This window comes from Paraburkholderia sp. J69-1 (genome assembly GCF_905220255.1).
Taxonomy (GTDB): Bacteria; Pseudomonadota; Gammaproteobacteria; order Burkholderiales; family Burkholderiaceae; genus Paraburkholderia.
This window is the reverse complement of the sequence record NZ_CAJMZG010000025.1, coordinates 1-57671: the sequence shown is the minus strand read 5'-3', so window position 1 is coordinate 57671 and position 57671 is coordinate 1. Positions and strand designations below refer to the sequence as shown.

At 63.0% G+C, this 57671-nt stretch carries 48 protein-coding genes and 4 tRNA genes (1 of these 52 running past the window's edge); 39 read left to right on the top strand and 13 right to left on the bottom strand.

Features of this window, described 5'->3' with window-relative positions; translation table 11 throughout:
- From fabF to nagZ, 16 genes are all read left to right on the top strand, one after another.
- On the top strand, window positions 1-491 hold the 3' end of the coding sequence (gene fabF / locus U5A67_RS33835; protein ID WP_205984195.1) for a beta-ketoacyl-ACP synthase II. 751 nt of this gene lie to the left of the window's left edge; 491 of the gene's 1242 nt are visible here — the last part of the coding sequence; its start codon lies off the left edge, out of view; the stop codon is at window positions 489-491.
- A 134-nt stretch (window positions 492-625) separates the two neighbouring features.
- A complete protein-coding gene (locus tag U5A67_RS33830) occupies window positions 626-1024 on the top strand; it encodes a protein YgfX (RefSeq protein WP_321817750.1) in 399 nt (132 codons plus the stop codon).
- Between the two features lie 191 nt (window positions 1025-1215).
- A complete protein-coding gene (rpoE, locus tag U5A67_RS33825) occupies window positions 1216-1815 on the top strand; it encodes an RNA polymerase sigma factor RpoE (protein ID WP_205984193.1) in 600 nt (199 codons plus the stop codon).
- Between the two features lie 84 nt (window positions 1816-1899).
- Window positions 1900-2562 (top strand): sigma-E factor negative regulatory protein, encoded by a 663-nt coding sequence (locus tag U5A67_RS33820; RefSeq protein WP_321817749.1) that lies wholly within the window; start codon window positions 1900-1902, stop codon window positions 2560-2562.
- A gap of 5 nt (window positions 2563-2567) precedes the next feature.
- The gene (locus U5A67_RS33815; RefSeq protein ID WP_205984191.1) at window positions 2568-3647 is read left to right on the top strand and encodes a MucB/RseB C-terminal domain-containing protein; all 1080 of its coding nucleotides are present in this window, start codon (window positions 2568-2570) and stop codon (window positions 3645-3647) included.
- Between the two features lie 20 nt (window positions 3648-3667).
- A complete protein-coding gene (locus U5A67_RS33810; protein WP_205984190.1) occupies window positions 3668-5203 on the top strand; it encodes a DegQ family serine endoprotease in 1536 nt (511 codons plus the stop codon).
- Window positions 5204-5264: 61 nt separating this feature from the next.
- The gene (locus U5A67_RS33805; protein WP_205984307.1) at window positions 5265-5591 is read left to right on the top strand and encodes a glutaredoxin family protein; all 327 of its coding nucleotides are present in this window, start codon (window positions 5265-5267) and stop codon (window positions 5589-5591) included.
- Between the two features lie 1145 nt (window positions 5592-6736).
- Window positions 6737-8443 carry a group II intron reverse transcriptase/maturase gene (gene ltrA / locus U5A67_RS33800; RefSeq protein ID WP_321817748.1) on the top strand — a complete coding sequence of 569 codons (1707 nt, stop codon included), beginning with the start codon at window positions 6737-6739 and terminating at the stop codon, window positions 8441-8443.
- Window positions 8444-8619: 176 nt separating this feature from the next.
- Entirely contained in the window at window positions 8620-10413 is a 1794-nt protein-coding gene (gene lepA, locus U5A67_RS33795; RefSeq protein WP_205984189.1) for a translation elongation factor 4, read from the top strand.
- Between the two features lie 21 nt (window positions 10414-10434).
- A complete protein-coding gene (gene lepB / locus U5A67_RS33790; RefSeq protein ID WP_321817747.1) occupies window positions 10435-11331 on the top strand; it encodes a signal peptidase I in 897 nt (298 codons plus the stop codon).
- A gap of 153 nt (window positions 11332-11484) precedes the next feature.
- Window positions 11485-12651 (top strand): ribonuclease III, encoded by a 1167-nt coding sequence (rnc, locus tag U5A67_RS33785; RefSeq protein ID WP_241023594.1) that lies wholly within the window; start codon window positions 11485-11487, stop codon window positions 12649-12651.
- Between the two features lie 54 nt (window positions 12652-12705).
- Complete coding sequence (gene era, locus U5A67_RS33780) at window positions 12706-13611, top strand: GTPase Era (protein ID WP_241023592.1); 906 nt, start codon at window positions 12706-12708, stop codon at window positions 13609-13611.
- Window positions 13612-13676: 65 nt separating this feature from the next.
- Complete coding sequence (recO, locus tag U5A67_RS33775) at window positions 13677-14708, top strand: DNA repair protein RecO (RefSeq protein WP_321817746.1); 1032 nt, start codon at window positions 13677-13679, stop codon at window positions 14706-14708.
- A complete protein-coding gene (gene pdxJ, locus U5A67_RS33770; RefSeq protein WP_205984187.1) occupies window positions 14705-15472 on the top strand; it encodes a pyridoxine 5'-phosphate synthase in 768 nt (255 codons plus the stop codon). Before recO ends, pdxJ begins: the two co-directional genes overlap by 4 nt.
- 80 nt (window positions 15473-15552) lie before the next feature.
- Entirely contained in the window at window positions 15553-15960 is a 408-nt protein-coding gene (acpS, locus tag U5A67_RS33765) for a holo-ACP synthase (RefSeq protein WP_321817745.1), read from the top strand.
- Window positions 15961-16057: 97 nt separating this feature from the next.
- Window positions 16058-17098, top strand: a complete 1041-nt coding sequence (gene nagZ, locus U5A67_RS33760) for a beta-N-acetylhexosaminidase (protein ID WP_205984185.1) — start codon at window positions 16058-16060, stop codon at window positions 17096-17098.
- A gap of 89 nt (window positions 17099-17187) precedes the next feature.
- Here the strand turns inward: nagZ and U5A67_RS33755 are convergent, their stop codons facing one another.
- The 4 genes from U5A67_RS33755 to earP all read right to left on the bottom strand — a co-directional run bounded on the left by U5A67_RS33755 (window position 17188) and on the right by earP (window position 21509).
- Window positions 17188-18573, bottom strand: coding sequence for a sigma-54 dependent transcriptional regulator (locus U5A67_RS33755; protein ID WP_321817744.1), 1386 nt, complete (start codon window positions 18571-18573; stop codon window positions 17188-17190).
- 445 nt (window positions 18574-19018) lie between these two features.
- Window positions 19019-19231: a CsbD family protein gene (locus U5A67_RS33750; protein ID WP_205984183.1), complete on the bottom strand. Its 213-nt coding sequence runs from the start codon at window positions 19229-19231 to the stop codon at window positions 19019-19021.
- Window positions 19232-19514: 283 nt separating this feature from the next.
- Window positions 19515-20072: an elongation factor P gene (efp, locus tag U5A67_RS33745; protein ID WP_205984182.1), complete on the bottom strand. Its 558-nt coding sequence runs from the start codon at window positions 20070-20072 to the stop codon at window positions 19515-19517.
- Between the two features lie 183 nt (window positions 20073-20255).
- Entirely contained in the window at window positions 20256-21509 is a 1254-nt protein-coding gene (gene earP / locus U5A67_RS33740) for an elongation factor P maturation arginine rhamnosyltransferase EarP (RefSeq protein WP_321817743.1), read from the bottom strand.
- A gap of 1220 nt (window positions 21510-22729) precedes the next feature.
- Between earP and ltrA (U5A67_RS33735) the strand changes: the two genes are divergently transcribed.
- From ltrA (U5A67_RS33735) to U5A67_RS33700, 8 genes are all read left to right on the top strand, one after another.
- A complete protein-coding gene (gene ltrA, locus U5A67_RS33735; protein WP_321817742.1) occupies window positions 22730-24433 on the top strand; it encodes a group II intron reverse transcriptase/maturase in 1704 nt (567 codons plus the stop codon).
- A 249-nt stretch (window positions 24434-24682) separates the two neighbouring features.
- Window positions 24683-26941 carry an excinuclease ABC subunit UvrC gene (uvrC, locus tag U5A67_RS33730; RefSeq protein WP_321817741.1) on the top strand — a complete coding sequence of 753 codons (2259 nt, stop codon included), beginning with the start codon at window positions 24683-24685 and terminating at the stop codon, window positions 26939-26941.
- A gap of 136 nt (window positions 26942-27077) precedes the next feature.
- Complete coding sequence (gene pgsA, locus U5A67_RS33725) at window positions 27078-27668, top strand: CDP-diacylglycerol--glycerol-3-phosphate 3-phosphatidyltransferase (RefSeq protein ID WP_205984179.1); 591 nt, start codon at window positions 27078-27080, stop codon at window positions 27666-27668.
- 259 nt (window positions 27669-27927) lie between these two features.
- A tRNA-Gly gene (locus U5A67_RS33720) sits at window positions 27928-28003 on the top strand.
- A 70-nt stretch (window positions 28004-28073) separates the two neighbouring features.
- Window positions 28074-28149, top strand: a tRNA-Gly gene (locus tag U5A67_RS33715).
- A gap of 74 nt (window positions 28150-28223) precedes the next feature.
- A tRNA-Cys gene (locus tag U5A67_RS33710) sits at window positions 28224-28297 on the top strand.
- Window positions 28298-28439: 142 nt separating this feature from the next.
- Entirely contained in the window at window positions 28440-28712 is a 273-nt protein-coding gene (locus U5A67_RS33705) for a DUF2164 domain-containing protein (protein WP_321817740.1), read from the top strand.
- 78 nt (window positions 28713-28790) lie between these two features.
- Window positions 28791-29303, top strand: a complete 513-nt coding sequence (locus U5A67_RS33700) for a GNAT family N-acetyltransferase (RefSeq protein ID WP_321817739.1) — start codon at window positions 28791-28793, stop codon at window positions 29301-29303.
- Between the two features lies 1 nt (window position 29304).
- Here U5A67_RS33700 and U5A67_RS33695 read toward each other — a convergent pair whose 3' ends face one another.
- The 3 genes from U5A67_RS33695 to U5A67_RS33685 are packed head-to-tail and all read right to left on the bottom strand — an operon-like array spanning window position 29305 to window position 31343.
- A complete protein-coding gene (locus tag U5A67_RS33695) occupies window positions 29305-30204 on the bottom strand; it encodes a cytochrome c oxidase assembly protein (RefSeq protein ID WP_321817738.1) in 900 nt (299 codons plus the stop codon).
- Between the two features lie 44 nt (window positions 30205-30248).
- Window positions 30249-30710: a copper chaperone PCu(A)C gene (locus tag U5A67_RS33690; RefSeq protein ID WP_205984175.1), complete on the bottom strand. Its 462-nt coding sequence runs from the start codon at window positions 30708-30710 to the stop codon at window positions 30249-30251.
- 60 nt (window positions 30711-30770) lie between these two features.
- Complete coding sequence (locus U5A67_RS33685) at window positions 30771-31343, bottom strand: SCO family protein (RefSeq protein WP_321817785.1); 573 nt, start codon at window positions 31341-31343, stop codon at window positions 30771-30773.
- A gap of 478 nt (window positions 31344-31821) precedes the next feature.
- On the opposite strand from U5A67_RS33685, the gene otsB reads away from it, so the two are divergent.
- Together otsB and otsA are read left to right on the top strand one after the other, a co-directional pair.
- On the top strand, window positions 31822-32568 hold the full coding sequence (gene otsB / locus U5A67_RS33680; RefSeq protein WP_321817737.1) for a trehalose-phosphatase: 747 nt from the start codon (window positions 31822-31824) through the stop codon (window positions 32566-32568).
- A gap of 140 nt (window positions 32569-32708) precedes the next feature.
- Window positions 32709-34097, top strand: coding sequence for an alpha,alpha-trehalose-phosphate synthase (UDP-forming) (gene otsA / locus U5A67_RS33675; protein WP_205984173.1), 1389 nt, complete (start codon window positions 32709-32711; stop codon window positions 34095-34097).
- An 87-nt stretch (window positions 34098-34184) separates the two neighbouring features.
- Here the strand turns inward: otsA and U5A67_RS33670 are convergent, their stop codons facing one another.
- Window positions 34185-36020: an ABC transporter ATP-binding protein gene (locus U5A67_RS33670; protein WP_205984172.1), complete on the bottom strand. Its 1836-nt coding sequence runs from the start codon at window positions 36018-36020 to the stop codon at window positions 34185-34187.
- 726 nt (window positions 36021-36746) lie between these two features.
- Here U5A67_RS33670 and U5A67_RS33665 point away from each other — a divergent pair.
- The 3 genes from U5A67_RS33665 to U5A67_RS33655 all read left to right on the top strand — a co-directional run bounded on the left by U5A67_RS33665 (window position 36747) and on the right by U5A67_RS33655 (window position 39599).
- Complete coding sequence (locus U5A67_RS33665; protein ID WP_205984171.1) at window positions 36747-37811, top strand: glycosyltransferase family 4 protein; 1065 nt, start codon at window positions 36747-36749, stop codon at window positions 37809-37811.
- Window positions 37812-38047: 236 nt separating this feature from the next.
- Complete coding sequence (locus U5A67_RS33660) at window positions 38048-39007, top strand: hypothetical protein (protein WP_321817736.1); 960 nt, start codon at window positions 38048-38050, stop codon at window positions 39005-39007.
- A gap of 127 nt (window positions 39008-39134) precedes the next feature.
- A complete protein-coding gene (locus U5A67_RS33655; protein WP_321817735.1) occupies window positions 39135-39599 on the top strand; it encodes a DUF2214 family protein in 465 nt (154 codons plus the stop codon).
- Between the two features lie 102 nt (window positions 39600-39701).
- On the opposite strand, the gene U5A67_RS33650 is transcribed toward U5A67_RS33655, so the two are convergent.
- The 4 genes from U5A67_RS33650 to U5A67_RS33635 all read right to left on the bottom strand — a co-directional run bounded on the left by U5A67_RS33650 (window position 39702) and on the right by U5A67_RS33635 (window position 41907).
- Window positions 39702-39776, bottom strand: a tRNA-Val gene (locus tag U5A67_RS33650).
- Window positions 39777-39825: 49 nt separating this feature from the next.
- Window positions 39826-40572 carry a DNA polymerase III subunit epsilon gene (gene dnaQ, locus U5A67_RS33645; RefSeq protein ID WP_205984168.1) on the bottom strand — a complete coding sequence of 249 codons (747 nt, stop codon included), beginning with the start codon at window positions 40570-40572 and terminating at the stop codon, window positions 39826-39828.
- A gap of 61 nt (window positions 40573-40633) precedes the next feature.
- Complete coding sequence (rnhA, locus tag U5A67_RS33640; RefSeq protein ID WP_205984167.1) at window positions 40634-41083, bottom strand: ribonuclease HI; 450 nt, start codon at window positions 41081-41083, stop codon at window positions 40634-40636.
- Window positions 41080-41907 carry a class I SAM-dependent methyltransferase gene (locus U5A67_RS33635; RefSeq protein ID WP_205984166.1) on the bottom strand — a complete coding sequence of 276 codons (828 nt, stop codon included), beginning with the start codon at window positions 41905-41907 and terminating at the stop codon, window positions 41080-41082. The genes rnhA and U5A67_RS33635 overlap by 4 nt, the downstream gene beginning before the upstream one ends.
- Before the next feature lie 14 nt (window positions 41908-41921).
- On the opposite strand from U5A67_RS33635, the gene gloB reads away from it, so the two are divergent.
- The 6 genes from gloB to U5A67_RS33605 all read left to right on the top strand — a co-directional run bounded on the left by gloB (window position 41922) and on the right by U5A67_RS33605 (window position 51045).
- On the top strand, window positions 41922-42785 hold the full coding sequence (gene gloB / locus U5A67_RS33630; RefSeq protein WP_321817734.1) for a hydroxyacylglutathione hydrolase: 864 nt from the start codon (window positions 41922-41924) through the stop codon (window positions 42783-42785).
- 153 nt (window positions 42786-42938) lie between these two features.
- Window positions 42939-44594 (top strand): transglycosylase SLT domain-containing protein, encoded by a 1656-nt coding sequence (locus tag U5A67_RS33625; protein WP_205984164.1) that lies wholly within the window; start codon window positions 42939-42941, stop codon window positions 44592-44594.
- Window positions 44595-45287: 693 nt separating this feature from the next.
- Window positions 45288-46424 (top strand): glutamine-hydrolyzing carbamoyl-phosphate synthase small subunit, encoded by a 1137-nt coding sequence (gene carA / locus U5A67_RS33620; protein WP_321817733.1) that lies wholly within the window; start codon window positions 45288-45290, stop codon window positions 46422-46424.
- A 140-nt stretch (window positions 46425-46564) separates the two neighbouring features.
- Complete coding sequence (carB, locus tag U5A67_RS33615; RefSeq protein WP_321817732.1) at window positions 46565-49819, top strand: carbamoyl-phosphate synthase large subunit; 3255 nt, start codon at window positions 46565-46567, stop codon at window positions 49817-49819.
- A gap of 208 nt (window positions 49820-50027) precedes the next feature.
- Complete coding sequence (gene greA, locus U5A67_RS33610; RefSeq protein ID WP_205984161.1) at window positions 50028-50504, top strand: transcription elongation factor GreA; 477 nt, start codon at window positions 50028-50030, stop codon at window positions 50502-50504.
- A gap of 79 nt (window positions 50505-50583) precedes the next feature.
- The gene (locus U5A67_RS33605; protein ID WP_321817784.1) at window positions 50584-51045 is read left to right on the top strand and encodes a DUF4149 domain-containing protein; all 462 of its coding nucleotides are present in this window, start codon (window positions 50584-50586) and stop codon (window positions 51043-51045) included.
- Window positions 51046-51145: 100 nt separating this feature from the next.
- On the opposite strand, the gene yhbY is transcribed toward U5A67_RS33605, so the two are convergent.
- Window positions 51146-51685, bottom strand: coding sequence for a ribosome assembly RNA-binding protein YhbY (gene yhbY, locus U5A67_RS33600; RefSeq protein ID WP_321817731.1), 540 nt, complete (start codon window positions 51683-51685; stop codon window positions 51146-51148).
- Window positions 51686-51946: 261 nt separating this feature from the next.
- Between yhbY and U5A67_RS33595 the strand changes: the two genes are divergently transcribed.
- The 4 genes from U5A67_RS33595 to glmM all read left to right on the top strand — a co-directional run bounded on the left by U5A67_RS33595 (window position 51947) and on the right by glmM (window position 57198).
- The gene (locus tag U5A67_RS33595) at window positions 51947-52609 is read left to right on the top strand and encodes an RlmE family RNA methyltransferase (RefSeq protein ID WP_321817730.1); all 663 of its coding nucleotides are present in this window, start codon (window positions 51947-51949) and stop codon (window positions 52607-52609) included.
- A 219-nt stretch (window positions 52610-52828) separates the two neighbouring features.
- On the top strand, window positions 52829-54721 hold the full coding sequence (gene ftsH / locus U5A67_RS33590) for an ATP-dependent zinc metalloprotease FtsH (protein ID WP_205984158.1): 1893 nt from the start codon (window positions 52829-52831) through the stop codon (window positions 54719-54721).
- 216 nt (window positions 54722-54937) lie between these two features.
- Window positions 54938-55753, top strand: a complete 816-nt coding sequence (folP, locus tag U5A67_RS33585; protein WP_321817783.1) for a dihydropteroate synthase — start codon at window positions 54938-54940, stop codon at window positions 55751-55753.
- Between the two features lie 92 nt (window positions 55754-55845).
- On the top strand, window positions 55846-57198 hold the full coding sequence (gene glmM / locus U5A67_RS33580) for a phosphoglucosamine mutase (RefSeq protein WP_321817729.1): 1353 nt from the start codon (window positions 55846-55848) through the stop codon (window positions 57196-57198).
- Window positions 57199-57671 lie beyond the last annotated feature (473 nt).

Here is a 57671-nt window from a genome sequence, read left to right as displayed (position 1 = left end):
GCGCGAAGATCTACGCGGAAATCGGCGGCTACGGCATGAGCGGTGATGCTTATCACATGACCGCTCCGCTGGAAGACGGCGACGGCGCACGCCGCTGCATGCTGGCGGCGATGAAGAACGCCGGCGTGAACGCCAACGAAGTGAACTGGCTGAGCGCCCACGGCACCTCGACGCCGCTCGGCGACCTGGCGGAAACCACCGCAATCAAGCGCGCTTTCGGCGACCACGCGAAGGACATCGTCGTGAACTCGACGAAGTCGATGACGGGTCACTTGCTGGGCGGCGCGGGCGGTCTGGAATCGGTGTTCACGGTGCTCGCCGTGCACAACCAGATCTCGCCGCCGACGATCAATATCTTCAACCAGGACCCGGCTTGCGACCTGGACTACTGCGCGAACACAGCGCGGGACATGAAGATCGACGTCGCGCTGAAGAACTCGTTCGGCTTCGGTGGCACGAACGGCACGCTGGTGTTCAAGCGTCACGCTTAAGACGCTAGCGAGTTGATGTGATCGCCTCGAGCGACACCGCGGCCGCTCCGGCCCAGTTATCTGGGTCGGGCGGCCGCGTTTCTATTTCTGGCTCCGATTCTGCTGATCGGCGCGGGCCTGCGCTGCGTATCGACATGCGTCCGTCGTGGACGCTTCAGGCTGTGCTGCTTGTGGGTGTTTTAATCGCTGCACTGGCGTTGTATTCGACGCTGGCGCCGTGGCTGGGCGCCTGGCGGGCGTTGCCGCCTGCGCTCGCGCTGGCGGCCATCGGTGGACTGGCGTTTTCCGCTTGGCGCCGCGCACAACCGGCTTTCATCGAAATCGGGACCGATCGCTTTGCGGCGTTTTCCCGTTCGCAAGCCTGTTTTCTGGAAGGCCGCCTGCTGGGCGCCGCGCAGTGGGGCGGGGCCTTGCTCTCGCTGAGCGTGGCAGCCGGCGCGCGCCGCCGCAGTGTTCTGATTGCTGCCGATTCGCTCGACGCCGAATCTTTCCGCGTGCTCGCCGTGGCCGCCCGCAGCGCGTCAGGGCGCTGATTTTCTCCGCTTTTTCCGTTCATCTGCCGCTGCGCTCTTGCGCTTCGTCACGGCGTCCCCAATTAGTCCGGTTCCACCTCCAGCGGTCTGCTGTAAAGACTGTAACCGCTGTAACGCGCGTAACGTGGGGCCGTGGCGGTGACGCTACAATGAGGCCCCGCGTCCACTTCATGAGCTAACGGACTTTTCAGGTGAGCGAAAAAGAAATTGACCAGGTGCTGGTCGAGCGCGTGCAAAAAGGTGACAAGGCCGCGTTCGAACTGCTGGTCTCCAAGTACCACCGCAAGATCATCCGCTTGATCTCGCGCCTCGTGCGGGACCCCGCGGAGGTCGAGGACGTGGCGCAGGACGCCTTTATCAAGGCGTACCGGGCGCTGCCGCAATTCCGTGGCGAGTCCGCTTTCTATACCTGGCTTTACCGGATCGCTGTCAATACGGCGAAGAACTACCTTGCAACCCAGGGCAGACGCGCTCCTACTTCGACCGAAGCAGATGCAGAAGAAGCTGAAACTTTCTCGGATGCCGATCAACTAAGGGATATCAACACGCCCGAGTCGATGTTGATGAGCAAGCAGATCGCCCAGACGGTCAATGCTGCAATGGCGGTTTTACCGGAAGAGCTGCGTACCGCCATTACTCTTCGGGAAATTGAAGGTTTGAGCTACGAGGAAATTGCCGACATGATGGGCTGCCCGATCGGCACCGTCAGATCGAGAATTTTCCGCGCTCGCGAAGCCATTGCGGCAAAATTGCGTCCGCTGCTGGACACACCGGAAGGCAAGCGCTGGTAAAAAGCCACGCTCGCGCCGGGTACGGACGCAAGTCACTAAAGTGAGTGTGTCACTACGGGGCTCTGTAAGGATATGGGGAGCATCATGGGGTCGGTTTCGATGCAATCGGTGTCAAGCTCGCATGGCGAGCGTCTGTCCGCGTTTGTCGACGGCGAATTCGCCGCTGAAGTGGACACGCAGGCGCATCTGAATGCCATTTTTTCTGGATTCGTCGAAGAGGACCGCAAGGCCTGGTCGGCGTATCACCTGATCGGCGACGTGCTGCGCTCGGACGACCTGGCGATGAGCCCGGCCGCGAGCCAGTCGTTCATGGCGAATTTCGCCGCGCGCTTCGAGTCGGAGCCGCACGTGCTGGCGCCTGCCGCCGTCGCGGCGGACGCTCCGGCGGCCACGCATAACGGCCGCGTCGCGCGTATTCTGTCGCTGCGCCGCCGTGTGGTGCCGTCGCTGGCTGTCGCGGCTGCGGCTGCCACGCTCACCTGGGTGGTCGTGCCGCAGATGCGTGGCGTCGGCATGGCCGGCGGCTCGCAGATCGCTGCGATGCAACCGGCGGGCGACAACGTCCAGCGCGTGGCGATGAATGCCGTGCCCGTGCAGACGGCGGCGGTTCAGGATGGCGGCAACATCATCCGCGACGCGCGTCTGGACGCTTATCTCGAAGCACATCAGCAGTTCGCGCAGCAGCCGGTCATGTCGGATTCGATGCCGCTGATCCGCTCTGCTGCTCTTACCACGCAAGGCCAGTGAGTCTGATGCAGACATTGCGGTTGAATAAAAACACTTTCTGGGGGCGGTTGCCGGCAATTCTGTGCTGTGCAGCCGTAATGTTCACCGCTCTGTCTGCCTCTACGCGTGCACACGCGCAAGGCGCGTCGGCTGGATCGGCCACCCGTGCTGCGGACCCGGCCACGCGCCAGAGCGCTGCGCAGTGGCTCGACCGCATCCAGCAGGCCGCCCAGCAGCAGAATTACACCGGCACTTTCGTCTACCAGCGCGGCAACTTCGTGCAGTCGACGCGCATCACGCATTACGCGACGAAGAGCGAAGGCGAGTTCGAGCAGCTCGAAAGCCTCGACGGCAAGCCGCGCAAGATGTTGCGCCATAACGACGACCTCTACACGTTCGTGCCGGAGCGCAAGCTCTGCGTCGTCGAAAAACGCCAGAACAAGGACGCCTTCCCGGCGCTGCTCGCCACGAGCGGCGATCAGGTGCTGTCCGTCTACGATCCGAAGATGCTCGGCTCCGACCGCGTGGCGGGCGTCGACAGTCAGGTCATCGAACTCGATCCCAAGGACGCTTACCGTTTCGCCTACAAGCTGTGGGCCGACGCAAAGACGGGCCTGTTGCTGCGTTCGCAGACGCTCGATCCGTCGAACGGCCAGGTGCTGCAGCAACTGTCGTTTACGCAGGTGAGCATCGGCGTGCCGGTCGACAAGGCGCCGATCGTGGCCGGCATGCGCAACACGGCGGGCTGGACGGTGGTGCGTCCGCCGCTGCAAAGCGTCGATATGGAAGCGCAGGGCTGGACGTTCGCCCAGACGGTGCCGGGTTTTGCGAAGATTCGCGAATTGCGCCGCCCGATGGCCGCGCGTGATGCGAGCGAGCCGCCCATTCCGGTTGACCAGGCGGTGTTCTCGGATGGCCTTTCGGCCGTGTCCGTGTTCGTCGAACCGGTCGAGCACAACAGCCGCAAGGAAGGCGCGGGAAGTAATGGCGCAACCCACGTGCTGGTCAAGCGCAACGGGGATTACTGGATCACGCTGCTCGGCGAAGTGCCCCAGGCCACGTTGCAGCAATTCGCGTCTGCCATAGAATACAAGGCTCCCAAGTAACTCCTACGGCCGATTACGATATGACGATCCTCCCGCTGCGCAAATTCTTCGCGGCCGCGGTGGTGGCGGTGTGCCTGCCGTTCGCCCCGCACGTGGCAACGGCGGCGCCCGCCGCCAATCTGCCTGACTTCACCGATCTCGTGGACAAGGTGGGACCCTCGGTGGTCAACATCCGCACCACGACACGCGTGACGCTCTCGCAGGGCGGGAATCTGCCGCCGGGCATGGATAACGGCGACATGTCGGAATTTTTCCGCCGCTTCTTCGGCATTCCCTTGCCGCAAGGTCCGCAGGGCGGGCAAGGCCAGTCGCCGCGCGGCGGTCAAGGCGGCGGGCAGGGCGGTCAAGGCAGCCAGGGCGGTCAGGACTCCGGCCCGGACAGCGGTAGCGACAGCGAACAGAACAGCGGCGTCGGCTCCGGCTTCATCATGACGAGCGACGGCTACGTGATGACCAACGCTCACGTAGTGGACGATGCGGATAGCATCTACGTCACGCTCACCGACAAGCGCGAATTCAAGGCCAAACTCATCGGCGTGGACGACCGCACCGATGTGGCCGTGGTCAAGATCCAGGCGAACAATCTGCCGGCGGTGAACGTTGGCGATTCGAACAAGGTGCGCGTGGGCGAGTGGGTCGTGGCGATTGGTTCGCCGTTCGGCCTCGAAAACACCGTGACGGCGGGCATCGTCAGCGCCAAGGGGCGCGATACCGGCGACTATCTGCCGTTTATTCAGACCGACGTGGCGGTGAATCCCGGCAATTCGGGCGGTCCGCTCATCAATATGCAGGGCGAGGTGATCGGCATCAACTCGCAGATCTATAGCCGCACGGGCGGCTTCATGGGCATTTCGTTCGCGATTCCGATCGATGAGGCGATGCGCGTGGCGGATCAGCTCAAGACGTCCGGCAAGGTCACGCGCGGCCGCATCGCCGTGGCGATCGGCGAGGTGACGAAGGATGTCGCCGATTCGCTCGGTCTGCCGAAGGCGCAGGGCGCGCTGGTGTCGAGTGTCGAGCCGGGCGGACCGGCCGACAAGGCGGGCATCCAGCCGGGCGACATCATCCAGAAGTTCAACGGCCAGACCGTGGACGCCGCAACCGATCTGCCGCGCATGGTCGGCGACACCAAGCCGGGCAGCAAGGCGACGGTGACGATCTGGCGCAAGGGCCAGACCCGCGACCTGCCGATCTCGATCGCCGAAATGCAGACCGACAAGGGCGGCAAGCCCGACGCGAAGAAAGCGCCGGCGCCGAAGCCGCGCGCGGCGAACGCGCTGGGTCTGTCGGTGACCGACATTCCCGCCGATCAACTGGCTCAACTCAAGATCAAGGGCGGCGTGGTGGTCGATGCGGTGGACGGTCCCGCGGCGCGCGCCGGTCTGCAAAAGGGCGACATCATCCTGCGCGTGGGCGACACCGATATCGCCAACGCGAAGCAGTTCCAGGACGTCAGTTCGCATCTGGATACGCAGAAGATGGTCGCGATCCTCGTGCGACGTGGCGACAACACGCAGTTCGTGCCGCTTCGCCCGCGCGCGCCGGCGCAGAAGTAAACCGCGGCGTTAGACGGCTGCAAGCAGAAATAAGCGAGACAACATCATGCCCACCACACCGATGCGCACTTCGACCGCTACCCAGCCGCGCGCGGTCTCGCGCGCCAGCGCGCATCTGGTGCTGTACGGCCGGGCATGGTGTCATCTCTGCGAAGAAATGCGCGAGGCGCTCGAACCGCTGGCGGTAGCGGCGGGTGCGCGTCTCGATGTTATCGATGTCGATTCCGACCCCGAACTCGTCGCGCGGTATGACGAACTCGTGCCGGTGCTGGTCTGCGACGGCATCGAACTGTGCCGCTACCGGCTCGACGAGGCGCGCGTGCGCGCCACGCTGGGCCTGAGCGCCGACACCCCTTACGTACCGAAGAAGCCGCCGAGCGGAACCTGACAGCACGCTGTCGATCCCGCCTCGAAAGTCGTCATATCGGACATGCGCTGCAAGACTTCACAGCGCGGTTCGCCCTTGACACCCCTTTTCGGCTAAAATAGTTCGGTTTTGTGCGACACGCACGCTCGTGTCCGGACTCAGCGTCGTCCGTAATAGAGGCAGCCCTAGCCGTGAGGCCGGCAACTCTTTGAAAGAAGTAATCGGCCCACGAGGCCGTAGGAATAGCGACTTGGGCCAGAAGGCCCGGGTTGCCGGTGTGGCGTCTATTGGGAGGTATCCCCCCAGCGTTGCACTGCTGCTACCTGATTGCCGTCAGGTACCGCGTGTCAGCGGCGTTGCTCCCGCTGACAAAGCGGGAGTAATGGCTGCGATTCCGGCGTCTTTAGACACTGTGATGCTGTATTTAACAGGAAACGAGCGTAGTCTGGTGTGTCATTGTTCGACCCCATATGAGTTGACGGGGAAGTGAACCTGCTATGCGACTAGCAGTAGCCTAGGCGGACATGCGTCACTGGTAACGGTGAGGTTTGAAGCTCTGCCGACAACGTAGCCTCCGGAGGTTTCGGGCGCGTTGGAGCCGTGAGGTTTCGGCGTGGACACTCCTAGCAGCAAGGAGTGGAGGAGCAAGGCTGGCCGACATGGTCAACATACGTGAATTGCTGATAAACCTCGTTACTATTGAAGAGCCAAATGCTGCTGGGCTCTAACCAAAAGGTACGTGGCTGGTTAATCCGTTGGAACTTCGGATTACGTCGACGTTAAGCCACCGGGTAAAAGGCAGGATCTAAATCGGTTGTGTGACATGCTGGGAACGTGGTAAGCCCGTACTGTCGCTGGTTGAAGCTGACTGGCAAGGCGGACCGTAAGGGACGTTGATGGCGGTGCGGGTATGGGATGACGGAGAAAGCGAATGCCTCACTGTAATGGTGTGGATAGAGGTTGGGACATTACCTCACGTGAAAACGGGCCCACTTCCGTCTGGTCTACCGTCGCAAGACGTTTGTTAGACCCTTGAAAACTGGTAGCGGCACGGACTTGTTCGTGTCGCATTGAAATATTCCCCGCGGGGGGCGTTATCGCTCCCCGTCGGGGGAGTGGTGCGCCTCCTTGTCCGGGGAATTTCTTTTTCCGGAAAGGAGTGCAGCATGAAAGAGTTCATCCGAAAGGATGGATCTGCGCCCTCCCACGGGCTGAACGACTGGCACGCCATTGACTGGCGGCGGGTTGAGCGGAACGTGAAGGGAATGCAGATACGAATTGCGAAGGCGACGCGGGAAGGCAGATGGCGCAGGGTGAAGGCCTTGCAACGGATGCTGACCCGCACGTTGTCCGCAAAGCTGTATGCGGTACGACGTGTTACGCAAAACACTGGCGCGCGGACGGCGGGAGTCGATCGCGAACTGTGGGAAACGCCTGAAAGCCGGCTGGCAGCAGTCGGCGGGTTGACGCGGCGCGGATACAGGCCCCTGCCATTACGGAGGGTCTACATCCCGAAGGCCAATGGGAAGAAGCGCCCACTGGGCATTCCGACCATGCGGGACAGGGCGATGCAAGCCCTGTATCTGCTGGCACTCGAGCCAGTGGCAGAAACGACGAGCGACCCGAATTCCTATGGGTTCAGGAGGAATCGCTCGACGGCTGACGCCATGGCCCAGTTGTTTGTTTCCTTGTCCAGAAAGGCTTCGGCCCAATGGGTACTGGAGGCAGATATCAGGGGCTGCTTTGACCATATCAGTCATGTCTGGCTGGAAGGCCATGTCCCGATGGACAGGGTGATTCTACGAAAGTGGCTGAAGTCTGGTCTGCTGTATCAGGGCCGGTATCAGGCGACGGAAGCCGGGACGCCTCAGGGAGGCATAATTTCCCCGACGCTGGCGAATATGGCGCTGAACGGGCTGGAACGGGACCTGACTAAGCACCTCGGTGAGAAGTTGGGGGTCGGGAAAGCGTTGAAGCTGAAAGTGCATGTGGTGCGGTACGCGGATGACTTCGTGATCACGGGGACCTCGACAGAGGTGCTGGAAAATGAGGTCAGGCCTTGGGTGGAAGCATTCCTCGCACAACGAGGGCTGCAACTGTCGGGGGAAAAGACGCGGATCAGTCACATAGACGAAGGTTTCGATTTCCTCGGGTGGAATTTCCGGAAGTACTCGGGAAAACTGCTCATCAAGCCGAGCAAGAGGAACGTGAAGGCGTTCTATCGCAAGGTGGCGGAAACGATCGGTGCGAATAAGACGGTGAAGCAGGCGGATCTGATCCGCAAGCTGAACCCGATGCTGCGGGGCTGGGCGCAATATCACAGTCCTGTAGTTGCCAAAGAGGCGTACAGCCGCATGGAGCATCTGGTATTTCAGAGGCTGTGGCGGTGGGCGAAACGGCGGCACTCAAACAAGAAAGCCGACTGGATCAGGAAAAAGTATTTCCGGCAGGTCGGGGATCGACAATGGGTGTTTTCCAATCCCGCGGAACGTAAAGATGGCAGTACGGGGCTGCTTGAGCTCTACCATATCAGTGGTACAGAAATCAGGCGGCACAAGAAGGTGAAAGGGGAGTTCAATCCCTTTGATCCGAAATGGGAGCAGTATGGCGAACAACTGGGGCAGCAGCGGATGGAGCGATCCAGAGGCTATCTAAAGCAGTGGTTCAGGCTGTACACGTCGCAGGCCGGGGGGTGTGCCCACTGCGACCAAGCACTGGAGTTTGACACCGGCTGGCACGACCATCATCTCGTATATCGGGTGCACGGTGGTACTAATGCCTTGTCGAATCGTGTACTACTTCACCCGGACTGTCACCGAAAAGTCCACGCTAGAGGTTTAACCGTAACTAAGCCGGCCCCGACAGAGAAATGAGGGGGCTTGCGAAGGGAAACCTTTAAGGTACGGCTCGAGCCGTATGCGAAGAAATTCGCACGTACGGTTCCTAGGGGGCCCCTATCCTGTAAAGGGTGGGGGCTACCCTACTCATCTGTTTACGAGGCGTGCCCAGCTATCGTTGGGGCGCGCCTTTTTCGCTTGATCGGTACTGAATGGATCATATTCGTAACTTCTCGATCATTGCGCACATCGACCATGGCAAGTCGACGCTCGCCGATCGCATCATCCAGCTGTGTGGCGGCTTGTCCGACCGCGAAATGGAAGCGCAGGTGCTCGACTCGATGGATCTCGAGCGCGAGCGCGGCATCACGATCAAGGCGCAGACCGCGGCCCTCACGTACAAGGCACGTGACGGCAAGGTCTACAACCTGAACCTGATCGACACGCCGGGCCACGTCGACTTCTCCTACGAAGTCAGCCGCTCGCTGTCGGCGTGCGAAGGCGCGCTGCTCGTCGTCGATGCCAGCCAGGGCGTGGAAGCGCAGACCGTGGCGAACTGCTACACGGCGATCGAACTCGGCGTGGAAGTCGTGCCGGTGCTCAACAAGATCGACCTGCCCGCCGCCAATCCCGAAAACGCCATCGAGGAAATCGAGGACGTGATCGGCATCGACGCGACCGACGCCACGCGCTGTAGCGCGAAGACCGGCCTCGGCGTGGAGGACGTGCTCGAATCGATCATCGCCAATGTGCCGCCGCCCAAGGGCGACCCGGAAGCGCCGCTGCAGGCGCTGATCATCGACTCGTGGTTCGACAACTACGTTGGCGTGGTCATGCTCGTGCGTATCGTCAACGGCACGCTGCGTCCGAAGGACAAGATCAAGCTGATGGCCACCGGCGCGCAGTATCCGGTCGAGCACGTCGGCGTGTTCGCGCCGAAGTCGCGCAACCTGGAATCGCTGTCGGCGGGGCAGGTGGGCTTCATCATCGCGGGCATCAAGGAACTCGCCGCCACTAAGGTGGGCGATACCGTCACGCTCGTGAACCGTCCGGCGCCGGAGCCGCTGCCGGGCTTCAAGGAAGTGAAGCCGCAGGTGTTCGCGGGTCTCTATCCGGTCGAAGCCAACCAGTACGACGCGCTGCGCGAATCGCTCGAAAAGCTCAAGCTGAACGACGCTTCGCTGCAATACGAGCCGGAAGTGTCGCAGGCGCTGGGCTTCGGCTTCCGCTGCGGCTTCCTGGGTCTTCTGCACATGGAAATCGTGCAGGAGCGTCTCGAGCGCGAGTTCGACATGGATCTCATCACGACGGCGCCGACCGTGGTGTACGAAGTCGTCCAGGCCGACGGCACGCTGATCAAGGTCGAGAATCCGGCGAAGATGCCGGAGCCTTCGCGCATCGCTGAAATCCGCGAGCCGATCGTGACCGTGAACCTGTACATGCCGCAGGACTATGTGGGTTCGGTGATCACGCTCTGTACGCAGAAGCGCGGCAGCCAGATCAACATGCAGTACCACGGCCGTCAGGTGCAGCTCACGTACGAAATCCCGATGGCGGAAATCGTGCTCGACTTCTTCGATCGTCTGAAGTCGGTGTCGCGCGGCTATGCGTCGATGGACTACGAGTTCAAGGAATACCGCAACGCGGACGTCGTGAAGGTCGACATGCTGATCAACAGCGAAAAGGTCGATGCGCTGTCCATCATCGTGCACCGTTCGCAGTCGCAATACCGCGGCCGCGAAGTGGCGGCGAAGATGCGCGAAATCATTCCGCGCCAGATGTACGACGTGGCGATCCAGGCCGCGATCGGCGCGCACATCATCGCGCGTGAAAACATCAAGGCATTGCGCAAGAACGTGCTGGCCAAGTGTTATGGCGGCGACATCTCGCGTAAGAAGAAGCTCCTCGAAAAGCAGAAAGAAGGCAAGAAGCGGATGAAGCAGGTGGGTACTGTGGAAATTCCGCAGGAAGCGTTCCTTGCGATTCTGCGCGTCGAAGACAAATAAGCCCGAACAACGGACCACTACATGAATTTTGCGCTGATCCTTTTTGTGCTCGTCATCTTGACGGGCATCGCGTGGGTTGCAGACAAGCTGGTTTTCATGCCGCGCCGGCGCCTCGCCGCCGATGCGGCGGTCGCCGAGTTCGACCGGCAGCAGGAACGCGTAGGCGAGCGTTTCGCCGACGAAAACGCACCGGTTACGCGCCAGAACCTGCGTAACGAAAAGCTGCGTCAGCCGTGGTGGCTCGAATACACGGCGAGCTTCTTCCCGGTCATCCTGGTCGTGTTCCTCGTGCGTTCGTTCGTCGTCGAGCCGTTCAAGATTCCCTCGGGTTCGATGGTGCCGACGCTGCTGGTGGGCGACTTCATCCTCGTGAACAAATTCGAATACGGCATTCGCCTGCCGATCACCAACACGAAGATCACGCAGGGCCGTGCGCTCGAGCGCGGCGACGTGGTGGTGTTCCGCTATCCGAAGGACGAGTCGGTCGATTACATCAAGCGTGTGATCGGTCTGCCGGGCGATGTGGTTGCATATCAGGACAAGCAGCTCACGATCAACGGCCAGCCGGTGCCTGAAACGCCGCAAGCCGACTTCTTCGACGAAGAGCGCATCGGTTACGCGAAGCAGTTCACGGAAGATCTCGGCAACGGCCGCAAGAACAACATCCTGAACAACCCGGCGGTGCCGCCGTTCGTCGTCGGCGCGGATGATTATCCGTATCGCGACAACTGCCAGTACAACGCACGCGGTGTGATCTGCAAGGTGCCCGCAGGCCACTACTTCATGATGGGCGACAATCGCGACAACAGCGCGGACAGCCGCTACTGGGGCTTCGTGCCCGACGCGAACGTTGTCGGTCGCGCGTTCTTCATCTGGATGAACTTCAGCAGCCTGAAGCGCATCGGTTCGTTCGAGTAACGCAGGATGCGATCTGCGCGTGCAGCGTGACTGCTACGCGCAACGCATCTTCGCGCGCTACTTGAAGAACCCGCGGCAACGCCGCTTCATCACGGTTTTTCGCCCGCCGCCCCGCGTTTTCGCCGGGGGCGGCGGGCGCGTTATACTCTCCCCATGCCCCAATCTCCGTTGGAAAGCCGGCTGCGCTATGAATTTCGCAATGCGGAATTGTTGCGCCAGGCTCTCACCCACCGCAGTCATAGTGCCACGCATAACGAACGCCTCGAATTCCTCGGTGATTCGGTTCTGAATTGCGCGGTGGCTGCCCTATTGTTCCAACGTTTTGGCAAGCTGGACGAAGGCGATCTTTCGCGCGTACGCGCAAATCTGGTCAAACAGCAGTCGCTGTACGAGATTGCTCAGGCCCTGAATATTGCCGATGGCCTGCGTCTGGGCGAGGGCGAATTGCGCAGCGGCGGTTTCCGCCGTCCGTCGATTCTCGCGGATGCGCTCGAAGCAATCTTCGGCGCGATCTTCCTCGATGGCGGCTTCGACGCCGCGCAGACGGTCATCAAGCGCCTGTACGTGCCGATCCTCGATCACATCGACCCGCGCACGCTCGGCAAGGACGCCAAGACGCTGCTGCAGGAATATCTGCAAGGTCACAAGATTGCGCTGCCCACCTATACGGTGGTCGCAACGCATGGTGCGGCGCACAATCAGCAGTTCGAAGTCGAATGCACGGTGCCCAAGCTCGACGTGAAGGTTGCGGGCTCGGGCGCAAGCCGTCGCGCGGCTGAACAGGCCGCCGCGAAGAAGGCGCTCGACGAGGTGATGGCTGCCGCGCCCGCGCTGGTCGCCAAGCCGCGCCGCTCGAAAGGCGCGCGCGCACCGAAAGCCGAAATCGACGTCGTGCCGGGCGTAACGGGCGTGCAAGGCGCGCTCGATCTGCGCGCGCCGGAACGCCGTGGGCGCGGCGAGCGTCCGACCACGGTTGCAGGCGCCGCTGCGGCGGCCGCTGCGGGCGCCAATCCTGCCGAAACGGCGCCGCTCGCGGTGATCCGCGCCGCGCACGTGCAGGAGAAGGCAGCAGAGCGGGGCGCTGAAAAGCCAGAACGCGCTATTCTTGAAAAGCCCGCTGCCGACAAATTCGACGCTGTGCCGTCCGCCGCTTCGATCGCGCCGCGCACCTCGCGCAACCGCGATAGCCAGCACGGGCAACACGGCAGTCACGATTCACAAGACGACAAGGCGTCGTCCAACGCATCCTCCGGCTCCGCCGAGGCCAGCGCCGAAATCGGCGCGGCCGTTCCCGTGCGCGCCGCCGACGCCGGCCACTGATTCCACCCGGGCGCGCGAACCACGCGCGCCCCGCTTTATTTCTCCGGTCCGATCATGAACGCACCTATTTCCACTCCTGCCGGTTTCCGCTGCGGCATGGTCGCGATCGTCGGCCGTCCGAACGTCGGCAAATCAACGCTGATGAACGCACTCGTCGGCCAGAAGATCAGCATCACCTCGCGCAAGGCGCAGACCACGCGCCACCGCATCACCGGCATCAATACGACCGAAGACGCGCAGTATATTTTCGTCGATACGCCGGGCTTCCAGACGCGCCACAGCACGGCGCTCAATCGTTCGCTGAACCGCGCCGTGACCTCGACGCTGAGTTCCGTCGATGCCGTGCTGTTCGTGATCGAAGCAGGCAAGTTCGGTCCCGACGATCAAAAGGTGCTCGACCTGATTCCGCCGGGCGCGCCCACGATCCTGATCGCCAACAAGATCGATTGCGTGAAGGACAAGGCCACGCTTTATCCGTTTATCGAGGAAGTGCAGAAGCAGCGCGAATTCCGCGAGATCGTGCCGCTGTCGGCGAAGAATAACGACGACATCAAGCGTCTGCTGGCGGTGCTCAAGCCGTATCTGCCGGAAGGTGAGCCGATCTACGGCGAAGACGATCTGACCGACCGCAGCGAGCGTTTCCTCGCCGCTGAAATCCTGCGCGAAAAGGTGTTCCGCTGGACCGGCGACGAATTGCCGTACACAAGCACCGTGGTCATCGAAAAATTCGAACAGGAAGGGCGTCTGCGCCGCATCTTCGCGACGATCCTGGTCGAGCGCGATACCCAGAAGGCCATGGTGATCGGCCAGAAGGGCAGCAAGCTCAAGCAGATCAGCACCGAAGCGCGCCTCGACATGGAAAAGCTCTTCGACGGTCCGGTGTATCTCGAAACCTTCGTGAAGGTGAAGAGCGGCTGGGCCGATAACGAAGCCGGCCTGCGCGCGTACGGCTACGAGTAACGCGTAGTCCGTTCATCCCAGAACGCAATCCAGCGACAGCAATCTCAAGGTGCGAGTGAGCGGGCATGAGTGACGGCGAAGCCGGAACCCTGAACGACGACTGGTCCGCGCCCGACGCGAGCGCCGACGACGCCGATTTCGAATCGCCCGGCGCCGGCGCGGCACGCGCACGGCGCTCGGGGAGTTCAAACAGCTCGGGTGCCAATAGCAGCATCGGCGGCACCAGCGGCAACAGCGGCACGCGCAGCCGCCGCGCGCGCTCGCCTGCATCGAGCGAGCGCGACATGAGCGAAGGCGCCGACGCCACGCTCGAACGCCGCGCCACGCCGCGCAAAACCACCGCACGCTCGCAATTGCCGCGCGCCTCGCGCAGCACGGCATCCGACTATCGCGTGAGCGAGCAGCCGGCCTTCGTGCTGCACAGCTATCCGTATCGCGAAACCAGTCTCATCATCGACGTGCTGTCGCGCGATCATGGCCGCGTCGCGCTGGTCGCGAAGGGCGCGAAGCGTCCGCACTCGGCGCTGCGCGGCGTGCTGCAGACCTTCCAGCCGCTCACGCTGAACTGGACCGGCAAAGGCGAAGTGCGCACGCTCACCGGCGCCGAATGGGTCGGCGGCATGTTGCCGCTCGTGGGCGACGCGCTGCTCTGCGGGTTTTACGTCAACGAATTGCTCGTGAAGTTTCTCGCCCGCGAAGACCCGCATCCCGCGCTTTTCAATCACTACGTCGTCACGCTGACGCGCCTCGCGCACGATCTGCCGCCCGTCCAGGTGCTGCGTTCGTTCGAGCGCGTGCTGCTACGCGACACCGGCTACGCGCTGGCGCTCAACCGCACCGTCAATCGCAGGACCGTGGTGGCCGAAGGCCGCTACGTGTTCGATCCCGAGCGCGGCGTGCGCGAGGCCTCGGACGAATGGCCCGCGCAATGGCCCGTGCTGTCGGGCCAGACGTTGCTCGACATGGAAGAGGACGATTACCATCGTCCCCAGACCGTCGCGCAGAGCAAGGCGCTGATGCGTTTCCTGCTGAACACTTACCTTGGCGGCACGCCGCTCGCGACGCGCCAGATCCTGATCGACCTGCAGAACCTATGAGCTTCTTCCTGACTTCGCCCAACGTGATCGACCTCGGCATCAACATCGACCACGTCGCCACGCTGCGTAACGCGCGCGGCACGACTTATCCCGATCCGATCCGCGCGGCGCTGCTCGCCGAAGAAGCGGGCGCCGATGCGATCACGCTGCATCTGCGCGAGGATCGCCGCCATATCGTCGATGCCGACGTGCGCAAGCTGCGCCCGCTGCTCAAGACGCGCATGAATCTCGAATGCGCGGTGACGGCCGAAATGCTCGACATCGCCTGCGAGATCAAGCCGCACGACGTCTGCCTCGTGCCCGAAAAGCGCGCCGAGCTGACGACCGAAGGCGGTCTGGACGTGGCCGGGCAGTTCGAGGCCGTGTCGGCGGCTTGCCGTCAACTGGCCGATGCGGGCATCCGCGTCTCGCTCTTCATCGATGCGGACGAAACGCAGATCCGCGCCGCGCAGGCCGCCGGCGCTCCGGTGATCGAACTGCACACGGGCCGTTACGCCGAAGCGCACGAAGCCGCCGAACAGCAGCGCGAATACGAGCGCGTGGTGGCGGGCGTGAACTGTGGCGTCGCGCTGGGCATCAAGGTCAACGCGGGTCACGGCCTGCACTACACCAACGTGCAGCAGATCGCCGCGATCGAAGGCATCCACGAACTCAATATCGGTCACGCCGTGGTCGCGCATGCGATCTTCGCGGGCTGGGAGAACGCCGTGCGCGAAATGAAGGCGATCATGGTTGCAGCGCGCGTAGCGGCTGCGCGCGCTTGAGTGCGTCGATAAGCGCGTCGATAAGTGCGTCAATAAGCGCGCACGCTGCTTCAAACACCGTAACAAAGGACGAGGAGCGCATGGCGATTTACGGCATCGGCACCGACATCATCCAGATCAGCCGCGTCGCGGCGACGATGGAGCGCACCGGCGGACGCTTCGCCGAGCGTATCCTCGGCCCCGACGAACTCAAGGTCTACCACGCGCGCAAGGCCCGTTCGGAAGTGCGCGGCCTTGCGTATCTGTGCACGCGCTTTTCCGCCAAGGAAGCGTTTTCGAAGGCGATCGGTCTGGGCATCCATATGCCGATGACCTGGCGCGCCGTGCAGACGCTCAACGCGCCCGGCGGCAAGCCGTACATGGTCGCCTCGGGCGAGCTCGCGCTCTGGCTGGAGGAGCGCGGCATCACCACGCAGGTGACGATCACCGACGAGCGCGACTATGCCGTCTCGTTCGTGATCGCCGAAACGGACCAGCCGCGCGCCTGAGCTTCACGCCGGTTTCCCTCCCGCCGCGCGCATGGCGCGCGGTTTCAATGTGGCCTCGATGTATGGCCATGAAGTGCTCTTAATGCCCGAACAATCGATGAAACGAATTCCCGGTCCGGTCATGCTCGACGTGGTCGGCACGACGCTCAACGATGACGACGTGCGTCGTCTCGCGCATCCTTCCACCGGCGGCGTGATCCTGTTCGCGCGCCACTACGAAAACCGCGCCCAACTGGTCGCGCTCACCGATGCGATCCGCGCCGTGCGCGACGATCTGCTGATCGCCGTCGATCACGAAGGCGGCCGCGTGCAGCGTTTTCGCACCGACGGCTTCACCGTCCTGCCCGCGATGGGGCGCCTTGGCGCGCTGTGGGACAAGGACGTGCTGCTCGCGACCAAGGTGGCGACCGCGGTGGGTTATATCCTCGCCGCCGAGTTGCGCGCCTGCGGCATCGACCTGTCGTTTACGCCGGTGCTCGATCTGGGCTACGGGCAATCGAAGGTGGTGGGCGATCGCGCGTTCCATCGCGATCCGCGCGTCGTCACGATGCTCGCCAAGAGCCTGAATCACGGCCTCGCGCTCGCCGGCATGGCGAACTGCGGCAAGCACTTCCCCGGTCACGGTTTCGCGACGGCCGACTCGCACGTCGCGGTGCCGGTGGACGAGCGTCCGCTCGAATCGATCCTCGGCGAAGATGCGCAGCCGTATGACTGGCTCGGCCTGTCGCTGGCGGCGGCGATGCCGGGGCACGTGATCTATCCGAAGGTCGATAGCAAACCGGCCGGTTTCTCGCGCATCTGGGTGCAGGAAATCCTGCGCGGGCGCCTGCGCTTCCCGGGCGCGATTTTCAGCGACGATCTGTCGATGGAAGCCGCGCGCCAGGGCGGCACGTTGACCGAAGGCGCGCGCGCCGCGCTGGAAGCGGGCTGCGACATGGTGCTGATCTGCAACCAGCCGCACGAGGCCGAGAAGGTGCTCGACGCGCTGCGCAGCGAAGAGCCGTCGCGCGAGCGTAAGGCATCGGCCCGACGCATCGCCAGGATGCGCGGGCGCGGCAAGGCGATGCGCTGGGACAAGATGGTCGCCGATCCGGCGTATCTGTCGGCGCAGGCCTTGCTGCGCAGCGTATTGCCTTAAGCGGATCCGGCAGTTAGCTGAAAGCAGAACGGCGGCCCCTTCGGTATCGAAGGGGCCGCCGTTTTTTTACGTCCCGGACGCGCTGAAGATTAATTCAGCCGCATGCGCTGGAGCTTGTTGTAGAGCGTCTTCGGACTGATGCCGAGCAGCGACGCCGCACGATGGCGCGTGCCGCCCACCGCATCGAGCGTGGCGCGGATCAGCATTTCCTCGACATCGGCGAGCGGCGTGCCCACCGTCACCTGCACGCGACCGCCGTTCATGTCGCGCGTGGAGGCGCCGCTGCTTTCCTCGGCCTGCAGCGTTTCGAGGATGTCGCCCGAAGCGTGCCACGCGCGCTTCACGCGCTCCTGCAATTCGCGCACGTTGCCCGGCCAGTCGTAAGCCAGACATTCGCGCACGAAGGAGGGTGCCACCAGACGCGTCGTGCCGGTGAGGCCGCGCGTATGCGCTTCCAGATTCAGTTCGTCGACGCAGGCGGCGGCCAGCAGCGCCGCGTCTTCCTCGCGCTCGCGCAGCGGCGGCAGTTGCAGCGCCGCGGCGTCGAGTCGCAGCCACAGGTCTTCGTGCAGCATGCCTTGCTGGACCGCGTCGCGCGGCACCGCGCGCGTGGCCGCGATCAGACGGAAATCCGTGCCCACTTCGCTGCTGCCGCCCACGCGCATGAAGGTCTGCGAGTCGAGCGCGCGCAACAGCGCTTCCTGCTGCATGCGCGGCAGGTCGGTGAGTTCGTCGATAAAGAGCGTGCCGCCGCTGGCGTGATCGACCAGACCCGGCTCGCGCTGCTCGGCGCCGCTGAACGCGCCGCGCTCGTGGCCGAACAGGATGCTGGCGAGCGGCCGGCCGCTGGCGGCCTCGGCCGCGAGCGCACGCGCGTCGCACAGCACGAACGGTCCCTTGCGGCGGCGGCTCAGCTGATGCAGCGTGCGGGCCGCGACTTCCTTGCCGGTGCCGGGCTCGCCGTGCACGAGGATCGCCGATTCGGTGGGCGCGAGTTGTTCGATGGCGTCGTAGACGTGCTGGATCGCGCTGCTGCGCCCGAGCATAGGTCCGAAGCGGCCGAGCAGGCGCAGGCTTTCGCGCAGCGTGCGGACTTCCTCGGTCAGCTCGTAGGGGCGCGGAATGCGCGCGAGCAGGCTGCGCAGGCGCGGAATGTTGACCGGCTTGAGCAGATAGTCCCAGATGCCGTGGCGCAGACCTTCGATCGCGCTTTCGACCGTTGCGTTGCCGGTCATCACGATCACGGGCAGCGCGCCGCCGGGCGGCTGCGCCGGCAGGTGGGGCAGCAATTCGAGGCCGCTGCCGTCGGGCAGGTTCAGGTCGACGAGTACGACGTCGGGGATGAAACGCGCGAGGGCGGCGCGCGCATCGGCGAGGGTGGCGGCCGTATCGACGGAAAAACCGTCGGCGGCCAGGATGGCGGAAAGGCCGGACAGGCTATTGGGATCGTCTTCGACAATCAGGGCATGTGGCATGGCGGAAGCGGCTTACCGATGGGCGTGAAGCAGGCGTGAAGCGGGGCGCATGACGGCCGGAGCGGCGCGACGGCGCGCGCAGCCCGGTCGCCAGGCGACAGGCGCAACGTGACGGCGCGCCAGGGCGCGGCACGATACGGAAGTGGTCACCGAGATCACCTGCGTGTCTCGAATCAGATTGTTCAGCTCCGGTCCTCCCCAGATTGTCGCGTGGCAAGCTGCTGCGGCCGCGGCGTTCTTCGCATCGTTTTTCGTTTGAAGCGCCTGCGTACCGCCGCGCCATGCCTGCGCGCAGCCCCGATTCGCCGCGAAGTTCAAGGCTCGCGGCGTTCGGTCTGTCCTACCCCCAATGCTTCTGCAAGTCCGTCGGCGACCGGTTCGAGCTTCGAACTCGTCGCCGCGGACCGCGTTAATTCACGCCCGGATATCGATCGACGCCGATGTTTCAGTCGTCGAACGGCCGGTGCGCGTCAAACCAGCGCTTCACTTCCTGCTCCGCTTCGTCACGCGTCTTGCCGTAACGTTCCTGGATCAGTCCCGCCAGCCGATCCGCGCGTCCTTCGGCCTTGGTGAGTTCGTCGTCTGTCAACTCGCCCCACGCGGCCTTGGCCTTGCCGATCAACTGCTTCCACTTGCCTTCAGCGATGTCGTTGTTCATCGAGTCTCTCCTGGTTTCGGTGGAAGGGCGCTTGCGCGCTATCTTAAAACGAAGCCAGCAGGAACCATGCCATGAGCACCTCGCCTTACCGCAGCAAGCTGCGGCTATTTTGCGCGTGCGCAAAACCGGTAAGGTTTTCCCATGAAGTCACAAACATACACGCTCGGGAAAAAAAGAAAAAGCGCCCCGAGGGGCGCTTTTACGATTGCATCCGCCACGCATGGAAAATCGCACGGCAGCGGTGCTCGCGCGGCCGCACGGCGCATAAAAGCGCCGTTTGGGCTTAGGCGCGGCTACGGTACTCGTTGGTACGCGTGTCGATTTCGATCTTGTCGCCGATGTTGCAGAACAGCGGCACTTGCAGTTCGAAGCCGGTTTGCAGCTTGGCGTTCTTCAGAACCTTGCCCGACGACGTGTCGCCCTTGACAGCCGGTTCCGTGTAGATGATTTCGCGCACGAGCACGGTCGGCAGTTCGACCGAGATGGCCTTCTCGTTGTAGAACACGACTTCGCAAGCCATGCCGTCTTCGAGGTAGTTCAGGGCGTCGCCCATCATCTCGCCTTCGACTTCGTACTGGTTGTAGTCGGCGTCCATGAACACGTACATCGGGTCAGCGAAGTACGAGTAGGTCACTTCCTTGCGCTCGAGCACCACGACTTCGAACTTGTCGTCGGCCTTGTACACGGTTTCCATGCCTGCGCCGCTCAGCAGGTTCTTGAACTTCATCTTCACGACGGCGGAGTTACGGCCCGACTTGTTGTACTCGGCCTTCTGCACGACCATGGCGTCGCTGCCGATCATGACGACGTTGCCGACGCGGAGTTCCTGTGCGGTCTTCATAAAAAACTGTCCTGTCCAGATTTAAATAGCTTCGAGTGTGCGCAACGGCAAACGTCGCAAGCGATTCGAGTGTCCGCGCCGGCCGTTCTCGTACTGCTGCCCGCGTATTGGGGTGAGAACGGCGGATTGCAAACGCGGTTAGAAACATCGAAGCGCTTGAGACGGCTGCCGTCGGGTAACCGCTTATTTTAACTGAGTTTTTGCGAATCCGGCTAGATTTCCAGCGAGATCGCCGGCCTGCGCGAGTTCGCGCGCCCACGCCTGTGCACGGGCCTTGAAGGCCGGCAAGTGCTCAGCAAATTCGCTCCAGTTCGCCATCGCTTCGGACGCTTTGCCGCCGCCTGGCTGCGCTTCGGTTGCGCCGTTGCCGTTCCACGCGTGCCAGAAGCGTTCGAGCGCGCGGCGCGGCGCATCGTCGAGCGTGCTGGCGTAGTGGGCGAGGGCGGCGTCGAGTTTGGGCAGATGGGCGTCGTCGGATTGCGGGTAGATGTGCCAGACGAACGGGCGCGCAGCCCATTGCGCGCGCACGAAGGAATCCTCGCCGCGCACGAAATTCAGATCGCTGGCCCACAGCAGGGCGTCGTAGCCGCGTTGCTCCGTGAATGCGAGACCGTGCGCGGTGAGCGAACCGCGCTCGGCGCGCGCGCCGGCAGCGAAGGCATCGACGCCGAAAAAGCGCGCCAGTGCGCCCGAGATGCGGCCTTGCGGCACCAGCAGGACGATCGGCGTGGGGCTGTCGCGCCATTGTTCGAGCAGCGCGTCCACGGCCGGGTTTTCATAGGCGAAGAGCGAGATCACGGTGGCGTCGGCGGCGGGCGGCGGGCCGCCGGTCGTGCTTTGCCACCACGCGGCGCGCGCTTGCGGCGACACTTCGAACGCGGCGCGCGCCGCATCCAGATCGCGTTCCTTCAAAACGCCGCCCGTACCCTTGCCGAGTCCCGGAAAGAAGAAGTGCTTGAGCAGCGGATAACGCGGGTGCGGCGACGGACGCAGATGGAAATCCGCGACCCAGTCTTCGGCGCTCAGATAGTCGAGATTGAACCAGACCGGCTTGCGCTCGCGCTGCGCCATCGCCGCGATATAGACGGGCGGCAGTTCGCAGGCGAATGCTTCGATCACCACATCGGCGATGCTCAGCGTTTCGCCGGCATGCGTGGGCTCGTGCCAGTGCTCGACCACGACGCCTTCGACACGCTGCGTCAGGCGCTGCGGATCGAGCGCGGGACAGAGGCGCTGGAAAGACTGCAGATCGTCGACGAACAGGCGCACTTCCCAGTCGTGCTCGTGCGCAAGCTGACGCGCGAGGCGCCAGCACACGCCGATGTCGCCGAAATTATCGATCACCGCGCAAAAGAGGTCGCAGGCGATGCGCGGCGTCGAGCCGGTTGGCGCGTGGTCGTGGCCTGCTGCGGCGGGCGGGCGTGAATCGTGGGGCATGGTGGCGGGATAGCGCGCGATGGAGAGTGGGGGCGCGGTCGCAGCACACAGCGCGACCAGGTTGTCCGGGAGCGTTCGAATAGCAGCGCGGCCTTGCAGCGACAGACGGGCAGGCCGGGCGGCGGGTTCGGGGCCACGCGGAATGATCTAAACTTGCGATTCTAGTGCGACACGACACCCTTCGTGTGAGAGCGTCACATCTCCAAAAGTGGCATCACGTAAGGAGCCGCGAGGCTTTCCAGCGGCACTTCCGGTCTTATATCGGGGGTGCAAAAGTTGGGAGGTGCTTGCCAGTGACTTGCCGTTCGACTTCGGTTGGATGGTTCAAGACGCTGAATTAATGCAGAAAGTGTTGTGTGCGTGCGACATCCCGTCAGGGGTTTCGTTACGAATTATTTCGACGCTAAAAAGAAAATAGCGCAGGTTTCTCAGCCACCATTTGGTCGGGCTGTGATGACTCGTGCCCAAATCTGCACATAGTGACGCTCTGAAGGAAAGCTCTGCCTGTCATTGTTCATCTGCGGCTTACATGAGCGCAGCAGCGAACCGTTTGTATGACCAAATGTAGCCTAGGAAGACATGCGCCACTGGTAACGGTGGGGTGTGAAGCTCTTCTGACAATGTAGCCCCCGGATATTTCGGGCAAGTTGGCGCCGTGAGGCACTTACTTGGAAGACCGTCAGCAGCGACGGTCCAAGAGCTAGGCTGACCGATATGGTCAATGAAAGTGAACTGCTGATAAACCTCGTTACGAGTGTGGAGCCAAATGCTGCTGGGCTTCAGCCAAAACGGCGTGTGGCCGGTCAGTCCACTTGGAATTTGGACTGCGTCATCGGAGTGCCACCGGGGAATAGGCAGGACCTAAGTCGGTCGTGTGACAGTCAGGGAACGTGGTAAGCCCGTATCGTCGCCAGTCGAAGTCGACTGGCAGGGGAACCGTAAGGGGATCTGTTGGCGATGCGGGTACGGGATGGCGGAGAAAGCGAATGGCTGCCTGTAATGGGCGGCATAGGGGTTGGGACATCACCCCACGCGAAAGCGGGCAGACTTCCGTCTGGTCTACCGTCGCAAGACGGCTGATAGACCCTTGAAACTGGAGTAGTGCGGATTCGTTCGTACTACGTTGAAATATTTCCCCGCGGGGGGCGTATCTGCTCCCTGTCGGGGAAAGATGCGTCTCCTGCTGGGGAAATTTCTATTTTTTCTGGTAGGAGAGCAGCATGGAAGAACTGATCCGCAAGGATGAGTCTGCGCTTTCCCACGCGCCGGATGACTGGCATGCCATTGACTGGCGGCGAGTTGAACGGAACGTGAAGGGAATGCAGATTCGGATTGCGAAGGCGACGCGGGAAGGCAAATGGCGCAGGGTGAAAGCTCTGCAACGAATGTTGACCCGCACGACGTCCGCAAAGCTGTATGCGGTACGACGTGTTACGCAGAACACTGGCGCGCGAACGGCGGGAGTCGATCGCGAACTGTGGGAAACGCCTGAAAGTCGGCTGGCAGCAGTCGACAGGTTGAAGCGGCGTGGATACAGACCCCTGCCTTTACGGAGGATCTATATCCCGAAGGCTAATGGTAAGCAGCGCCCGCTGGGCATTCCTACCATGCGGGACAGGGCGATGCAGGCCCTTTACCTACTGGCCCTCGAGCCCGTAGCAGAAACAACGGGCGACCCGAACTCATACGGGTTCAGGAGAAATCGTTCGACGGCTGACGCTATGGCCCAGTTGTTTGTTTCTCTATCCAGAAAGGCTTCGTCCCAATGGGTATTAGAGGCGGACATAAGGGGGTGCTTTGACCATATCAGTCACGACTGGCTGGAACACCATGTCCCTATGGATAGGGTGATTTTGCGGAAGTGGTTGAAATCCGGTCTGTTGTATCAGGGCCGGTATCAGGCGACAGAAGCCGGAACGCCTCAGGGGGGCATCATTTCCCCAACATTGGCAAACATTGCGTTGAACGGGTTGGAGCGGGCCTTGATTCAGCACCTCGGTGCTAAGTTTGGGATCGTGAAATCTGCGAAGCTTAAAGTTCACGTGGTGCGATACGCGGATGATTTCGTGATCACCGGCTCTTCAAAAGAGATGCTCGAAAGCGAAATCAGACCTTGGGTGGAAGCATTCCTTGCAAACCGGGGACTGCAACTATCGGAGGAAAAAACGCGGATTACCCACATTGGCAACGGCTTCGATTTCCTTGGGTGGAATTTCCGAAAATATTCGGGAAAGCTGCTCATCAAACCGAGCAAGAAGAACGTGAAAGTGTTCTATCGCAAGGTGGCGGAAACGATCAGCGGCAACAAGACGATGAAGCAGGCGGACCTTATTCGCAAGCTGAATCCAATGCTACGTGGCTGGGCGCAATATCACAGTCCCGTAGTTGCCAAAGAGGCGTACAACCGCATGGAGCACCAGGTATTTCAGAGGCTCTGGCGGTGGGCGACACGGCGACATCCGAAGAAGGGCGCCCAATGGGTGAAACAGAAATACTTCCACTCGGTGGGTGAACGGAATTGGGTGTTTGCTGCCCCCGAAGTACGCGAAGACGGTAGTAAGGGGCTGTTTGATCTGTACCCGTTGAGTAGCACGGTGATCAAGCGGCAGGAGAAGGTGAAGCGGGAGTTCAACCCCTTTGATCCTGAATGGGAACAGTACGGTGAGACGCTGCGGCAGAAGCGCATGGAGCAATCCAGAGGCTATCCGAAGCAGTGGTATCGCTTGTACTCGTCGCAGGGCGGCGTGTGTGCGCTCTGTGATGGTGCCTTAACGGACGAGACGGGCTGGCACGACCATCATCTGGAATATCGGATGTATGGCGGATCAGATGCGCTCTCCAACCGGGTACTGCTCCACCCTGACTGCCACCGACGGGTGCATGCTGGTAATCTTGCTGTAACGAAGCCGGTTCCGGTCAGGTGAGACGGGACTTTGAATAGGAAACTATTAACGTAGATTGGAGCCGTATGCGATGAAAGTCGCACGTACGGTTCTTAGGGGGCCCCTTCTCTGGAAAGAGAGGGGGCTATCCTCCAGACACCGGCATGACGGCGTCGCGAAGGCGGCAAAGGGTGCCATCGACGCGCCCCCGCCTGCTACTGGCCTGTTATCGGCCTGATACCGGCCTGATACCGGCCTGCCACCGGCCCGACACCGAACGCCCCGCACTGGATGACCGCTTCCACCGAACCCGCCGTTTTCGACCCGAAAGAGGTCCTCGCGCAGCTCCCGCACCTGCCGGGCGTCTATCGCTATTACGACGCGCAGAACGCGGTGCTCTATGTGGGCAAGGCGCGCGACCTGAAAAAGCGTGTCTCGAGCTACTTCAACAAGACGCAGCTTTCGCCCCGCATCGCCATGATGGTCACGCGCATCGCGCGTATCGAGACCACGGTGACGCGCTCCGAAGCCGAAGCGCTGCTGCTCGAAAACAACCTGATCAAGGCGCTCGCGCCGCGTTACAACATTCTGTTTCGCGACGACAAGTCCTATCCGTTCCTCAAGCTCACCGGCCACAAGTTTCCGCGCATGGCGTACTACCGTGGCGCGGTCGATCGCAACAATCAGTATTTCGGCCCGTTCCCGAGCGCTTACGCGGTGCGCGAGAGCATCCAGATCCTGCAGCGCGTGTTCCAGTTGCGCACCTGCGAGGATTCGGTGTTCAACAACCGCACGCGGCCTTGTCTGCTGCATCAGATCGCGCGTTGCACGGCGCCGTGCGTGGGCGCGATCAGCGCGGAGGATTACGCGCGCGATGTGAGCAATGCGTCGCGTTTTCTGCTGGGCCGCCAGGGCGAAGTGATGAAGGAGCTGGAGACCAAGATGCACGCGTTCGCCAGCGAACTGAAGTTCGAGCAGGCCGCGGCGGTGCGCAACCAGATGAGTTCGCTGTCGACCGTGCTGCATCAGCAGGCGATCGAGACCGGCAGCGATAGCGACGTCGATATTCTCGCGGTCGTGGCGCTGGGCGGGCGCGTCTGCGTGAATCTGGCGATGGTGCGCGGCGGCCGGCATCTGGGCGACAAGGCGTATTTCCCGGCGCACGTCGAGCGTGCGCTCACCGACGACGAAGGCGGCGTGGCCGAAGAGATCGGCGCTGACACGGTGGTGGCGGCCGCGGCGCTGAAGTCCTTGCCGTCGCTGGCGCGCAAGGCGCTGGTGGAAGGCGCAGCAGCGCGAGCCGAAGCCGAAGAAGCGGCTGAAGAAGCGGCTGCCGAAGACACCGAGGTGCCCGATCCGCTCGCCATCGCTGCCGATCTCGACGATGAAGTCGCGCAGGGCGGTGAAGTTTCGGACGCATCGGACGCCCAGGGCGCAGAAGAAATGGAAGCCGCCGCCGCCGCACCGAAGTCGTCCACGCGCAAATCGCGCGCTGGCGGCATCGAATCCGAAGTGCTCGACGCGTTCATCGCGCAGCATTACTTCGGCAATCGCGTGCCGCCGGTGCTGGTGGTGAGCCATCCGCCCGCGAACCGCGAACTCGTCGATGTGCTGTCCGGGCAGGCCGGCCACAAGGTCGTGCTGCTGCGCCAGCCGCAAGGACAGAAGCGCGCGTGGCTCGCGATGGCCGAACAGAACGCGCGCCTGGCGCTCGCCCGTCTGCTTTCCGAACAAGGCTCGCAGCAGGCGCGCACACGCACGCTTGCACAGTTGCTTGGGCTCGAACTCGACGATCTCGCGCATCTGCGCATCGAGTGTTTCGACATCAGCCATACGATGGGCGAGGCGACCCAGGCGTCGTGCGTGGTCTATCACCATCACAAGATGCAGTCGAGCGAGTACCGGCGCTACAACATCACCGGCATCACCGGCGGCGACGATTACGCGGCCATGCGTCAGGTGCTCACGCGCCGCTACGAGAAAATGGTCGCGCAGGCCGCGCGCAACGAAGCCGACGAAGCGCAGACGCTGCAGGCCGAAGGCGCCGATCCGTCCGATTCCTCGGTGAGCGGCGATGGCGCGGAACCGGTCGCCGCGGGCGGCACGCTGCCGCATATCGTGCTGATCGACGGCGGCAAGGGGCAGGTCGAAATCGCGCGTCAGGTCTTCGACGAACTCGGACTCGACCCTGCCATGCTCGTGGGCGTGGCCAAGGGCGAAGGGCGCAAGGTGGGCCTCGAAACGCTGGTGTTCGCCGATGGCCGCACGCCGCTCGAACTCGGCAAGGAAAGCGCAGCGCTGATGCTGGTCGCGCAGATCCGCGACGAGGCGCACCGTTTCGCGATCACCGGCATGCGCGCCAAGCGCGGCAAGACGCGGCAGACCTCGCGACTCGAAGAACTCGAAGGCGTGGGCGCGAAACGCCGTCAACGTCTGCTGGCGCGCTTTGGCGGACTGCGCGGCGTGATGGCGGCGAGTGTCGAGGATCTGGCGAGCGTCGAAGGCATTTCACACTCGCTCGCCGAGCAGATCTACCAGCAACTCCATTGATGTCCGCGCGCCGCGTCGGCCTGCTTCGTGCCTGCTTCCCGCTTGCTTCCTTACGTTTGCTTGTGGCAGGTGCAGCGACGCGGCACAATTGCATCTCCCATAATTGCAATCTCCCCCTGACAGACTGCGCCACACGATGCCGTTCAATATCCCGATTCTCCTGACGTGGCTGCGGATCGTGCTGATTCCGCTCGTGGTTGGCGTGTTCTATCTGCCGCAGACAATGCTGAGCCCGATGCAGGCGAACATGTCGGCCATGCTGATTTTCGTGCTGGCCGCACTGACCGACTGGTTCGACGGCTTTCTCGCGCGCAAATGGAATCAGACCTCGTCGTTCGGCGCCTTCCTCGATCCGGTCGCCGACAAACTCATGGTGACCGCCGCGTTGCTCGTGCTCGTGCACCTGCAACGACTCGACGCGGTGATCGCGCTGGTGATCGTCGGCCGCGAGATCGCAATCTCCGCGCTGCGCGAATGGATGGCGCAGATCGGCGCATCGCGTAGCGTTGCCGTGAACCAGCTCGGCAAGTTCAAGACCGCCTGCCAGATGGTGGCGATTCCCATGCTGCTGTATTACGCGCCGCTCACGATCGGCGGCACGACGCTGTTCGACGCGCGCGTCTGGGGCACCTGGCTGATCTATGTCGCCGCCGTGCTGACGATCTGGTCGATGCTTTACTACATGAAACTGGCGTGGCCGCAGATCCGCGAGCGGGGCAGTCTGTAAGCGCAGATTCATCTGCAAATATTTTCGGCCGGTATTTTCGCGCTGTAACGCACGTCTGGCGGGGCTTTCAGGTACGTTGATTCACCTCCCCGCCAATCTTTTTTCAAAAAGTTCGTGCGAAGGTGTTGACAGGATGAAGCGGGTTCTACATAATCTCACTTCTCCGCTGCACGACAAGCAGCAAACGAAGCAGATGCGGTGGAGATAGTCGAAGATAAGTGGCAAATCAACGGTGAAGCAGTAAAAAGCAGTAACCCATGCGGGAGTAGCTCAGTTGGTAGAGCGCAACCTTGCCAAGGTTGAGGTCGCGAGTTCGAGCCTCGTCTCCCGCTCCATATTAAGGTGCAGCGTTTTGCAGAAATGTGAAACGAGGTGCCAGGCAGGAAAAGCAGTACGGTAGGTTATGCGGGAGTAGCTCAGTTGGTAGAGCGCAACCTTGCCAAGGTTGAGGTCGCGAGTTCGAGCCTCGTCTCCCGCTCCATTTAGAAAGGGGAAGCAGCGCTTCCCCTTTTGTTTGGCGAGCCAAAAGGCATTCGCATCAAACAGCCCGCTTCTGGCGCGATAGCAAAGCGGTTATGCAGCGGCCTGCAAAGCCGTTTAGGCCGGTTCGACTCCGGCTCGCGCCTCCAGGTAGAACAAGACAAGCCACCTTCGGGTGGCTTTTCTTTTTTCTGCGGCGGTTTTTGTGCGCTTGTTCATCGCGCTGCGAATGTCCGCCGCACAAAGCGAGCAGGGCACAATACCCGGACCTTCTCCCACCCGGATTCCGCCATGCCCATCGAACTCTCCGAGGACGCACGCGCGGCCGCGATCGCGTCGATCCAGCGTTACTTCGACGCCAACATGGAAGAGCCGATCGGCAATATCGCGGCGGGCGCGCTGCTGGGGTTTTTTCTCGAAGAGATCGCACCGGCTGTCTACAACCGTGCGATTGCCGATGCGCAGGAGCGCATGCAGGCCCGCATCGTCGAACTCGATATCGATCTGCACGAGGAGCCTTTCGAGTATTGGCGCAAGTTCGAAACCCCGCGGCGGCGCAAGTGAATCCGCAAAGTCCGCGTTTGTGGGCCGCTCGTGCCGCAAGGCATAATCGACCTTTCAGCCAGCTTTGACGGAAATCCCATGACTGCGCAGTCTCCCGCCGTGTCCTTTGCCAACTCGCCCGCATTGCCGGCGGCGCAACTCGAGTGGCAGTGGCGTCACTTCGATGCCATCAGCGCACGCGATGTTTACGCGATGCTGGCGCTGCGCTCGGCGGTGTTCGTGGTGGAGCAGAACTGCGTCTATGGCGATATCGACGGTCTCGACGCCGATGCCTGGCACCTGTTCGCCTGGGGCGAGCGCAACGGCGCGCGTGAACTCGCGGGCTATCTGCGCGTGCTGCTGCCCGATGCAAACGACGCCGACGTGCGCATCGGCCGCGTGGTGACATCGCAGAATTTTCGCGGCATCAAGCTGGGCAACGGCCTGCTCGAACGCGCGATCGGCCATATCGCGCAGCAATGGCCGGGCGTGCCGATGCGTCTGCACGCGCAGGCGCATCTACAGAAGTTTTACGGCGCGTTCGGTTTCAAGCCAGTTTCGGAGATCCACGACGAAGACGGCATCCCGCACGTCTGGATGCGCTCCGAATAAGCTAGCTGCGTTGTTCTGCCTGCGTGGCCGTTGAGGCGTCCCGGCGCGGGTCGCTGGCGGGTTGGACGCGTTGAGCGCGTTGAACGCGCTTGAGGCGTCCACGCGCGGAAAGCCGCATCCAGTGACGCAGCGCGAGCAGCGCGCCGATCACGCTCATCATCGAGCCAGGAATCCACAGCAGCAGTCCGCCAATCTGTTGATCGCGCATAGGCGAAAGCCAGGTGAAGGCGCGTCCGCAGATCGAGTAGATCGGATATAGCTCGTGCGAAGTAAAAAAGATAAACGCGCCGAGCACGATCTGCGGCGGAATCGCCGCGATCACCACCAGCACGCGCTTGCCAGGCGCCAGCCGCGCGGGCGGCGCGGGCCGCGGGTCGAGCACGAGCCACCAGAACAGCAGCCCGTCGATCACCATGCTCCAGTTCATGACGCGATACAGACGCCAGTCGAGCATCGCGATGAAGTGGATCGGCGAGAGCAGCCAGAAATAAATCAGCCCGACAAAGAGCGTCACGGCCACGACCGGATGCATGACGATGTCGAGCACCATGCGCACTGGCCGCGCCGCGAGAGCGGGGCGCACGAAGCGCTGCCGCCATCGGAACGGAATGCCCGCGCGTAGCGCCGCGCCCGGATAGGACAGCGCGATAAAGAACGGCCCGAGGTGATGCAGCACGAGATGCTGCGCGCGGTGCATGAAGAACTCATGCTCGAAAAAATAATCGAGCCGCGTGTGCAGCGCGATATACAGCGCGCTCAGGCCGAACCAGAACGCAATGCGCCGCGCGAGCGTAACGCGCGCGTGACGCTGGCCGCGCACGAAGAGGATCGCCGCCACGGCGATGGCGATCACGACCGTGGGCGACGGCTCCCAGGGATCGAGCCAGTAGAGCAGGTTCATCGCGTTTTCATGCGTGCGGGTTCATCGCGCGTGCGCCGATTCGCTTACTGCTGCGACGGCGGCTTCACTGCGAACGGCGTGTCGAGCGTCGCGCCATCCGAGAATTGCAGCTTCAGATGCACCGTATCGCCCGGCGCAACCTTGTGCTTCGCGTGCTCCAGCATCAGGTGATAGCCGCCCGGTGCGATCGCGAGCGTGCCGTGCGCGGGCACCGTCGCCTTGTGCACCATCACCATCTTCTGCGTCGAGCCGTTCGACACGGTCTGATGCAGCATCACCATGCCGTAGTCGTCGCTCGACACATCGACGAGATCGACTGGCTGATCGCCGTCGTTCTTCAGCGTCACGTAGCCCGCGGCCGGCAGATCGTTCGGCAGCCAGCGGACCCACGCGTTCTGCGCGCTGAGCGCCGCGCCAGCCGCCTGGGCCGAAGGCGCGAAAGCGGCGAACGTGCAGGCGAGGGCGCAGCCGAGCGAGGCTGTGAGGGATTTCAGTTTCATCGTCATGGCAGTTCCTGTTGCGGGTGGTGCGGGAAATCGTTTCGGTTAAAGCGTGCTGTGAAGCGCTCAGCTCGCGGCGTCGATCACGCGACGCACATCATGCGCGATGGCGTCCGGCGTGTCCTTGTCGGTGGCCAGCAGGCGTGCGCGGCCTTGCGCGTCGAACACATAGACGGCCGAGCTGTGCGTGACTTCATAACTGCCGTCGGGATCGCGTTTCTCCATCTGATAGGCCACGCGGTAGCGCTTCGCGAGCGATTCGACCTGCGCGTCGCTGCCGGTCAGACCCAGCGCGTGCTGCGCATCGAACGCGCCCACATAGGCGTGCAGCGCCTGCGGCGTGTCGCGCGCCGGATCGACGCTGATAAAGAGAATGCGCACGTGCTGCGCGTCGGGGCCGAGTTTTGCTAGTACCTGCATCAGCCGCGCCATGGTTTCCGGGCAGACATCGGGACAATGCGTGTAGCCGAAATAGACGAGCGTGGTGTTGCCATGCAGATTGGCGGCGCGCATCGGCTGGCCGTTGTCGGCGGTGAGCGTGAAGTCGAGGTCGGGCAGATGGCCGCTGACATTGGTGAGCTGCCAGGGTGCGGCGGGCTGCGAGCAGGCGCCCAGCAGCAGCGTTGTGCCGGCGATCACCGCGAGCCAGGCGCCGATGCCAGCCCCGATCCGCTGGCGGAGAAGGCGCAGGCAGCGGATAAAGCGCTGGAATGGCAACACGGCAACGGTGGCAAGCAAGGGCTGTCTCGGCGGCTCGAATGGGCTCGAATTCTTGGCCAGGCAGCGCGGCTGGCTGCGGCATGTCGGTGGACTGTAGCAAAATTGGGCACAGGCAGTCGCAGACAGGCTGTTATGACCAGGTTTAGGGGCAATTTGTCGCATCAATGGCCGCGCGGTGTATCGGCGTCAAAATCGACAGAAGCGGTGGCCAGAAGCCGGATGCCGAAACCGGCTCAAATGGGCGTGGTTAGCCCCGGTTAGGCCCCAAAAACGGCCCTATAGGCTTACTTTCTCGAAAATTGAAGTGAGGCGCGGTAAGATGCGCACACTCTGCCCGGCGGGCGCCAGTGCGCCTCACGCTTACCCGGCCGACGTGCCGAGGGACGAAACGAACGTAATGCAAGAACCTGCGCAAGAACTTCCGGTTGAATTGCCGTTCGACAAGACGGCATTTTTCTTCGACTTCGACGGCACGCTCGTCGATCTCGCGCCCACGCCCGACGGCGTGCTCGTGCGCCCCGACATGCTCGCGCTGCTGGGCGATCTGCGGCGCGCGACGCACGGCGCGGTGGCGATCGTGTCCGGTCGCGGCATCGACAGCATCGACGATTTTCTGCGCATGCCCGATCTGCCGATCGCCGGTCTGCATGGCGCCGAGCGTCGCGACGCCAATGGCGACACCCAGCGCGTCGGCTTCAACGACGAGCGTCTTTTGCACATGGAGCAGGTGCTGGCGGAAGTCGTGCGCAGGCATCCGGGCATGCTGCTGGAGATCAAGGGCGCGGCGCTCGCGCTGCACTATCGCAACGCGCCCGAGCACGAAGCCACGGCGCGCGAGGCCACCGAAAGGCTCGCGGCCGAATTTGCCGCGGCCTACGTGCTGCAGCCCGGCAAGATGGTCTACGAGATCAAGCCCAAGGACGTCGATAAAGGCCGCGCGCTGCGCGCCTTCTTGAACGAGCCGCCGTTCGCGGGCCGCACGCCGGTGTTCGCCGGCGACGATCTCACCGACGAAAAAGGCTTCGCCGTGGTCAACGAAGTGGGCGGGCTGTCGATCAAGGTCGGCGGCGGCGAAACCATCGCGCGCACGCGTGTCGAATCGGTCGAAGCGTTGCTGGCGTGGCTCGCGGAGCTTGGCGCCTGATGCGCGCCCGATGTCCGCCTGATGCCCATACCCCAGCCAGTATTTTTCGCGACCCTGACGACGTTCACGGTCCTCGCGCCCGTGCCAGCATCGCCCGCACGGGCACGTCCTGTCTCAATCCAGCACGGAATCTGTAATTCATGAGCCGACTCATCATCGTGTCGAACCGGGTCGCGCCGATCTCCGAAGGCGGCCCGGCCGCCGGCGGTCTCGCGGTCGGCGTGTACGACGCGCTCAAGGAAACCGGCGGCATGTGGTTCGGCTGGAGCGGCGAAGTGCTCTCCTCGGGCCAGCCGCAGATCCAGCTCGAAGAGCGCGGTCCGGTGACCTTCGCGACCATCGGCCTGCTGCGTCGCGACTACGACCAGTACTACCGCGGCTTCTCGAATGCCACGCTCTGGCCGGCGTTCCACTATCGCGCCGATCTGCTCCAGTACGACCGCCACGAATACGAAGGCTATTGCCGCGTCAACGCGTGGCTCGCGCAGCAGCTCGTGCCGCTGCTGCAGGACGACGACGTCATCTGGGTCCACGACTATCACCTGATTCCGTTTGCCAAGGCGCTGCGCGCGGCGGGCGTGAAGAACCGCATCGGCTTCTTCCTGCACATTCCGTTTCCGGCTTCGCAGGTGCTTCTGGCGGTGCCGCCGCATCGCGAACTGGTGGACGCGCTGTGCTCGTTCGATCTGCTCGGCTTCCAGACCCGGCCCGACGTGCGCGCGTTTTGCGACTACATCGTCAACGAGGCGGGCGGCACGGTCGAAAAGGGCGAGGACGGCCGCACGCGCATCGATGCCTTCGGCAAGACGCTCTACGCGAACGACTATCCGATCGGCGTCTATCCGGACGAAGTCGCCGAACTCGCCAAGGCGGGCGAGCGCGGCAAGCCGGTGCGCACGCTGAAGTCCACGCTGCATGGCCGCAAGGTGATCATGAGCGTGGACCGGCTCGATTACTCGAAGGGGCTGGTCGAGCGTTTTCGCGCGTTCGAGCGTCTGCTCGAACATTCGACGGCGCAGCGCAACAAGGTCTCGTTCGTGCAGATCGCGCCGCCCACGCGCGCCGATCTGCATGCGTATCAGGACATCCGTCTGCGCCTGGAAGCGGAGTCGGGCCGCATCAACGGCCGTTTCGCCGAACTCGACTGGACGCCGATCTGGTACATCCATCGACAGTACGAGCGCGCGGTGCTGGCGGCGCTGTTCCGCGCGTCGCACGTGGGCTACGTCACGCCATTGCGTGACGGCATGAATCTCGTGGCGAAGGAATATGTCTCCGCGCAGGACCCGGAAAATCCTGGCGTGCTGGTGCTGTCGCGCTTTGCGGGCGCGGCGCAGGAGTTGTCGGGTGCGCTGATCGTCAATCCGCTCGATATCGACGGAATGGCCGATGCGCTCGCCACCGCTCTGGCGATGCCGCTGGCCGAACGCCTCGCGCGCTACAACGACATGATGGTGCAACTGCGCGAGAACAATGTCTCGGTCTGGCGCGACCGCTTCATGCGCGATCTGACGGGACGCACGGCATAAGTTTGCACATCGGCCGACGCTGGAAATAAAAAAGCCGCTTCATGACGAAGCGGCTTTTTCTTTTGCGGAGCGGGAAGGGCGTCGCGCTCAGGCGACGTGTTTCTCGTCGCTCTTCTTGCTGCCCAGATGCAGCGTCGAGTGCTTGCCGTACTGCTTGGCGAGCAGGTCGCGATACAGGCCCGGACGATTGCGCAGCTCTTCCGGGCTGCCGTCGTCGATCACCTTGCCCGTGCTCATCACGATGATGCGGTCGAAGTTGTTCAGCGTAGAGAGCCGGTGCGCGATGGCGATCACGGTGCGACCCACCATCAGGCGGTCGAGCGCCTGCTGGATCGCTTCTTCGGACGCGCTGTCGAGCGCCGAGGTGGCTTCGTCGAGCAGCAGGATCGGCGAATTCTTGAGAATCGCGCGGGCGATGGCAATGCGCTGACGCTGGCCGCCCGAGAGCTTCACGCCCCGGTCGCCGACGATCGTGTCGTAGCCTTCGGGCATCGCTTCGATGAAGTCGGCGCAGCGTGCCTCGCGGGCGGCCGCCATGACTTCTTCGCGGCTCGCCTCGGGACGGCCGTAGGCGATGTTCTCGTAGATCGAGCGGTGCAGCAGCGAAATGTCCTGCGGCACCAGCGCGATGGCGTGGCGCAGGCTGTCCTGCGTGACGTGGGCGATGTCCTGCCCGTCGATCTTGATCGCGCCGCCCTGGGTCTCGTAGAAGCGCTGCAGCAGCGCGAGCACGGTGGTCTTGCCCGCGCCCGACTTGCCGATCAGGCCCACGCGCTGGCCAGCCTGAATGTTCAGATCGAAGTGATCGAGAATCGGCTTGCGGTGCGGATAGGCGAAGGTCACGCCTTCGAAGTCCACGCGGCCGCCTTGCGCGATCAGTTCGGTCGCATCGTTGCGGTCGGGCATGCCGTGCGGTTCGAGCAGCGTCTGCACGGCTTCGGCCAGACGCGCCACGTGCTGCGTCACGTCCACCAGCGCCACGGCGAGGTCGCGCGTGCCGTGCAGAATCGTGAAGCCGAGCGAGCTCACCAGCACGATGTCGCCGGACGTGGCCTTGCCCTGATTCCAGAGCCACAGCGCCCAGCCAAGCAGGCCGGCCGACAGCATCGCCGTGATGACGGCGTGCAGCAGGCGCAGCTTTTCCAGATAGAGCAGGCTGGCGCGGCGCGTGTCGAGTTCGGCCTTGACGGTCGTGCCGAAGCGCTTTTGCTCGCGCAGCGTCATGCCGAAGGCGCGCACTAGCGCCATATTGCCGATCACATCGACGAGTTCGCCGTCCACGGCGGCCGCCTTGGAGGCGAACGCGTGATGGCGCGCCGAACCGCGGCCGGCCAGCTTGAACAGGATCACCGAAAGGATCGCCGAGCACAGCAGCAGGCCCGCCGCCATCATCGGATTGACGGCGATGATCATGACGATCGCGCCGGCTACCGCGATACACGGCGGCAAGACGTTCCAGGCGGTGGTGTTTTCGGCGGTATAGACGGCGTTCGAGGTGGCCGTGATCCGGCTGGCGAGCGTGCCGGGCTGTTTCTCCGCGTAATAGGTGGGTGAATGGCCGCTCAGATACTGGAACAGGTCGCGCCTCAAGTCGCCGGTGACGGCGACGAAAGTGTGCGCGGCGAACCAGCCGCCGACCCGCCAGAGCAGGTTGTCGGCGGCAATCAGGCCGACGAGGATGGCGAAGGCGGTCCACAGCGGCCCCGGATGGTGCCGTCCCGCGCCGAGCACGTCGATCAGATGCTTGATCGCGTACTGCGAGGCGAGCGCGCAGCCAACGGCCGCAAAGACACTGGCCAGTACGACGGCGTGAGCGAAGGGATGGCGCTTGATATAGCGAAACAGGAACGCAAGAGGCCGCCGCGCATAGCTCGCGAGCTTTGCGTTGTGGGCGTTACGCTGGGCGATGGTCAGATGTTCCAATTGATCGGTGGTCGGTCTGACGGAGCTTCGTCCGTGCAAGGTAGTAAAAGAGGAAGGAAGGTGCCAGCGGCAAAACCTTGAAGGCATTCCCGCATTGTAAACACGCGTGGCGCATGACGCATCGCCTGTGCCCGACGGGAGGCGAATCTTATCGCGAGCGGGCGGCGCAGCGTGTTCCTTCCCGACAGGGTGTCGCGCCGGAGGTTCAACAGGTTTTCAGGGCGCTTTTAGAGATACAATTACGGATTGCATTCAGGATGGCCGTGTGCTTAAGCATCTGACACTTTGATGTCGTCGCCATCCGCGAAATGTGCAGACCGTGACGACGGCCTGCTGCCCGGAAACGAACCCCCAATTTAGAACTGTCTTTGAAAACAGTGGGTTGCGGAGTGTTTCTGGTTTGTAACAACGTAAAGACTTTGAAATGTTCTAGCCGGTGGCGGGCGCAAGCCCGGATAATGCCGTCTCGAATAGCGTAGGGAATTTGACAGCTTTCTTGTCAACGACCGCGAACCCTGCGCGTTTACCGCCTGAGCCGCCGCGTGTGTCAATAACACACTGTACAACTGCGTGTACAACTGCGTCGGTCTGTGTGCCGGGCTATCCGGCGCGGTTAGCGGTAAGAACGCCTGGTGAGGCGCGCGGCAAGCCTGCCGCAGCACGCAAGGTCGATTGTCAAATTTGTAGTACTTAGCCCGATTTATTACGAGGAAGGAGTTCACCACTATGCGAATCGCTCAAATCGCTCCGTTGCACGAGGCGGTTCCTCCCAAGCTGTACGGCGGCACGGAACGGGTGGTCTCCTACCTGACCGAAGCGCTGGTCGAACAGGGTCATGACGTTACGCTGTTCGCAAGCGGCGATTCGATTACCTCGGCGAAGCTCGAAGCGTTCTGGCCGCAGGCTCTGCGCCTCGACCCCACGATTCGCGACGTGATGGCTCCGCACATGCTGCTGCTCGAAGAAGTGCGCCGCCGCGCGGACGAATTCGACGTGCTGCATTTCCACATCGATTACTACCCGTTCTCGCTGTTCCAGCGTCAGGAAGTGCCGTTCGTCACGACGATGCACGGCCGTCTCGACCTGCCGGAACTGCAGCCGATCTTCAACGCATTCAGCGATGTGCCGGTTGTGTCGATTTCGGACAACCAGCGCCTGCCGCTGCAGCAAGCCAACTGGCAGCAGACCGTCTATCACGGCCTGCCGGAAGACGTGCTGCGTCCGATCGACAACGTCGAGCCGGGCTACCTCGCTTTCCTCGGCCGTGTGTCGCCGGAGAAGGGGCTGGACAAGGCGATCCGCATCGCCGGTCAGGCAGGCATGAAGCTCAAGGTTGCCGCGAAGATCGACAAGGCCGACCGCGCTTACTACGAAGAAGTCATCAAGCCGCTGATGGCGCAGTCGCACGTCGAGTACATCGGCGAAATCGGCGAGCACGAAAAGCGTGAATTCCTCGGCAACGCGCACGCGCTGGTGTTCCCGATCGACTGGCCGGAGCCCTTCGGTCTCGTCATGATCGAAGCGATGGCCTGCGGTACGCCGGTGATCGCGTTCAAGCGCGGCTCGGTGCCCGAAGTCATCGAAAACGGCGTGTCGGGTTTTGTCGTCGAAGACGAAATCAGCGCAGTCGCAGCGGTCAAGCGTCTGTCGTCGCTGTCGCGCGCCGGCGTGCGCAAGGCGTTCGAAGATCGCTTCTCGTCGAAGGTGATGGCGCGCAACTACGTCGCCGTGTACGAAGAAATGCTGCGCCAGAAGCGCCGCACCGTGCTGCGCGAAGTCAACGCAAGCTAAGCCGTAAGCTGTTCTGGACGCGCGCTGCGCGTCCAGCGTCGCATCAACGCCCCTGTGCCCGTGCACGGGGGCGTTGTCGTATCTGCGCTACCTCAAGACACGACTGCAGGCGGTCCACCGTATGCGGCGGCGAGCGTGAGGCGGCGAGGCAATGTCCCTATAATGGCCGTTCCGCGCAAAACCGCGGCTAGTTCATGAAAACAGCGCAAGACCTAAGCGACATCAGGAGAAGTACCTTGGCGAGACCCCGTCCGACGCGCGCGGCTACCGTTCCCGGTGCCGGCACGCTCTTCGCGCTGCGCGCGATCGGCCTCGTCATTCTCGCGCGCTGGCTGCATTCGATGGGCGAGATGGAGCATTTCCTCACCTCGCTCGAAGCCATGGCGTCGTCGCCGGCGGCGTGTCTGAATCTCGTCTTTCTGTTTCTGCTGATCGTGCTGCCGGGCGCGAAGGCGCGCGTCGAGCGGCCGTTCCATCCGCTGCCGCAGTGGCTGCGTCAGGCGCTGCGCTGCTTCGGTCTGCTCGGCTGCCTGTTCGCGCTCTGGTCGATCGGCGCGTTCACGTGGTTCGCCGGCTGGCGGCGCGCCGTGCATGCGGTGGCGGAAACCAATGGCTGGCTGGTGGTGGCGCCTGCGCTCTATGCGGCGGTCGTGTGGATCTGCCGGCCGCGCGCGCTCTGGCGCACCAACATCGCGGCACGCCGTTTCGCGATCGGCCGCTATGCGGTGTCGATCGATGCGGCAACGCGCACCACGGTCGTCTGGCTCGAAAGCCGCAAGCTCGGGCAATACGATGCGCGCGAGTTGTCGGTGCGCTGGCCGTCGGGCGAGCAGGGCGCGGCGGCGGTGAGCCAGCAGGTTGCACCGATCATGCCCGTTGCGCCGCTCGCCGATGTTGCCGATGTTGCCGATGTCGTGGTCGATACGCCGGTCGTGGTCGATGCGCACGCAACCGATTCGCCTGCACGGCCAGCGTCAACCGGCACGAGTCTCGTGCCCGTCGTTGCGGCGCGTGCGGCAACGCACACGCAGATTCGCGAACGTCGGCCGAAAATCGAATTGCTGTGGGATTCGCCCGCAGCGGCGGGGCATAACCGTCAGCTCGTTTTCCGCGTGCGTCTTGCCAGCGTGAGCGACCGCGAGGCGGCACGCGCGCTCGACACCGCCTTGCAACAGGCGGCGTTCACTGCCGGCTAGTCAGCCTGGCCGCACTGCATCACGAGCTGTTCCTGCGCGAAGTCCGCATCTGATTCGTATCTGAAGTTCGGATCGATCGCACTTCGCGCATGCTTGCCGATCCCGTCGTGATCTCGAAGGAGTCGCCATGCTGATCCGCTGGTTGCTTGCCGCCATTCACCTGCTTGCCTTCGGCTTCGCGCTCGCCTCGATTCTGCGGCGCACGCGCGGGCTGCGCCGCTGCACCTCAACCGAAGATCTGCCGATGATTTTCAGCGCCGATAACGGCTGGGGCGCTTCGGCCGTCGTGCTGATCCTCACCGGCGCGGCGCGCGCATTCGGCGGCTTCGAGAAGGGCGCCGAATACTATCTGCACGAACCGCTGTTCCATTTGAAGATGGGCGCGCTCGTGTTGATCCTGCTGCTGGAAATCATGCCGATGCGGGCGCTGGTGCGCTGGCGTACGGCGGTGAGTCGCGGCGATGTGCCCGATCTGACCGCCGCGCCGAAGTACGCGCGCATCGGCCGCTGGCAGACGTTGCTGCTGGTGGTGATGGTGTTCGCAGCGACCGGAATGGCGCGTGGCATCGGCGTGGAGACGGTGGGCGAGTAGCGTGTGCCGACAACGTTTTGCGCGCGCCAATGAAAAAAGCCCCGTTGCTTGCGCAACGGGGCTTTTTATCTTCGGTGCTTGTCTTTACCAACACCAGAATCCTGGTGGGTAGTACTGGGATCGAACCAGTGACCCCTGCCGTGTGAAGGCAGTGCTCTACCGCTGAGCTAACCACCCGAAGAGATTGAAATTATGCCGGGCATTTTCAATCTTGTAAAGCCCTTTTTTAAGTATTTTGCGTAGTCGCTGAAATTTCTTCTGCGGGCGCCGGTTCGGTACGCCAGACCGACGTGCCCTTGACCGCTTTATCGAGACCATCGAGCAGCGCATTGTGTGCGTCCAGCTCGTCGGCGCTCGCCGCAATCACGGGGAGCGCGAGTGTATCGAACTTCACGCGCGTTGTCGCGACTTCGCCTGCGGTTTCCGCTGCACTCGACATATCGATCACGAGGCTTTCCTGGCCGCGCGTCATCGCGAGATAGACTTCGGCGAGCAGTTCCGAGTCGAGCAGTGCGCCGTGCAGCGTACGGTGCGCGTTGCTGATGCCGAAGCGGTCGCACAGCGCGTCGAGCGAATTGCGCTTGCCCGGGAACATCTGCTTGGCCTGCACCAGCGTGTCGATCACGTTGCCGCAATGCTCCTTGAGCGGCGGCTTGCCGACGAGCGCGAGCTCCGCATCCAGAAAGCCGATGTCGAACGGCGCGTTGTGAATGATGAGTTCCGCGTCGCGAATGAAGTCGAGAATCTCGTTGGCGACTTCGGCGAACTTCGGTTTGTCGGCGAGAAACTCGGTCGTCAGGCCGTGCACCGCCAGTGCGCCAGGATCGCTGTCGCGTTCCGGGTTCACGTAGAAGTGCAGGTTGTTGCCGGTGAGCCGGCGGTTCAGCAGTTCGACGCAGCCGATTTCAATGAGGCGGTCGCCCGTGCGAGGGTTCAGGCCGGTGGTTTCGGTGTCGAGAATGATCTGGCGCATGGCGTATCGGGCGTAATGCTATGAAGCGTGATTCTTGATCGAGCGCGGGCTGCGGCCCGGCTCAATGTTCGTTGAGCGTGGCGACGCCGCGGTTGGCGAGCGCGTCGGCGCGTTCGTTTTCAGGATGCCCGGCGTGGCCTTTGACCCAGCGCCATTCGACCTGATGCTGCGCGACGAGCGCGTCGAGCCGCTTCCACAGATCGTCGTTCTTGACCGGTGTTTTCGCCGCCGTCATCCAGTTCTTCTTCTTCCAGCCGTGAATCCACTCGCTGATGCCTTTCTGCACATATTGCGAGTCGGTGTGCACGATCACCTTGCACGGACGCTTGAGCGCCTCGAGCGCGGCGATCACGCCCATCAGTTCCATGCGGTTGTTGGTCGTGCCGTGCTCGCCGCCGAACAGTTCCTTTTCCTGCGTGCCGAAGCGCAGCAGCGCGCCCCAGCCGCCGGGGCCGGGATTGCCCTTGCAGGCGCCGTCGGAGAAGATTTCGACGAAATCGGGTGTGCTCATGAGTCCTTGTTGCGTGTAGGGGAGGGCGTGGTGGCTGCGGCCTTCAGGCTCGGCGCCAGCACGGGTTTCTTGACCTTCAGCGGGCCGACGAGCCGCATGCCGCGCACGCGCTTGATCGCCGTGACCATATAGACCGCGCCGAAGATCGCCCACCAGCGGTCGCCGGCGGCCTCCATGAATTCATAACGGCCGAGCCACTTGTCCGTGGAAAGCGGCGGCCGGTAGCAGCCAAAACGGCCGCGTTCGAGCTCGAAACCGAGCAGTTTGATCCAGTCCTTCAGGCGCGTGAACGCGATCAGGTCCTGTTGCGTGGGCAAAAACGGATGCCCCGTGAGCTTGCCCGCCGACTGCCGTGCGCCCCACAGCGACAGCGAATTGAAGCCGACGATCACCAGTTGACCTTCGGGCATCAGCACGCGTTCCGCTTCGCGCAGCAGGCGGTGCGGGTCGCTCGTGAATTCGAGCGTGTGCGGCATGACGATCAGATCGACGCTTTGCGCTTCGAACGGCAGATCGAGATGATCGCACCAGACCGTGCTGCGGCCGTCCGGCGTATGCAGTTCGGGCGCGCGCGACGGCTGCGCACCGGGCAGTGTGTAGGGCGCGCTGGCCGCGCTGGCGGCGTCGAGCACGAGGCCGCGATACGTCATGCGGTTTTCGCGCAGCGCGTCGAGTTGCGGCAGGCCAAGCTGGAGCGCATGGTAGCCGAACACGTTCGACACCATCCGGTCGAGCTGTTCCTGCTCCCACTCCAGCACGTACCTGCCGGCCGGCGAAGCGGTCCAGGCGGGCCAGTCTATAATCGTTCGGTCAGACTTGTCCAAGAATACGTCGCCCCATGAAGAGTCCGCTTGAGCACGCGCCGGCGCAGCACGGCCCGGCCGCCCGTCCCGCCGCAGCACTCGAATACGTACCGGTTCCGGCTTTTGAAGATAACTACATCTGGGTCGTGTCGGACGGCCGCAATGCCGTTGCCGTCGATCCGGGCGACGCCGCGCCGGTTCGTGCATATCTCGCTAAACGCGGCTGGCGGCTCGCCGCTATTTTACTCACCCATCATCACAACGACCATGTCGGCGGGGTAGCGGATCTCCTTTCGGATGAGCGCGTGCCCGTGTACGGCCCGTCCGGCGAGGCGCTCGGCCCGCTCGATGCGGTCGTCACGCGCGTGAAGGGCGGCGACGCCGTGCATCTGGATCCCCCTGCGCTCGATTTCAAGGTCATGGACGTGCCCGGCCACACGCGCGGGCATATCGCTTATTTTCAGGACGCGGATACGATCGGTACCCAGGGCGTGCCGCATCTATTCTGCGGCGACACGCTGTTCGCCTGCGGCTGCGGCCGCTTGTTCGAAGGCACGCCCGCGCAGATGCTGGCGTCGCTCGACTCGTTCGCGGCGCTGCCGGGCGCGACCCAGGTGCACTGCGCGCACGAATACACGCTGTCGAATATCCGCTTCGCGCTGGCCTGCGATCCCGATAACGCCGCGCTGCAAACCTGGAGCCGCGAAGCCGCCGCCCTGCGCGAACGCGGCGTGCCGACCTTGCCGACCACGATCGCGCACGAGCGTGCTGTGAACCCATTTTTGCGCGCCGATGAACCGGCCGTCCAGGCAACGCTCGCTGAAGCGCTGCACGAAACGGTGCCCGACCGGCTTGCCGCATTCACGCTGATGCGCGAGTGGAAGAACAGATTCCGCTAACCCGCCAAAGCAAGTGGGTATGCTCAACCCAAACGTATGGAACGTGATCCAAGCCGTGGATTTGCATGGTTTTTTTCCAATTAATCCGATTGACGGAAACGTGTGCGTTCCGTACTATCGGCTGCAAATTCCAGCCATTGCAAGTTGACGTTCATGCGATTTATCCTAAGCGCGCTGCTGGTCCTGATGCTCGCCGCCTGTGCGAGCGGGGGACCCAACGCGGATTCAGCCAGTTCACTTTCTCCCGCCGATCCCCAGGCACGCGCCGACGCCATCCGCAAGACTTCCGCCGCGAAAGAAACGATTAACGTCGATAAAGGCTCGGTCGACCAGCTTACGAGCCCCGATGCCGACCTTTGGGGTCGCATCCGTCGCGGCTTCCAGATGCCCGACCTGCAAAGCGACCTCGTCGACATGAATGCGCAGTGGTATGCGCAGCGTCCGGACTACGTCGCGCGCATGACCGAGCGCTCGCAGAAATATCTGTACCACATCGTCGAAGAACTCGAAGCGCGCCATATGCCGACCGAGCTGGCGCTGCTGCCGTTCATCGAATCGGCCTATAACCCGCAGGCGCTGTCGGTCGCGAAGGCTGCGGGCATGTGGCAGTTCGTGCCGGGCACGGGCAAGACCTACAACCTCAAGCAGAACATGTGGCAGGACGAGCGCCGCGACGTGCTGGCCTCGACCAGCGCCGCGCTCGACTACCTCTCGCGCCTGCACGACATGTTCGGCGACTGGTATCTGGCGCTGGCCGCCTACAACTGGGGCGAAGGCAATGTGCAGCGAGCGATCGCGCGCAACCAGGCCGCCGGTCTGCCGACCGACTACCAGAGCCTGCGCATGCCGAACGAGACGCGTAACTACGTGCCCAAGCTGCAGGCGGTCAAGAATATCGTGATGAACCCGCAGCAATACGGTCTCACGCTGCCGAGCATCCCGAATCACCCGTACTTCGTCACCGTCACCACCTCGCACGATATCGACGTGGATGTCGCCGCTAAACTGGCGAACATGACGCCGGACGAATTCCGCACGCTCAATCCGTCGTTCAAGAAGCCCGTCATTCTGGGCGCGACCGATCCGCAGATCCTGCTGCCGTTCGATAACGCCAGCGCGTTCGAGCGCAACCTGAAGTCGTATTCGGGCCAGCTTTCTTCGTGGACCGTCTACACCACCGACTCGCGCGCCACGCCGGCGGCCATCGCGCAGAAGATCGGCGTGGACGCGGACACGCTCATGTCGGTCAACAAGATTCCGGCGGGCATGCGCCTGAAGCCGGGTTCGACGCTCGTGGTGCCGCGCACCGACGACGCCGACGACGAAGACATCAGCGCCGATGTGGCCGAAAGCGCCGTGCTCGCCATGGAGCCGGACGTGCCCGACACGCGCAAGATGCTGATCCGCGTGCGTCGCAAGCAGTCGATGGAAACGGTCGCGAGCCGTTATGGCGTCTCGGTTGGCCAGCTTAAGGCGTGGAACAAGACGCGCCGCGACGCGGTGGCGCCGGGCCAGGTGCTCGTGCTGCACGTGCCGGTGGGCAAGTCGATGCCGAGCGAGCCGGGGCCGGAACGCCTCGCCACCAACGTCTCTGGCGGAGGTGTGGAGCGTATTGGTACGCGCGTTGCGGAGTCGGGCTCGAAGTCGCGCTATGATAAGAAACACGGTCGCGCGCACACGGAAGTCGTCAAGGTTTCCGAACCGGTCAAGGCAAAGTCTTCCGGCGCAGCGCCCAGCAAGGCGTCGAAGGGTGCGGCGAGCCGCCCGAAGGCCGAAACCCACACGCAGAAACACAAGTCGTCCAAATAGCGGCTGGCTGAGGGTGCTCAGCCATGCGTTGCGGGGGCAACGCATGGTGGTTTCGCTCCGATCACTTTAAAGCTCTTCTCGCGCCGTCACCCGGCTGGGTGGCGGCGTTTTCATTGGTGCCGCCGATTGGTGGTGCCGATTGGTGGTGCCGGGAGCAGGGCGCAACTGGCTGTCCACAACAGGCCATCCTCGGCCGACCCCAAATTGCCACGCTGGCGCCCACGTGAAGGGCGTCTATAGTGAAGAGCGGTGCAAGACGAGTACCGGATCTTCGCGAAACGCCGACGGCGCTGTCGGACGCGATACGAAATTGTCGGCAGATTTGGCACCGCGTTTCACACAACCGTCATCTCGAAATTTGGAGAAATAGGTGTTTTCACGCTATAATTCGAAGGTTTGAGCTTATCAACCCGCACCCTAGCGCCTACCTCCCCCCATCCGTTCATCCGCCGCCCGCGCTTTCCCCATCGAAGGCTGGCTGCCGCCCGATCAAGCGTCACAAACGCTCCATTCTGGCAGGCGCCCGACGCAGTTCACTGCGAGCCCCACGACACGGAATAGCCGCGTAAGGTGCGAGCCGCGCGCGCATCCCATCTAACGATGTCGATGCCGACGCCGCAGCCGCACCCAGGTCGCAAGATCGCAACGTCGGACAACAGGTCGGCACAAGGGTGCTCCCCCAAGGAGTCTCCCGTGTTGCCGTCATTCTCTCCCGCTCTGCTCGCGCTCGCCGACGGCACGGTCTTTCGTGGTTACTCGATCGGCGCGCCGGGCCATACGATCGGTGAAGTCGTGTTCAACACGGCCATCACTGGTTATCAGGAAATCCTGACCGACCCGAGCTACGCTCGTCAGATCGTCACCCTCACGTATCCGCATATCGGCAACGTCGGCGTCAACGCCGAAGACGTCGAAGCCACGAAAGTCCATGCCGCCGGCCTGATCATCCGTGATCTGCCTGTCCTCGCCTCGAACTTCCGCATGGACCGCACGCTCGGTCAGTACCTGAAGGACGAAGGCGTGGTTGCCATCGCCGGTATCGACACGCGCAAGCTCACGCGTATCCTGCGCGACAAGGGCGCGCAGAGCGGCGCGATCCTCGCAGGTTCGGACGACGAAGCCAAAGCCATCGAACTCGCACGCTCGTTCCCGGGCCTCGCGGGCATGGACCTCGCGAAGGTCGTCTCGACGGACAAGTCGTACCCGTGGAACACCACGGAATGGCGTCTGGGCGAAGGCTACCGCACGCAATCGGCGCCGAAGTACAAGGTCGTCGCATTCGACTTCGGCGTGAAGCAGAACATCCTGCGCATGCTGGCCGAGCGCGGCTGCGACGTTACGGTCCTGCCGGCGCAATCGACTGCTGAAGACGCGCTCGCGCTGAACCCGGACGGCGTGTTCCTCTCGAACGGCCCCGGCGACCCGGAACCGTGCGACTACGCCATCAAGGCGGCGCAGGCATTCATCGAGCGCGGCATCCCCACGTTCGGCATCTGCCTGGGTCACCAGATCATGGGCCTCGCCGTCGGCGCGAAGACGCTCAAGATGAAGACGGGTCACCATGGCGCGAACCATCCGGTCAAGGATCTGACCGATGGCCGCGTGGTCATCACGTCGCAGAACCACGGCTTCGCGGTGGACGCCGCCACGCTGCCCGCGAACGCACGCGTCACGCACGTGTCGCTGTTCGACGGCACGCTGCAAGGTTTCGAGCTGACCGACAAGCCGGCATTCTGCTTCCAGGGTCACCCGGAAGCGTCGCCGGGTCCGCAGGACATCGGCTATCTGTTCGATCGCTTCACGGCGTTGATGGACAAGGCGAAGGCGTAAGCCGCGCCTGACGGGAAAGAGCAGAGCAGGGTGCGCAGCGAGCTGTCTAAAAAACGGCCCACGCGCGCACCCGGGCGGCAAGCAAGGCAGGCAGCGAGCCGTCAGACGTAAAAGACACAGGAATATTTAGCGAGAGCGTTATGCCCAAGCGGACAGACATCAAGAGCATTCTCATCATCGGCGCGGGTCCGATCATCATCGGCCAGGCGTGCGAGTTCGATTATTCGGGCGCGCAGGCATGCAAGGCGCTGCGTGAAGAAGGCTACAAGGTCATCCTCGTCAACAGCAATCCGGCGACGATCATGACCGACCCGAACACGGCCGACGTCACCTACATCGAGCCGATCACCTGGGAAGTGGTGGAGCGCATCATCGAGAAGGAGCGCCCGGACGCGATCCTGCCGACGATGGGCGGCCAGACCGCGCTGAACTGCGCGCTCGACCTGCACCACCACGGCGTGCTGGCGAAGTACAACGTCGAGCTGATCGGCGCATCGCCGGAAGCCATCGACAAGGCCGAAGACCGCCAGAAGTTCAAGGACGCGATGACCAAGATCGGTCTCGGTTCGGCGAAATCGGGTGTTGCGCATTCGATGGAAGAAGCGCTCAAGGTGCAAGGCGAAATCGCCGAGCAGACCGGCACGGGCGGCTATCCGGTCGTGATCCGCCCGTCGTTCACGCTCGGCGGTTCGGGCGGCGGTATCGCGTACAACCGCGAAGAATTCGAAGAGATCTGCAAGCGCGGTCTCGATCTGTCGCCTACGCGCGAACTGCTGATCGAAGAATCGCTGCTCGGCTGGAAGGAATACGAGATGGAAGTGGTCCGCGACAAGGCGGATAACTGCATCATCGTTTGCTCGATCGAAAACCTGGACCCGATGGGCATCCACACCGGCGACTCGATCACGGTCGCGCCGGCGCAGACGCTCACGGACAAGGAATACCAGATCCTGCGCGACGCTTCGTTGGCTGTGCTGCGCGAAATCGGCGTGGACACGGGCGGTTCGAACGTCCAGTTCTCGATCGACCCGCGCACGGGCCGCATGATCGTGATCGAAATGAACCCGCGTGTGTCGCGCTCATCCGCTTTGGCTTCGAAGGCCACGGGCTTCCCGATCGCCAAGGTTGCGGCGAAGCTGGCCGTCGGCTACACGCTGGACGAGCTGAAGAACGAAATCACCGGCGGCGCGACCCCGGCTTCGTTCGAGCCGACCATCGACTACGTCGTCACCAAGATTCCGCGTTTCGCGTTCGAGAAGTTCCGCGAAGCCGACCCGCGCCTCACCACGCAGATGAAGTCGGTCGGCGAAGTGATGGCAATCGGCCGCACTTTCCAGGAATCGTTCCAGAAGGCGCTGCGCGGTCTGGAAGTGGGCGTCGACGGTCTGGACGAAAAAACCACCAGCCGCGACGAGATCATCCGCGAGATCGGCGAAGCCGGTCCGGACCGCATCTGGTACGTGGGCGACGCATTCCGCGTGGGCATGACGCGCGAAGAGATCTTCGAAGAAACCGCGATCGACCCGTGGTTCCTCGCGCAGATCGAACAGATCATCCTGAAGGAAAAGGCGCTCGGCGGCCGCACGCTGGCAAGCCTCTCGAAGGAAGAGCTGAAGTACCTCAAGCAGAGTGGTTTCTCGGATCGCCGTCTGGCGAAGCTGCTGGGCAGCACGCAGACGGACGTGCGTAAGCGCCGTATCGAGCTGAACGTGCGCCCGGTCTACAAGCGCGTGGACACCTGCGCGGCCGAGTTCGCCACCAAGACCGCCTACATGTACTCGACCTATGAGGAAGAGTGCGAGGCCAACCCGACGAACAACAAGAAGATCATGGTGCTGGGCGGCGGCCCGAACCGGATCGGCCAGGGTATCGAGTTCGACTACTGCTGCGTTCACGCTGCGCTCGCGATGCGCGAAGACGGCTACGAAACCATCATGGTCAACTGCAACCCGGAAACGGTTTCGACCGACTACGACACGTCCGACCGTCTGTACTTCGAGTCGCTGACGCTCGAAGACGTGCTCGAAATCGTCGATCTGGAAAAGCCGGTTGGCGTGATCGTGCAGTACGGCGGCCAGACGCCGCTGAAGCTTGCGCTCGACCTCGAAGCGAACGGTGTGCCCATCGTCGGCACCTCGCCGGACATGATCGACGCCGCTGAAGACCGCGAGCGTTTCCAGAAGCTGCTGCAGGACCTGAACCTGCGCCAGCCGCCTAACCGCACCGCACGCGCCGAAGACGAAGCGCTCAAGCTGGCCGACGAAATCGGCTACCCGCTCGTCGTGCGCCCGTCGTACGTGCTGGGCGGCCGCGCCATGGAAATCGTCCACGAGCCGCGCGACCTCGAGCGCTACATGCGCGAGGCCGTGAAGGTGTCGAACGATTCGCCGGTGCTGCTCGACCGCTTCCTGAACGACGCGATCGAATGCGACGTGGACTGCATCTCCGATGGCACGGACGTGTTCATCGGCGGCGTGATGGAACACATCGAACAGGCTGGCGTGCACTCGGGCGACTCGGCCTGCTCGCTGCCGCCGTACTCGCTGTCGCAGGAAACGGTCACGGAACTCAAGCGTCAAACCGGCGCGATGGCCAAGGCGCTGAACGTGGTCGGCCTGATGAACGTGCAGTTCGCGATCCAGCAGGTTCCGCAGGATGACGGTTCGAAGAAGGACATCATCTACGTGCTGGAAGTGAACCCGCGCGCTTCGCGTACCGTTCCGTACGTTTCGAAGGCAACCAGCCTGCCGCTCGCGAAGATCGCGGCGCGTGCGATGGTCGGCCAGAAGCTGGCGGATCAGGGCGTGACGAAGGAAGTCGTGCCGCCGTACTTCAGCGTCAAGGAAGCAGTGTTCCCGTTCATCAAGTTCCCGGCTGTCGATCCGGTGCTCGGACCCGAAATGCGTTCGACCGGCGAAGTGATGGGCGTGGGCAAGACCTTCGGCGAAGCGCTGTTCAAGTCGCAGCTCGCCGCCGGTTCGCGTCTGCCGGAATCGGGCACGGTGTTCATCACCGTGATGGATTCGGACAAGCCGAAGGCGGTTGAAGTCGCGCGCATGCTGCACGAACTCGGTTATGCGATCGTCGCCACGCGCGGCACCGCGGCCGCGATCGAAGCGGCCGGCGTGCCGGTCAAGGTCGTCAACAAGGTGAAGGACGGCCGTCCGCACATCGTCGACATGATCAAGAACGGCGAGATTTCGCTGGTCTTCACGACCGTCGACGAAACCCGCGCCGCGATCGCCGATTCGCGCTCGATCCGCATGAGCGCACAGGCAAACAAGGTCACGTACTACACCACGATGTCCGGCGCGCGCGCCGCCGTCGAGGGTCTGCGCTACCTGAAGAACCTGGAAGTCTATGATTTACAAGGCCTCCACGCTCGCCTAAACTAAGGCTTCGATTGTCTGTCCAATACGAACGAGGCAGGCAAACATAGCTGAATGTGCCGCGGTTAAGCGGCGTCCCAACAGGGTTTTCAGGCTGCGCCAGCATGCGCCGCCGCCCTCGCGGGATGCACTTAACCGCGGTGATTTTTTTTATGGCCGCAATCTGTATTGCATGCGGCATCAATACGGCCCCAAGCGGCCGAACGAGTTGTTTATGAGCACGATTCCCTTGACCAGGCGCGGTGCAGACCAGCTTCGCGGCGAACTGCAACACCTGAAATCCGTCGAGCGTCCGGCGGTCATCAATTCGATCGCCGAAGCGCGCGCGCAGGGCGATCTCTCGGAAAACGCGGAATACGACGCCGCGAAGGAAAAGCAGGGCTTCATCGAGGGCCGTATCGCTGAAATCGAATCGAAGCTGGCGGCCGCGCAGGTCATCGACCCGGCCACGCTCGAAGCGGATGGCCGCATCGTGTTCGGTTCGACCGTCGATCTCGAAGACCTCGAATCGGGCAAGACCGTGACGTACCAGATCGTCGGCGACGACGAAGCCGATCTCGAACACGGCCTGATTTCGGTGAGCTCGCCCATCGCGCGCGCACTGATCGGCAAGTCGGAAGGCGACGTCGCAGCCGTGCAGGCCCCGAGCGGCGTGCGCGAATACGAAGTCATCGAGGTTCGCTACGTCTGACGAGGCGCGATCAATGGGTCACGATGTGAAAAATGACGTGAGCGCCGATATTCGCGCAGCGCAGTCTGGTGGCTCGCTGGTGCCGCATCGCCTGTTCGCGCTGCTCGCCATGCTGTGGGTGGGCAGCCAGCTCACCATCGGTTATGCGGTGGCGCCGGTGCTGTTCACCACGCTCGACCGTATGACGGCGGGCGCGCTGGCGGCGCAGCTCTTTCGCATCGAGGGCATGATCGGGCTGGTCGGCGGCGTGCTGCTGCTCGTGCTCGCGAACGTGTTCGTGCGGCGCGGGGACGTGGGGTATCGCCGCCTACGCTGGCTGCTGGTGGGCATGCTGCTGTGCGTGGTGGTCGGCTATTACGCTTTGCAGCCGTTCATGAACGCCATGCGCATGAATGCGCTGCAGGCTGGCGTGGATATCGCCCATTCGGCCTATGCGAGCCGCTTCGGCATGCTGCACGGCATTTCGAGCGTGTTCTATCTGGTCGAAAGCCTGCTGGGCGCCTGGCTCGTGTGGCTGCTGCCGTCGGCGCGACGTAACTAGGTATTCAGGGCGCCTGGTTCAGCCTTGTGGCTGCATCGGGCGAAAAAAAGCGCGGCTCGAAGGCCGCGCTTTCTTATTCCGCGATGCGTATCGCCAGGGATTATTTCGAACCCTGGTGAATGCGCTTCGAGCCGGTCTGACGCTTCTTGGCGCGCTTGACGTTGCCGCCTTGCGTGACGCGCTCGTTACCCTTGACGGTCACCTTTTGCGCCTTCGGCTTGCGCATCGGGTTGTCGCTGGGCTTGACGACCTTCACGACGCGCGGTGCGCGCTTGCCGGCTTCGCGTGCGCTCGGTACATCGCCCGTGGGGCGCGTAACCGTGCCGCGGGCACCGGCGCGAGCCGTGGTGGTCTTCGGCTTGGCTTCTTCGGGCTTGTAGATCACCAGCAGCTTGCCGATGTGCTGGACCGGCGCGGCGTTCAGGCGATCGCAGATTTCTTCGTAGATCGCGATACGCTCTTCGCGTTCGTCGCCGAAGACGCGGACCTTGATGAGCTGGTGAGCGCCCAGGTGGACCTGGATTTCCTTCAGGACGGCGTCGGTCAATCCCTCGGAGCCGATAAGCACGACCGGTTTGAGGGCGTGAGCCTGGGAACGCAGTTCGGAGCGCTGTTCGGCGGTAAGAGTGAGGGCGGGCATGGGATGTGGCAGACTCGACTAAAATGACGGCGCTCGCCGGGCAGCCTGTCAGACCTCAAGACGAGGGGCAGGCGCACAGGAAGGCGAAAGGCGCGTCGGAAACAACGGAAAACCGTGGAGAACGGCGTGGCGCGGGCTGGTGAAGGCAGGTGTGGCGGTGAAAACACGCTCACATAGCCGCACGGGCCGCGACGGCCGCACGAATTAAACGCGTATTATCCGCTAAAAGCGCGACATCACGCAGCAAGAGTTCAATCTTTAATGGCAAAAAACCGCTTCAATACGTCGTGGCTGCACGACCATATCAACGATCCGTACGTGAAACTGGCGCAACGGGAGGGCTATCGCGCCCGTGCCGCCTACAAGCTCAAGGAAATCGACGAGCAGGACAAGCTGATCCGTCCTGGCATGGTCATCGTCGATCTGGGCGCCGCGCCCGGCAGCTGGAGCCAGTACGCCCGCAACAAGCTGGCGAAGGGCACGAAACGCGACGAACAACGTCAAGGCGGTATCGACGGTACGATCATTGCGCTCGACCTCCTGCCGATGGAGCCGATCTCCGACGTGCAATTCCTGCAAGGCGACTTCCGCGAAGACAGCGTGCTCGAGCAGCTGGAAGAAATCGTGAATGGTCGTCCGGTAGATCTTGTAATTTCGGATATGGCGCCCAATCTGTCGGGAGTCGCGCTGGCGGATGCCGCGCGTATCGAGCATGTCTGCGATCTCGCGCTCGAATTTTCGCAGAATCATCTGAAACCAGATGGTGCCCTTTTAGTAAAATGCTTTCACGGCAGTGGTTACAGCCAGATCGTCGAGAAATTCAAGCATCAGTTCAAGGTCGTGGCCGCGCGCAAGCCGAAAGCTTCGCGCGATAAATCGTCCGAAACGTTTATATTGGGCAAACATCTGAAGCGACCCCGTTAACCTCGGGCATTACGCAAGGATCGGTTCCAGCGCGTCAGGCGCCTTGCAAGGACGGTAAAGTTTCGCCCGAATAAGCTTCGGGACGTTGTCCGACAAGGCGCATCGGCTATTTATGCCTTAGCGAAACGTTATGGCAGGGCCCTGCGTACTGGATTAGAATGCTTTGGTGGTGTCGCAAGGCAAATGTAGGCGCCCGTCTATGAGTGAAGGAGTGGTGCTTTGAACAACAACATGTTTTCGAAAGCAGCAGTGTGGCTGGTGATCGCACTGGTGCTGTTTACGGTGTTCAAGCAGTTCGACAAGCCCCGTGTCCAGGAAGGCGTTTCCTATTCGCAGTTCATGGACGACGCAAAGAATGGCAAGGTCAAGAGCGTCGTAGTGCAGGGGCGGAACCTCACGGTCACTCCGGCCGATGGCCAGAAATACCAGATCGTCTCTCCGGGCGACATCTGGATGGTCGGCGACCTGATGAAGTACAACGTTCAGGTGAGCGGCAAGGCCGATGAAGAGCCGAACGCGCTTGTCTCCGCGCTGTACTACCTCGGACCGACGATCCTCATCATCGTGTTCTGGTTCTACATGATGAGACAGATGCAGGGAGGCGGCAAAGGCGGAGCGTTTTCGTTCGGTAAATCGCGCGCCCGTCTGATCGACGAGAACAACAACGCGGTCAACTTCTCCGACGTCGCAGGCTGCGACGAAGCGAAGGAAGAAGTGTCCGAGCTCGTCGACTTCCTGCGCGATCCGCAAAAATTCCAGAAGCTGGGCGGGCGCATCCCGCGCGGCGTGCTGCTGGTCGGCCCTCCGGGTACCGGTAAGACGCTGCTCGCGCGTGCCATCGCCGGCGAAGCGAAGGTGCCGTTCTTCAGCATCTCGGGTTCGGACTTCGTCGAAATGTTCGTCGGCGTGGGCGCGGCCCGTGTGCGCGACATGTTCGAGCAGGCCAAGAAGCACGCGCCGTGCATCGTCTTCATCGACGAAATCGACGCGGTCGGCCGTCATCGCGGCGCCGGCATGGGCGGCGGTAATGACGAACGCGAGCAGACGCTGAACCAGATGCTGGTGGAGATGGACGGCTTCGAGGCGAATTCGGGCGTCATCGTGATCGCGGCAACCAACCGTTCGGACGTGCTGGACAAGGCGCTGCTGCGTCCGGGCCGTTTCGACCGTCAGGTCTACGTCGGTCTGCCGGACATCCGCGGCCGCGAACAGATCATGAAGGTTCACCTGCGCAAGGTGCCGATCGCCAACGACGTGGACGCAGCGGTCATCGCACGCGGCACGCCGGGCTTCTCGGGCGCCGATCTCGCGAACCTCGTGAACGAAGCGGCGCTGTTCGCCGCGCGTCGCGGCAAGCGCATCGTCGAAATGCAGGACTTCGAAGACGCGAAGGACAAGATCTTCATGGGTCCGGAGCGCAAGTCGGCCGTGATCCGCGAAGAAGCCAAGCGTGCTACGGCGTATCACGAGTCGGGTCACGCGGTCATCGCCAAGCTGTTGCCGAAGGCCGATCCGGTGCACAAGGTCACGATCATCCCGCGCGGTCGCGCACTGGGCGTGACGTGGCAGTTGCCGGAGCACGACAACGAGACGTATTCGAAGGACTATCTGCTTGACCGTCTGGCCATCCTGTTCGGCGGCCGCGTGGCAGAAGAGCTGTTCATGAACCTGATCAGCACGGGCGCTTCGGACGACTTCAACAAGGCAACGCAGACAGCCCGCGCGATGGTGACGCGTTTCGGCATGACCGATGCGATGGGACCGATGGTCTACGTCGACGACGAAAACGAAGGCGGCCCGTTCGGCAAGGGCTTCACGCGTGCGATTTCGGAAGCGACGCAGCAGAAGGTCGATGCGGAAATCCGCCGCGTGCTGGACGAGCAGTACAGCCTCGCCAAGCGTCTGCTGGACGAGAACCGCGACAAGGTCGAAGCCATGACCGCCGCGCTGATGGAGTGGGAAACGATCGACGCCGATCAGATCAACGACATCATGGCCGGCCGTCCGCCGCGTTCGCCGAAGAGCTCGCCGTCTGCAGGCGATGCGTCTTCCTCGGGCGGCAGCACGGGCAGCGAAGTGAAGCCGGGCAGCAGCGCAACCCAGCCGGCCTGACCCGCTGCGGTTCGCCAGATCGAGTAGAGTTGCGGGCCGGTGTGATCTTCACACCGGCCCGTTTTGCATTTCTGGCCGCCTCCGCGTCACAGCGGGTGGCTGCATTTCGTTACACATCTGACGTTTCTTGACGTGTCCAAGCTCACTTCCCACGGTAATCTGCCCGAACCGCTCGTCTGCGGCCGTTTCACGCTGACCTTCGAGCGTCCGCTCGTCATGGGGATTCTCAACGCCACGCCCGATTCGTTCTCGGACGGCGGCCGCTATATCGCCTTCGACGACGCGCAGCGCCGCGCCGAGCAAATGCTGCTCGATGGCGTCGACATCATCGATATCGGTGGCGAGTCCACACGGCCGGGCGCGCCGCCCGTGCCGCTCGACGAAGAACTCGAACGCGTGATTCCGCTGGTCGAAAAGCTCAAAGGTGCGAACGTGCCTTTGTCGGTCGATACCTACAAGCCGGAAGTGATGCGCCATGCGCTCGCGGCGGGCGCGGATCTGATCAACGACATCTGGGGTTTTCGCATGCCGGGCGCGATCGACGCGGTGCGCGACAGCCACTGCGGCCTGTGCGTGATGCACATGCTCGGCGAGCCGCAGACCATGCAGGTGGGCGAGCCCGATTACGTCGATGTCGTGCGCGAGGTGCGCAAGTTTCTGCAAGCGCGTTGCGCCGAACTCGAAGCGGCAGGCGTGGCGAAGGCGCGCATCAGCGTCGATCCGGGTTTTGGTTTCGGCAAGTCGGTGGTCGAGCATAATTACGCCTTGCTCGCGCGTATGCAGGACAGCGCGCCGCAAGTCGGCGCGGGCGTTGCACCGTATCCGATTCTCGCGGGCATGTCGCGCAAGTCGATGCTCGGCGCGTTGATCAACCGGCCGGCGCCGGAGCGCATCGCGGCCAGTGTGGCGGCGGCGGTGTGTGCGGCGCACAAGGGCGCGGCGATCATCCGCGTGCACGACGTCGCGCCGACCGTGGATGCCCTGAAGGTCTGGGGTGCCATGCGCGAGGCCGAGCGCGCGGCGGGGCAGTAAAAAGCAGTAGCAGGGCGTTGAGAGAACAGGGCGCGGCCGGGCAGGACAGGCCCACGGGCGCCATACAACAGTATCAATGTGAGGTTTGAGGTATGGGACGTCGTTATTTCGGAACCGATGGGGTTCGCGGCAAGGTCGGCGTGGCGCCGATCACGCCGGATTTCGTGTTGCGTCTCGGCTACGCGGCGGGCAAGGTGCTCGCGGGGGCCGCACCGGCGTCGGGCCCGCGCCCGGCCGTGCTGATCGGCAAGGACACGCGCATTTCGGGCTATATGCTCGAGGCGTCGCTGGAAGCGGGCTTGTCGGCGGCCGGCATCGACGTGATGCTCGCCGGTCCCATGACGACGCCTGGCGTCGCCTATCTCACGCGCGCGCTGCGGCTCGCGGCGGGCGTAGTGATCAGCGCCTCGCACAATCCGTACTTCGATAACGGCATCAAGTTTTTCTCGGCCGACGGCAACAAGCTGCCCGACGAAGTGGAAACCCAGATCGAGGCGCAGCTTGAACAGCCGCTCGATTGCGCGCCGTCCGAGCAACTGGGCCGCGCCCGCCGTCTGGACGACGCGCGTGGCCGCTACATCGAATTCTGCAAGAGCACGTTCCCGCAGGCCTTCAGCCTGCGCGGCCTGAAGCTGGTGGTGGACTGCGCGAACGGCGCGGCCTACGACATCGCGCCGCACGTGTTCCACGAACTGGGCGCGGATGTGATTCCGATCGGCGTGTCGCCGAACGGTTTCAACATCAACGACGGCGTGGGCGCCACTGCGCCCGATGCGCTCGTGCGCGCGGTGCGGGCGAACCACGCGGACCTGGGTATCGCGCTCGATGGCGACGCGGACCGCCTGCAGATCGTCGACGCGCAAGGTCGTCTCTATAACGGCGACGAACTGCTCTACGTGCTGGTCAAGGATCGCATTGCGACCGACGGCAAGGTCGAAGGCGCGGTCGGCACGCTGATGACCAACCTCGCGGTCGAGCAGGCGCTCGATCGCCTTGGCGTGCAGTTCGTGCGCGCCAATGTGGGCGATCGTTACGTGCTGGAGCAACTGCGCGAGCACGGCTGGCAGATCGGCGCGGAAGGCTCGGGCCACATTCTCTCGCTCGATCGCCATACGACCGGCGACGGCATCGTTTCGGCGCTGCTGGTGCTCGCGGCGATGAAGCGCAGCGGCCAGACCATTGCGCAATTGCTTGACGGCGTCACGCTGTTCCCGCAGAAGCTCATCAACGTGCGCATCGCGCAGGGCGCCGACTGGAAGGGCAATGCCGATATCCAGCAATCGATTGCCGCTGCCGAATCCGAACTCAAGGGCCGCGGCCGCGTGCTGATCCGCGCCTCGGGTACGGAGCCGGTCCTGCGCGTGATGGTGGAAGCGCGCGAGGAGCGCGAGACGCTCCATTACGCCGAATCGATCGCTGAGACGGTCAAGCGCGCTATCGCCTGATCGGAGTCTCTGGCTGACGCGATGGCGGATTAAAGCGGCATCTTGTCTGCGACAAGGTGCCGCGCCTCGCTGTGCAGCCTCCCGATTCGGCCCTCAAAAGCCATCTGACGGAACGATTTTTTTGCAGTTGGAGCAAACGTTCAACTGCTGGTTTCAGACGCCTTTCAAACGGTCGCGCACGCCTCTACGCGTCCGACCCCGCGAGTCCGCCAAACGCCCGCCCCACGGGCCGCCGCGCGCGCCAGCGCTGGCAGGCCGGATGCTATCGCACCTGAAGTAAGCACCTTCTTCATTCTTCCTCCGCCTTTCAGCCGGTAATCGTACTGTCACGACTGCTTCATGAATCGTCACGGTACTGTCACAAAGAGGCCCTATTCTTCGCCCTGTCGTTCATCCGCTCACACACTGGAGGTCTCATGAAATTGATGCAAACCGCGCTCGCTGGCGTTGCTGGCGCCCTCTTCGCGATGGCA

What these genes read in the sequence shown, in the direction of transcription:
- U5A67_RS33830 (WP_321817750.1), top strand. Translation starts at nt 626, where the DNA reads ATGCGTCCGTCGTGGACGCTTCAGGCTGTGCTGCTTGTGGGTGTTTTA.
- U5A67_RS33820 (WP_321817749.1), top strand. Translation starts at nt 1,900, where the DNA reads ATGGGGTCGGTTTCGATGCAATCGGTGTCAAGCTCGCATGGCGAGCGT.
- U5A67_RS33815 (WP_205984191.1), top strand. Translation starts at nt 2,568, where the DNA reads ATGCAGACATTGCGGTTGAATAAAAACACTTTCTGGGGGCGGTTGCCG.
- U5A67_RS33810 (WP_205984190.1), top strand. Translation starts at nt 3,668, where the DNA reads ATGACGATCCTCCCGCTGCGCAAATTCTTCGCGGCCGCGGTGGTGGCG.
- U5A67_RS33805 (WP_205984307.1), top strand. Translation starts at nt 5,265, where the DNA reads ATGCGCACTTCGACCGCTACCCAGCCGCGCGCGGTCTCGCGCGCCAGC.
- ltrA (WP_321817748.1), top strand. Translation starts at nt 6,737, where the DNA reads ATGAAAGAGTTCATCCGAAAGGATGGATCTGCGCCCTCCCACGGGCTG.
- lepA (WP_205984189.1), top strand. Translation starts at nt 8,620, where the DNA reads ATGGATCATATTCGTAACTTCTCGATCATTGCGCACATCGACCATGGC.
- lepB (WP_321817747.1), top strand. Translation starts at nt 10,435, where the DNA reads ATGAATTTTGCGCTGATCCTTTTTGTGCTCGTCATCTTGACGGGCATC.
- rnc (WP_241023594.1), top strand. Translation starts at nt 11,485, where the DNA reads ATGCCCCAATCTCCGTTGGAAAGCCGGCTGCGCTATGAATTTCGCAAT.
- era (WP_241023592.1), top strand. Translation starts at nt 12,706, where the DNA reads ATGAACGCACCTATTTCCACTCCTGCCGGTTTCCGCTGCGGCATGGTC.
- recO (WP_321817746.1), top strand. Translation starts at nt 13,677, where the DNA reads ATGAGTGACGGCGAAGCCGGAACCCTGAACGACGACTGGTCCGCGCCC.
- pdxJ (WP_205984187.1), top strand. Translation starts at nt 14,705, where the DNA reads ATGAGCTTCTTCCTGACTTCGCCCAACGTGATCGACCTCGGCATCAAC.
- acpS (WP_321817745.1), top strand. Translation starts at nt 15,553, where the DNA reads ATGGCGATTTACGGCATCGGCACCGACATCATCCAGATCAGCCGCGTC.
- nagZ (WP_205984185.1), top strand. Translation starts at nt 16,058, where the DNA reads ATGAAACGAATTCCCGGTCCGGTCATGCTCGACGTGGTCGGCACGACG.
- U5A67_RS33755 (WP_321817744.1), bottom strand. Translation starts at nt 18,573, where the DNA reads ATGCCACATGCCCTGATTGTCGAAGACGATCCCAATAGCCTGTCCGGC.
- U5A67_RS33750 (WP_205984183.1), bottom strand. Translation starts at nt 19,231, where the DNA reads ATGAACAACGACATCGCTGAAGGCAAGTGGAAGCAGTTGATCGGCAAG.
- efp (WP_205984182.1), bottom strand. Translation starts at nt 20,072, where the DNA reads ATGAAGACCGCACAGGAACTCCGCGTCGGCAACGTCGTCATGATCGGC.
- earP (WP_321817743.1), bottom strand. Translation starts at nt 21,509, where the DNA reads ATGCCCCACGATTCACGCCCGCCCGCCGCAGCAGGCCACGACCACGCG.
- ltrA (WP_321817742.1), top strand. Translation starts at nt 22,730, where the DNA reads ATGGAAGAACTGATCCGCAAGGATGAGTCTGCGCTTTCCCACGCGCCG.
- uvrC (WP_321817741.1), top strand. Translation starts at nt 24,683, where the DNA reads ATGACCGCTTCCACCGAACCCGCCGTTTTCGACCCGAAAGAGGTCCTC.
- pgsA (WP_205984179.1), top strand. Translation starts at nt 27,078, where the DNA reads ATGCCGTTCAATATCCCGATTCTCCTGACGTGGCTGCGGATCGTGCTG.
- U5A67_RS33705 (WP_321817740.1), top strand. Translation starts at nt 28,440, where the DNA reads ATGCCCATCGAACTCTCCGAGGACGCACGCGCGGCCGCGATCGCGTCG.
- U5A67_RS33700 (WP_321817739.1), top strand. Translation starts at nt 28,791, where the DNA reads ATGACTGCGCAGTCTCCCGCCGTGTCCTTTGCCAACTCGCCCGCATTG.
- U5A67_RS33695 (WP_321817738.1), bottom strand. Translation starts at nt 30,204, where the DNA reads ATGAACCTGCTCTACTGGCTCGATCCCTGGGAGCCGTCGCCCACGGTC.
- U5A67_RS33690 (WP_205984175.1), bottom strand. Translation starts at nt 30,710, where the DNA reads ATGACGATGAAACTGAAATCCCTCACAGCCTCGCTCGGCTGCGCCCTC.
- otsB (WP_321817737.1), top strand. Translation starts at nt 31,822, where the DNA reads ATGCAAGAACCTGCGCAAGAACTTCCGGTTGAATTGCCGTTCGACAAG.
- otsA (WP_205984173.1), top strand. Translation starts at nt 32,709, where the DNA reads ATGAGCCGACTCATCATCGTGTCGAACCGGGTCGCGCCGATCTCCGAA.
- U5A67_RS33665 (WP_205984171.1), top strand. Translation starts at nt 36,747, where the DNA reads ATGCGAATCGCTCAAATCGCTCCGTTGCACGAGGCGGTTCCTCCCAAG.
- U5A67_RS33655 (WP_321817735.1), top strand. Translation starts at nt 39,135, where the DNA reads ATGCTGATCCGCTGGTTGCTTGCCGCCATTCACCTGCTTGCCTTCGGC.
- dnaQ (WP_205984168.1), bottom strand. Translation starts at nt 40,572, where the DNA reads ATGCGCCAGATCATTCTCGACACCGAAACCACCGGCCTGAACCCTCGC.
- rnhA (WP_205984167.1), bottom strand. Translation starts at nt 41,083, where the DNA reads ATGAGCACACCCGATTTCGTCGAAATCTTCTCCGACGGCGCCTGCAAG.
- gloB (WP_321817734.1), top strand. Translation starts at nt 41,922, where the DNA reads ATGAAGAGTCCGCTTGAGCACGCGCCGGCGCAGCACGGCCCGGCCGCC.
- U5A67_RS33625 (WP_205984164.1), top strand. Translation starts at nt 42,939, where the DNA reads ATGCGATTTATCCTAAGCGCGCTGCTGGTCCTGATGCTCGCCGCCTGT.
- carB (WP_321817732.1), top strand. Translation starts at nt 46,565, where the DNA reads ATGCCCAAGCGGACAGACATCAAGAGCATTCTCATCATCGGCGCGGGT.
- greA (WP_205984161.1), top strand. Translation starts at nt 50,028, where the DNA reads ATGAGCACGATTCCCTTGACCAGGCGCGGTGCAGACCAGCTTCGCGGC.
- yhbY (WP_321817731.1), bottom strand. Translation starts at nt 51,685, where the DNA reads ATGCCCGCCCTCACTCTTACCGCCGAACAGCGCTCCGAACTGCGTTCC.
- U5A67_RS33595 (WP_321817730.1), top strand. Translation starts at nt 51,947, where the DNA reads ATGGCAAAAAACCGCTTCAATACGTCGTGGCTGCACGACCATATCAAC.
- folP (WP_321817783.1), top strand. Translation starts at nt 54,938, where the DNA reads ATGGGGATTCTCAACGCCACGCCCGATTCGTTCTCGGACGGCGGCCGC.
- glmM (WP_321817729.1), top strand. Translation starts at nt 55,846, where the DNA reads ATGGGACGTCGTTATTTCGGAACCGATGGGGTTCGCGGCAAGGTCGGC.